Source organism: Sphaerisporangium perillae, from assembly GCF_023276435.1.
Lineage (GTDB): Bacteria > Actinomycetota > Actinomycetes > Streptosporangiales > Streptosporangiaceae > Sphaerisporangium > Sphaerisporangium perillae.
The window spans coordinates 1-55979 of record NZ_JALLPO010000025.1 but is presented as its reverse complement, the minus strand read 5'-3'; the positions used below and the strand labels follow the sequence as shown (position 1 = coordinate 55979).

Annotated in this window: 50 protein-coding genes and 3 pseudogenes (1 of these 53 running past the window's edge); 20 read left to right on the top strand and 33 right to left on the bottom strand. The window is 70.6% G+C overall.

What is annotated here, in order from left to right; all coding sequences use genetic code 11:
- Both MYF83_RS24290 and MYF83_RS24285 read right to left on the bottom strand, forming a co-directional pair.
- A protein-coding gene (locus MYF83_RS24290) for a response regulator (protein ID WP_248962964.1) crosses the window boundary here: on the bottom strand, positions 1-370 show its 5' portion. The gene continues 257 nt to the left of window position 1, outside the view; only the first 370 of its 627 coding nucleotides appear in the window; it begins with the start codon at positions 368-370; the stop codon falls past the left edge of the window.
- Positions 370-4551, bottom strand: coding sequence for a HAMP domain-containing protein (locus tag MYF83_RS24285; protein WP_248962963.1), 4182 nt, complete (start codon positions 4549-4551; stop codon positions 370-372). Before MYF83_RS24285 ends, MYF83_RS24290 begins: the two co-directional genes overlap by 1 nt.
- Positions 4552-4672: 121 nt before the next feature.
- Between MYF83_RS24285 and MYF83_RS24280 the strand changes: the two genes are divergently transcribed.
- A complete protein-coding gene (locus MYF83_RS24280; RefSeq protein WP_248962962.1) occupies positions 4673-6229 on the top strand; it encodes a PP2C family protein-serine/threonine phosphatase in 1557 nt (518 codons plus the stop codon).
- Positions 6230-6292: 63 nt separating this feature from the next.
- On the opposite strand, the gene MYF83_RS24275 is transcribed toward MYF83_RS24280, so the two are convergent.
- The 3 genes from MYF83_RS24275 to MYF83_RS43885 all read right to left on the bottom strand — a co-directional run bounded on the left by MYF83_RS24275 (position 6293) and on the right by MYF83_RS43885 (position 10054).
- Entirely contained in the window at positions 6293-8086 is a 1794-nt protein-coding gene (locus tag MYF83_RS24275; protein WP_248962960.1) for a S9 family peptidase, read from the bottom strand.
- Between the two features lie 116 nt (positions 8087-8202).
- A complete protein-coding gene (locus MYF83_RS24270) occupies positions 8203-9021 on the bottom strand; it encodes a putative RNA methyltransferase (protein WP_248962958.1) in 819 nt (272 codons plus the stop codon).
- Positions 9022-9091: 70 nt separating this feature from the next.
- Complete coding sequence (locus MYF83_RS43885) at positions 9092-10054, bottom strand: TetR/AcrR family transcriptional regulator C-terminal domain-containing protein (RefSeq protein ID WP_248962957.1); 963 nt, start codon at positions 10052-10054, stop codon at positions 9092-9094.
- Positions 10055-10329: 275 nt separating this feature from the next.
- Between MYF83_RS43885 and MYF83_RS24260 the strand changes: the two genes are divergently transcribed.
- Positions 10330-11526, top strand: a complete 1197-nt coding sequence (locus MYF83_RS24260) for an FAD-dependent monooxygenase (protein WP_248962956.1) — start codon at positions 10330-10332, stop codon at positions 11524-11526.
- A 27-nt stretch (positions 11527-11553) separates the two neighbouring features.
- On the opposite strand, the gene MYF83_RS24255 is transcribed toward MYF83_RS24260, so the two are convergent.
- The 3 genes from MYF83_RS24255 to MYF83_RS24245 form a co-directional block, all read right to left on the bottom strand.
- On the bottom strand, positions 11554-13656 hold the full coding sequence (locus tag MYF83_RS24255; RefSeq protein WP_248962955.1) for a 3-hydroxyacyl-CoA dehydrogenase NAD-binding domain-containing protein: 2103 nt from the start codon (positions 13654-13656) through the stop codon (positions 11554-11556).
- A complete protein-coding gene (locus MYF83_RS24250; RefSeq protein WP_248962953.1) occupies positions 13653-14852 on the bottom strand; it encodes a thiolase family protein in 1200 nt (399 codons plus the stop codon). Before MYF83_RS24250 ends, MYF83_RS24255 begins: the two co-directional genes overlap by 4 nt.
- A 165-nt stretch (positions 14853-15017) precedes the next feature.
- A complete protein-coding gene (locus tag MYF83_RS24245; RefSeq protein ID WP_248962952.1) occupies positions 15018-15581 on the bottom strand; it encodes a PadR family transcriptional regulator in 564 nt (187 codons plus the stop codon).
- 91 nt (positions 15582-15672) lie between these two features.
- Between MYF83_RS24245 and MYF83_RS24240 the strand changes: the two genes are divergently transcribed.
- Together MYF83_RS24240 and MYF83_RS24235 are read left to right on the top strand one after the other, a co-directional pair.
- Positions 15673-16044, top strand: coding sequence for a hypothetical protein (locus MYF83_RS24240; RefSeq protein ID WP_248962951.1), 372 nt, complete (start codon positions 15673-15675; stop codon positions 16042-16044).
- A gap of 29 nt (positions 16045-16073) precedes the next feature.
- On the top strand, positions 16074-17399 hold the full coding sequence (locus MYF83_RS24235; RefSeq protein ID WP_248962950.1) for a carotenoid oxygenase family protein: 1326 nt from the start codon (positions 16074-16076) through the stop codon (positions 17397-17399).
- 49 nt (positions 17400-17448) lie between these two features.
- On the opposite strand, the gene MYF83_RS24230 is transcribed toward MYF83_RS24235, so the two are convergent.
- On the bottom strand, positions 17449-18063 hold the full coding sequence (locus tag MYF83_RS24230) for a TetR/AcrR family transcriptional regulator (protein ID WP_248962949.1): 615 nt from the start codon (positions 18061-18063) through the stop codon (positions 17449-17451).
- 104 nt (positions 18064-18167) lie between these two features.
- Between MYF83_RS24230 and MYF83_RS24225 the strand changes: the two genes are divergently transcribed.
- Positions 18168-18803, top strand: coding sequence for an NAD(P)-dependent oxidoreductase (locus MYF83_RS24225; protein WP_248962947.1), 636 nt, complete (start codon positions 18168-18170; stop codon positions 18801-18803).
- A 22-nt stretch (positions 18804-18825) separates the two neighbouring features.
- Here MYF83_RS24225 and rho read toward each other — a convergent pair whose 3' ends face one another.
- Complete coding sequence (gene rho / locus MYF83_RS24220) at positions 18826-19992, bottom strand: transcription termination factor Rho (RefSeq protein ID WP_248962946.1); 1167 nt, start codon at positions 19990-19992, stop codon at positions 18826-18828.
- A 592-nt stretch (positions 19993-20584) separates the two neighbouring features.
- Between rho and MYF83_RS24210 the strand changes: the two are divergent.
- Positions 20585-21196: pseudogene (locus MYF83_RS24210) on the top strand (MBL fold metallo-hydrolase); the annotation flags it as partial.
- An 84-nt stretch (positions 21197-21280) separates the two neighbouring features.
- On the opposite strand, the gene MYF83_RS24205 reads toward MYF83_RS24210, so the two are convergent.
- Positions 21281-22561 carry an MFS transporter gene (locus MYF83_RS24205; protein ID WP_248962945.1) on the bottom strand — a complete coding sequence of 427 codons (1281 nt, stop codon included), beginning with the start codon at positions 22559-22561 and terminating at the stop codon, positions 21281-21283.
- Positions 22562-22649: 88 nt separating this feature from the next.
- Entirely contained in the window at positions 22650-24908 is a 2259-nt protein-coding gene (locus MYF83_RS24200) for an MMPL family transporter (protein ID WP_248962943.1), read from the bottom strand.
- 187 nt (positions 24909-25095) lie between these two features.
- Between MYF83_RS24200 and MYF83_RS24195 the strand changes: the two genes are divergently transcribed.
- On the top strand, positions 25096-25584 hold the full coding sequence (locus MYF83_RS24195) for an NUDIX domain-containing protein (protein ID WP_248962942.1): 489 nt from the start codon (positions 25096-25098) through the stop codon (positions 25582-25584).
- Here the strand turns inward: MYF83_RS24195 and MYF83_RS24190 are convergent.
- On the bottom strand, positions 25553-25795 hold the full coding sequence (locus tag MYF83_RS24190) for a hypothetical protein (RefSeq protein WP_248962941.1): 243 nt from the start codon (positions 25793-25795) through the stop codon (positions 25553-25555). The genes MYF83_RS24195 and MYF83_RS24190 overlap by 32 nt on opposite strands.
- Before the next feature lie 182 nt (positions 25796-25977).
- On the opposite strand from MYF83_RS24190, the gene MYF83_RS24185 reads away from it, so the two are divergent.
- Complete coding sequence (locus MYF83_RS24185) at positions 25978-26577, top strand: ArsR/SmtB family transcription factor (RefSeq protein ID WP_248962939.1); 600 nt, start codon at positions 25978-25980, stop codon at positions 26575-26577.
- Positions 26574-27878, top strand: a complete 1305-nt coding sequence (locus tag MYF83_RS24180) for an MFS transporter (protein ID WP_248962938.1) — start codon at positions 26574-26576, stop codon at positions 27876-27878. The genes MYF83_RS24185 and MYF83_RS24180 overlap by 4 nt, the downstream gene beginning before the upstream one ends.
- Positions 27879-27923: 45 nt before the next feature.
- Here MYF83_RS24180 and MYF83_RS24175 read toward each other — a convergent pair whose 3' ends face one another.
- The 6 genes and pseudogenes from MYF83_RS24175 to MYF83_RS44420 form a co-directional block, all read right to left on the bottom strand.
- A complete protein-coding gene (locus MYF83_RS24175) occupies positions 27924-28886 on the bottom strand; it encodes a UDP-glucuronic acid decarboxylase family protein (protein ID WP_248962937.1) in 963 nt (320 codons plus the stop codon).
- Positions 28883-29854, bottom strand: a complete 972-nt coding sequence (locus MYF83_RS24170) for a glycosyltransferase family 9 protein (RefSeq protein ID WP_248962936.1) — start codon at positions 29852-29854, stop codon at positions 28883-28885. The genes MYF83_RS24175 and MYF83_RS24170 overlap by 4 nt, the downstream gene beginning before the upstream one ends.
- On the bottom strand, positions 29845-30525 hold the full coding sequence (locus tag MYF83_RS24165) for an SDR family oxidoreductase (protein WP_248962935.1): 681 nt from the start codon (positions 30523-30525) through the stop codon (positions 29845-29847). The genes MYF83_RS24170 and MYF83_RS24165 overlap by 10 nt, the downstream gene beginning before the upstream one ends.
- 314 nt (positions 30526-30839) lie before the next feature.
- Positions 30840-31925 (bottom strand): glycosyltransferase family 9 protein, encoded by a 1086-nt coding sequence (locus MYF83_RS24160; protein ID WP_248963075.1) that lies wholly within the window; start codon positions 31923-31925, stop codon positions 30840-30842.
- A 113-nt stretch (positions 31926-32038) separates the two neighbouring features.
- Positions 32039-32989, bottom strand: coding sequence for a glycosyltransferase family 2 protein (locus MYF83_RS24155; RefSeq protein ID WP_248962933.1), 951 nt, complete (start codon positions 32987-32989; stop codon positions 32039-32041).
- A pseudogene (locus MYF83_RS44420) lies at positions 32986-33174 on the bottom strand (carbamoyltransferase C-terminal domain-containing protein); the annotation flags it as partial. The pseudogene MYF83_RS44420 and the gene MYF83_RS24155, both read right to left, overlap by 4 nt.
- A gap of 483 nt (positions 33175-33657) precedes the next feature.
- On the opposite strand from MYF83_RS44420, the gene MYF83_RS24145 reads away from it, so the two are divergent.
- The 3 genes from MYF83_RS24145 (at position 33658) to MYF83_RS24135 (ending at position 36176) form a co-directional block, all read left to right on the top strand.
- Entirely contained in the window at positions 33658-34434 is a 777-nt protein-coding gene (locus MYF83_RS24145) for an alpha/beta fold hydrolase (RefSeq protein ID WP_248962932.1), read from the top strand.
- Positions 34435-34596: 162 nt separating this feature from the next.
- Positions 34597-36015 (top strand): L-lactate MFS transporter, encoded by a 1419-nt coding sequence (locus MYF83_RS24140; protein ID WP_248962930.1) that lies wholly within the window; start codon positions 34597-34599, stop codon positions 36013-36015.
- Positions 36015-36176, top strand: coding sequence for an MFS transporter small subunit (locus tag MYF83_RS24135; protein WP_248962929.1), 162 nt, complete (start codon positions 36015-36017; stop codon positions 36174-36176). Before MYF83_RS24140 ends, MYF83_RS24135 begins: the two co-directional genes overlap by 1 nt.
- A 6-nt stretch (positions 36177-36182) precedes the next feature.
- Here MYF83_RS24135 and secD read toward each other — a convergent pair whose 3' ends face one another.
- The 7 genes from secD to MYF83_RS24100 all read right to left on the bottom strand — a co-directional run bounded on the left by secD (position 36183) and on the right by MYF83_RS24100 (position 42511).
- Complete coding sequence (gene secD, locus MYF83_RS24130) at positions 36183-38621, bottom strand: protein translocase subunit SecD (RefSeq protein ID WP_248962928.1); 2439 nt, start codon at positions 38619-38621, stop codon at positions 36183-36185.
- Complete coding sequence (locus MYF83_RS24125; protein WP_248962927.1) at positions 38621-38962, bottom strand: TraR/DksA family transcriptional regulator; 342 nt, start codon at positions 38960-38962, stop codon at positions 38621-38623. Before MYF83_RS24125 ends, secD begins: the two co-directional genes overlap by 1 nt.
- A gap of 171 nt (positions 38963-39133) precedes the next feature.
- Positions 39134-39301, bottom strand: a complete 168-nt coding sequence (locus MYF83_RS24120; protein WP_248962926.1) for a hypothetical protein — start codon at positions 39299-39301, stop codon at positions 39134-39136.
- The gene (locus MYF83_RS24115) at positions 39298-39663 is read right to left on the bottom strand and encodes a TraR/DksA family transcriptional regulator (RefSeq protein ID WP_248962924.1); all 366 of its coding nucleotides are present in this window, start codon (positions 39661-39663) and stop codon (positions 39298-39300) included. The genes MYF83_RS24120 and MYF83_RS24115 overlap by 4 nt, the downstream gene beginning before the upstream one ends.
- 521 nt (positions 39664-40184) lie before the next feature.
- Positions 40185-40511, bottom strand: coding sequence for a hypothetical protein (locus MYF83_RS24110; protein ID WP_248962923.1), 327 nt, complete (start codon positions 40509-40511; stop codon positions 40185-40187).
- A gap of 207 nt (positions 40512-40718) precedes the next feature.
- Positions 40719-41363: a response regulator gene (locus tag MYF83_RS24105; RefSeq protein ID WP_248962922.1), complete on the bottom strand. Its 645-nt coding sequence runs from the start codon at positions 41361-41363 to the stop codon at positions 40719-40721.
- On the bottom strand, positions 41360-42511 hold the full coding sequence (locus MYF83_RS24100) for a sensor histidine kinase (RefSeq protein WP_248963074.1): 1152 nt from the start codon (positions 42509-42511) through the stop codon (positions 41360-41362). The genes MYF83_RS24105 and MYF83_RS24100 overlap by 4 nt, the downstream gene beginning before the upstream one ends.
- A 216-nt stretch (positions 42512-42727) precedes the next feature.
- On the opposite strand from MYF83_RS24100, the gene MYF83_RS24095 reads away from it, so the two are divergent.
- The gene (locus MYF83_RS24095; RefSeq protein WP_248962921.1) at positions 42728-43366 is read left to right on the top strand and encodes a hypothetical protein; all 639 of its coding nucleotides are present in this window, start codon (positions 42728-42730) and stop codon (positions 43364-43366) included.
- A gap of 68 nt (positions 43367-43434) precedes the next feature.
- Here MYF83_RS24095 and MYF83_RS24090 read toward each other — a convergent pair whose 3' ends face one another.
- The gene (locus MYF83_RS24090) at positions 43435-44316 is read right to left on the bottom strand and encodes an NAD(P)-dependent oxidoreductase (protein ID WP_248962919.1); all 882 of its coding nucleotides are present in this window, start codon (positions 44314-44316) and stop codon (positions 43435-43437) included.
- Between the two features lie 96 nt (positions 44317-44412).
- Here MYF83_RS24090 and MYF83_RS24085 point away from each other — a divergent pair, with 96 nt between their 5' ends.
- Positions 44413-44769 (top strand): winged helix-turn-helix transcriptional regulator, encoded by a 357-nt coding sequence (locus tag MYF83_RS24085; RefSeq protein WP_248962918.1) that lies wholly within the window; start codon positions 44413-44415, stop codon positions 44767-44769.
- 102 nt (positions 44770-44871) lie between these two features.
- Here MYF83_RS24085 and MYF83_RS24080 read toward each other — a convergent pair whose 3' ends face one another.
- Together MYF83_RS24080 and MYF83_RS24075 are read right to left on the bottom strand one after the other, a co-directional pair.
- Complete coding sequence (locus tag MYF83_RS24080; RefSeq protein WP_248962916.1) at positions 44872-45270, bottom strand: hypothetical protein; 399 nt, start codon at positions 45268-45270, stop codon at positions 44872-44874.
- A 56-nt stretch (positions 45271-45326) separates the two neighbouring features.
- Positions 45327-46229: an MBL fold metallo-hydrolase gene (locus tag MYF83_RS24075; RefSeq protein WP_248962915.1), complete on the bottom strand. Its 903-nt coding sequence runs from the start codon at positions 46227-46229 to the stop codon at positions 45327-45329.
- A 67-nt stretch (positions 46230-46296) separates the two neighbouring features.
- Between MYF83_RS24075 and MYF83_RS24070 the strand changes: the two genes are divergently transcribed.
- The gene (locus MYF83_RS24070) at positions 46297-46908 is read left to right on the top strand and encodes a TetR/AcrR family transcriptional regulator (RefSeq protein ID WP_248962914.1); all 612 of its coding nucleotides are present in this window, start codon (positions 46297-46299) and stop codon (positions 46906-46908) included.
- A gap of 75 nt (positions 46909-46983) precedes the next feature.
- On the opposite strand, the gene MYF83_RS24065 is transcribed toward MYF83_RS24070, so the two are convergent.
- Positions 46984-47850, bottom strand: a complete 867-nt coding sequence (locus MYF83_RS24065) for an AraC family transcriptional regulator (RefSeq protein WP_248962913.1) — start codon at positions 47848-47850, stop codon at positions 46984-46986.
- A 192-nt stretch (positions 47851-48042) separates the two neighbouring features.
- On the opposite strand from MYF83_RS24065, the gene MYF83_RS24060 reads away from it, so the two are divergent.
- The gene (locus MYF83_RS24060) at positions 48043-48378 is read left to right on the top strand and encodes a cold-shock protein (RefSeq protein WP_248962911.1); all 336 of its coding nucleotides are present in this window, start codon (positions 48043-48045) and stop codon (positions 48376-48378) included.
- Between the two features lie 117 nt (positions 48379-48495).
- Here the strand turns inward: MYF83_RS24060 and MYF83_RS24055 are convergent, their stop codons facing one another.
- From MYF83_RS24055 to MYF83_RS24045, 3 genes are read right to left on the bottom strand one after another with little or no spacing between them, the layout of a single operon-like run.
- A complete protein-coding gene (locus MYF83_RS24055) occupies positions 48496-50043 on the bottom strand; it encodes a class I SAM-dependent methyltransferase (RefSeq protein WP_248962910.1) in 1548 nt (515 codons plus the stop codon).
- Positions 50040-51254, bottom strand: a complete 1215-nt coding sequence (locus MYF83_RS24050) for a radical SAM protein (protein ID WP_248962909.1) — start codon at positions 51252-51254, stop codon at positions 50040-50042. Before MYF83_RS24050 ends, MYF83_RS24055 begins: the two co-directional genes overlap by 4 nt.
- Positions 51251-51991, bottom strand: a complete 741-nt coding sequence (locus MYF83_RS24045) for a coiled-coil domain-containing protein (protein ID WP_248962908.1) — start codon at positions 51989-51991, stop codon at positions 51251-51253. The genes MYF83_RS24050 and MYF83_RS24045 overlap by 4 nt, the downstream gene beginning before the upstream one ends.
- A 1006-nt stretch (positions 51992-52997) precedes the next feature.
- Here MYF83_RS24045 and MYF83_RS24040 point away from each other — a divergent pair.
- The 4 genes and pseudogenes from MYF83_RS24040 to MYF83_RS24025 all read left to right on the top strand — a co-directional run.
- The gene (locus tag MYF83_RS24040; protein WP_248962906.1) at positions 52998-53990 is read left to right on the top strand and encodes a zinc-binding dehydrogenase; all 993 of its coding nucleotides are present in this window, start codon (positions 52998-53000) and stop codon (positions 53988-53990) included.
- A 69-nt stretch (positions 53991-54059) separates the two neighbouring features.
- Positions 54060-54278: an EthD domain-containing protein gene (locus tag MYF83_RS24035; protein WP_248962904.1), complete on the top strand. Its 219-nt coding sequence runs from the start codon at positions 54060-54062 to the stop codon at positions 54276-54278.
- Positions 54279-54359: 81 nt separating this feature from the next.
- The gene (locus tag MYF83_RS24030; RefSeq protein WP_248962902.1) at positions 54360-55355 is read left to right on the top strand and encodes an RNA polymerase subunit sigma-70; all 996 of its coding nucleotides are present in this window, start codon (positions 54360-54362) and stop codon (positions 55353-55355) included.
- Positions 55356-55773: 418 nt separating this feature from the next.
- Positions 55774-55979: pseudogene (locus MYF83_RS24025) on the top strand (RICIN domain-containing protein); the annotation flags it as partial.

The following is a 55979-nucleotide window of genomic DNA, read 5'->3' as shown; positions in this document are numbered from 1 at the left end:
CGACGAAGACCGACACCTTGGCCCGGAGCACCCAGGGGTCGAAGGGTTTGGTGAGATAGTCGACGGCGCCCGCGGCGTACCCGCGGAAGGCGTAGTCGGGGGCGCTGTCGACCACGGTCAGGAAGATGATCGGGATATTGCGGGTGCGCTCGCGCCGCTTGATGTGCGCGGCGGTCTCGAAGCCGTCCATGCCGGGCATGCGCACGTCGAGCAGGATGAGCGCGAAGTCGATGCCGAGCAGAGCCTTGAGCGCCTCCTCCCCCGACCGTGCCCGGATGGCCACCACGTCGAGGGAGCTGAGGATGGCCTCCAACGCGATGAGGTTCTCCTCGCGATCGTCGACCAGCAGGATCTTCGCCCGGTCCGGCATCAAGCGCGTCCTTCCCTTCCTTCACCCGACGGCACGCGGCCACGCGTCAGCCAGCCTCGCAGGCGTTCGAGGAGCCGGTCGACGTCGACAGGCTTCGGCACGTAGTCGGACGCGCCCGAGGCGATGCTCTTCTCCCTGTCACCATGCATCACCTTGGCGGTGAGCGCGATGATCGGCAGGTCGGCGAACTGCGGCATGCGGCGGATCGCGGACGTGGTCGCCCAACCATCCATCTCGGGCATCATGATGTCCATCAGGACCAGCGCGACATCTTCGTTGCGTTCGAGCTGCTCGATGCCCTCGCGGCCGTTCTCGGCGTAGACCACGGTGGAGCCGTGCCGTTCGAGCACGCTGGTCAGCGCGAAGACGTTGCGGATGTCGTCGTCCACGATGAGGATCTTCGCGCCGTTCAGCGGGTCGTCGCCGTGCCAGACGCGGGTCTCGGCGGCCTCGGAGAGCTGCGGCAGCCGCATGTCGTCGTTCAGGTCGGGGATCTCCGGCGGCCGGCTGGAGCCGTCGAGGGCGGCGGGCTCCTCTCGGTAGTCCGGCGGCGAGATCGCCGCACCGCCGGTTCCGGCGGCGAGCGGCCCGGCGTACCTGATCGGAAGGTGCAGGGTGAACGTGCTGCCGTGCCCGGGCTCGCTCTTGGCGTGGATCTCGCCGCCGAGCAGGCGGGCGATCTCACGGCAGATCGACAGGCCGAGGCCGGTGCCGCCGTACTTGCGGCTGGTGGTGCCGTCGGCCTGGCGGAACTGCTCGAAGATCATCTCGAGTTTCTCGGGCGCGATGCCGATGCCGGTGTCCACCACCGCGAAGGACAGGATGTCGTCGCTGTCCTGCAGAGTGCTGTCGATGTAGGGCACGGTGCCGGCGGCGCGGCTGATGCACAGGTGCACCTCGCCCTTCGGCGTGAACTTGACCGCGTTGGACAGCAGGTTGCGCAGGACCTGCTGGAGGCGCTGCTCGTCGGTGTGCAGCTCCTCCGGCACCGAGGGGTCGACCTCGACGGTGAAGGCCAGCCCCTTGTCCTGCGCGAGCGGGGTGAAGGTCGCCTCGACGTACTCCACCAGCTTGGGCATGGACAGCTGTTGCGGGTGGATGTCCATGCGGCCCGCCTCGACCTTGGACAGGTCGAGGATGTCGTTGATCAGCTGGAGCAGCGCCGAGCCCGCGCCGTAGATGGTCCTGGCGAACTCCACCTGCTTGGAGGTCAGGTTGCCCTCGGTGTTCTCCGTAAGCAGCTTGGCCAGCACCAGGAGGCTGTTCAGCGGGGTGCGCAGCTCGTGGGACATGTTGGCGAGGAACTCGGACTTGTAGCGCGAGGAGACGGCGAGCTGCTCGGCGCGTTCCTCCAGAGTGCGGCGGGCCTGCTCGATCTGGAAGTTCTGGATCTCGATGGCGCGGTTCTGCTTGGCGAGCAGCGCGGCCTTGTCCTCCAGCTCGGCGTTGGACCGGCGCAGCTCCTCCTGCTGGCGCTGCAGCTCGTCGGAGCGCTCGCGCAGCTCGGTGGTGAGCCGCTGGGACTCGGTGAGCAGGCCCTCGGTGCGGGAGTTGGCGATGATGGTGTTCATCGTGACGCCGATGGTCTCGACGAGCTGGTTCAGGAAGGCCAGGTGGACCTCCCCGAACCGGTCGAACGAGGCCAGCTCCAGCACGCCGAGCACCTGGTTCTCGAACAGGACCGGCAGCACGACGATCTGGGCGGGCGTGGAGCGGCTCAGCCCCGACTCGATGGTGAGGTAGGCCGGCGGGACGTCGTCCAGCACGATCGGCCGGCCCTCGGCGGCGGCCTGGCCGACGATGCCCTGCCCGAACATGAAGGTCTGCCGGGGGCTGCGTCCCGGCCGCATGCCGTACCCGGCGATCAGCCGGAGCTCGTTGTCGGCGGGGCTCTCGACCATGTAGAAGGCCCCGTAACGAGCCGACACCAGCGGGGTGAGCTCGCTCATGATGAGCTTGGCGACCTCCATCAGGTCGCGGTGGCCCTGCATGAGGCGGGAGACGCGGGCCAGGTTGCTCTTGAGCCAGTCTTGTTCCTGATTGGCCTTGGTGGTGGCGACCAGGTTGGACACCATCGTGTTGATGTTGTCCTTCAGGTCGGCCAGCTCGCCCTGCGCCTCGACGGTGATCGAGCGGGTCAGGTCTCCGCGGGCGACCGCGCTGGTCACCTCGGCGATGGCCCGCACCTGAGTGCTCAGGCTGCTGGCCAGCTCGTTGACGCTCTGGGTGAGCTGCTTCCAGGTGCCCTCGACGCCTTCGACCCGGGCCTGGCCGCCGAGCTGGCCCTCCGAGGCCACCTCGCGGGCCACGCGGGTCACCTCGGAGGCGAACGACGAGAGCTGGTCGACCATCCGGTTGATGGTGGTCTTCAGCACCAGGATCTCGCCCTGGGCGTCGACGTCGATCTTCTTGGACAGGTCGCCCTTGGCGACCGCCGTGGTGACCTCGCCGATGTTGCGGACCTGGTAGGTGAGGTTGGTGGCCATCGAGTTGACGTTGTCGGTGAGGTCCTTCCAGACGCCGGACACGCCGCGCACCCGGGCCTGGCCGCCGAGCTGCCCCATGGTGCCGACCTCGCGGGCCACGCGGGTGACCTCGTCGGCGAACAGGGAAAGCTGGTCGACCATCGTGTTGACGGTGTCCTTGAGCTGCAGGATCTCGCCCTGCGCGTCCACGGTGATCTTCTTGGACAGGTTGCCCTGGACCACCGCGGTGGAGACGGCCGCGATCTGCCGCACCTGGGAGGTCAGGTTGTTGGCCATGAAGTTGACGTTGTCGGTGAGGTCCTTCCAGACGCCCGACACGCCGTGCACCTGTGCCTGGCCGCCGAGCTGGCCCTCGGAGCCCACTTCGCGGGCCACCCGGCTCACCTCGGAGGCGACCAGCGAGAGCTGGTCGACCATCGTGTTGATCGTGGACTTCAGCTCGAGGATCTCGCCCTGGGCGTCGACGTCGATCTTCTTGGACAGGTCGCCCCCGGCCACGGCCTTGGTGACCTGGGCGATGTTGCGGACCTGGTAGGTCAGGTTGTTGGCCATCGAGTTGACGTTGTCGGTGAGGTCCTTCCAGACGCCCGACACGCCCTTGACCTCGGCCCGGCCGCCGAGCTGGCCCTCGGTGCCGACCTCGCGGGCCACGCGGGTGACCTCGTCGGCGAACAGCGAGAGCTGGTCGACCATGGTGTTCAAAGTGTCTTTGAGCTGCAGGATCTCGCCCTGCGCGTCCGCGGTGATCTTCTTGGACAGGTCGCCCTGCGCGACGGCCGTGGCGACGGTCGCGATGTTGCGCACCTGGCTGGTGAGGTTGCCCGCCATGACGTTGACGTTGTCGGTGAGGTCCTTCCAGACGCCCGACACGCCGCGCACCCGGGCCTGCCCGCCCAGCTCACCCTCGGTGCCGACCTCGCGGGCCACACGGGTGACCTCCTCGGCGAAGGCCGAGAGCTGGTCGACCATGGTGTTGACGGTGTTCTTGAGCTCCAGCATCTCGCCGACGGCGTCGACCGTGACCTTGCGGCTCAGGTCGCCCCTGGCCACGGCGGTGGTGACCACGGCGATGTCGCGGACCTGGGCGGAGACCCGGCTGGACATGGTGTTCACGGCCTCGGTCAGGTCGCGCCAGCTGCCGGACAGGCCGCGGAGGTTCGCCCGCCCGCCGAGCTGCCCTTCGGAGCCGACCTCGCGGGCGACCCTGGTGACCTCGGAGCTGAACAGCGCGAGCTGGTCGACCATGCCGTTGATGGCCTTGCCGAGCCGCCGGACCTCGCCCTTCGCGGTGCGGCCGACGTCCAGCCGCCGCGACAGGTCGCCCTGGGCGACCGCGTCGAGCACGTCCGCCGCGCTGCTCACCGGGCCGACGAGCGCGTCGATCAGGTCGTTCACCGAGTGGACGCTCTCGGCCCACGAGCCGACTCCCGGCCCCGGCACCAGGCGGACGCCGAAGCGCCCCTCCTTGGCGATCTCGCGGCTCACGCGGATGAGCTCGTTGGCGAGGTGCTCGCGGCGGTCGGCCACTTCGTTCAGCAGGAGCCTGACCTCGCTGAGGTTGCCCGGCGGGGCGAAGGGCACGCGTTGCCTGAAGTCGCCATCGCGCCATGCCATGAGCGTTTCCAGGAACGGCCGTAGATCGGATTCGGTATAGGACCGCTCCGAACCGGCCCCCACGGTCGGGGTACCCTTCATGAAGCCTCCTTCACGCTGTTCGGGCGGGATGTGGAGTAGTGCCAGTCTGGCATGAAGGGCGCTGTGCGGTCGCCCTGTCTATCGACCGCGTGCGAGAGTCGACTGTGATAAGCACGGTGCAATGACAAGTTCTTCCCGGGGTGTGCTGGCCGCTTCGTTCGCGCCTGGCAGGACCGCCCTACCCGCCGCCACGCGGTTCACCCGCGAGGTGATGACCGCATGGGCGGCCGCCTCCATCAGCATGGAGGCCGAGCGGCTGACCGGAGAGCTGGTCTCCGAAGTGGGCGATGTCCCATTTGAGATTGTATGGGTGCATCAGGGAGATTCTCTCCAGATTGAGCTGCGCGAGAAGGAACGCGACAGCGCCGCGATGTCCCCTCCTTCGGCTTCCGTCACGGTCTGGGGGGTCAGCTTCGCCGGAGCGCTGCGCACCCGCTGGGCCCGCCTCGCCCTGCCCGGCGGCCAGAGCAGCCCCGTCGACGACTGGACGGGGCAGCGGGCCTCACAGGGGCCCGGCTGGCTGGGCTACCTCGCCGACGCCAGCGACCTGCTCGCCGGCACGCTCGACCCCGACATGGTGCCCGCCCTCATCGCGCAGATCGTGGTGCCGAGGCTCGCCACCTGGTGCGCGGTCTACACGGTCCCCGCCGACGACGGGCCGCTCAGCCTCGCCTACCTGTGGCACGCCGACGAGTCCAAGATCGATCAGCTGCGCGAGCGGCTGGACGAGGCGGCCATCCCTTCTGTGGACAATCTCACTCCTGTGCCGATCCAGCTCACCGAGTGGCAGTCCCTCGCCTTCCCGCTGATGGCGCGCGGGCGCAGCCTCGGCCTGATGTGCCTCGGCCGATCGGGGCGCTTCCCCGACGACGTCGCCCAGCTCGCCGAGGACCTCGGCCGGCGGGCCGCCCTCGCCATGGACAACGCCAGGCTGTACGCCCAGCAGGCCGACGCCAACCGCGCGCTCCAGCGCAGCCTCCTGCCGCCCGGCACCCCCGCCGAGACGCCCGGCCTGGACTACTCCGTGGTGTACGAGCCGGCGGGCGAGACCAACGAGGTCGGCGGCGACTTCTACGACCTGTTCACCACCGGCGAGGGCACGTGGCGCTTCGCCATCGGCGACGTCTGCGGCACCGGTCCGCAGGCCGCGGCCGTCACCGGCCTGGCCCGCCACACGATCCGCCTGCTGGCCCGCGAGGGGTACGACGTGGCCGCGGTCGTCTCGCGGCTCAACCAGGCGATCCTGGAGGAGGGCGAGCGGGCGAGGTTCCTCACCCTGCTCCACGGTGAGATCACCAGCACCGATGACGGCCTCGACCTCTCCCTGATCTCCGCCGGGCACCCCGAGGCGCTGCGGCTGCGCCCGAGCGGCGTGGTGGAGGCCGTCGTGACCTCCCAGTCACTGCTCGGCGTCTTCCCCGAGGCCGAGTTCGCCGTCGACCACGTCCACCTGGCACCCGGAGACGTTCTGCTCGGCGTGACCGACGGCGTGACCGAACGCCGGTCGAACGGGCGGCTGCTCGACGACGACGGCGGCCTCGCCAAGCTCCTCGCCGAGTGCGCCGACCTGTCGGCCCGGGCGGTGGCCGAGCGCATCCGCCGCGCCGTGCAGGAATACGCGATCGAGCCCAGCGCCGACGACCTGGCGATCCTGGTCCTCAGAGCCGAGCCTATTTAATCGCCCCGCTGCGTTGATGGCCTCGCTTCTCTCGGCGGGTCGGGGCGCCCCTCGCGGGATGGGTCAGGGCTGGGTGGAGGGAGGCTGGGCCAGGCCGACATGCTTGTACGCGAAGTCGATCTGGGTGGCCATCTGGCGGATCCGCTCTTCGATGACCAGGGTGCCGTGGCCGGCGTTGTAGCGGTAGACCTCGTGCTCGTGCCCGCGCTCGGCCAGCTTGCCGAGGTACTTCTCGATCTGCCTGATCGGAGAGCGCGGGTCGTTCTCGCCGGCCAGCACCAGCAGCGGCGCCTGCAGCGAGTCGAGGTAGGTGATCGGCGACGACGCCGCGTACAGATCGGGCACCTCCTGGGGCGACCCGCCGAACAGCGCCCGGTGGTAGGCGCGCAGGCCCTCGGTCTCGTCGCTGTAGGCCGCGGCGTGGTCGGTGATCGGCACGGCGGCGATGCCGGCCGCCCACGACTTGGGCTGGGTGCCGACACCGAGCAGGGTGAGGTAGCCGCCCCAGGAGGCGCCGGCGAGCACCAGGCGCTCGGGATCGGCCACGCCCTGGTTGACGGCCCACTCGCGGACCGCGGCCACGTCGGCCAGCTCGATGTGGCCCACGTCGCCCCGCAGCGCGTCCCGCCATGCCGAGCCGTACCCGGTGGATCCCCGGTAGTTGACGCGGACGACGGCGAAGCCGACGTCCACCCAGGCGGCGACGTTCGGCATGAAGGAGTCGTCGTCCTGCGCGGCCGGGCCGCCGTGCAGCAGGAACACCGTCGGGTAGGGCGCGGTGCCGATGGTGGGGCGCGACACGAGGGCGTGGACGCGCCCGCCGGGGCCCTCGACGAGGACGTCCTCCAGCGGAACCGCCGGCGGCGCGGACGGCCCCGACTGGTTCATGACGACATGGCCGTCGCTGGCCCTGATCACCGGAGGATGCGCGGCGCTCGACCAGGAGTACTCCACCGTGCCGTCGGGGCGGGGCATCGCGTCGTGGATGACGCCGTGCGGGGTCTTGATCGGCGCGAGGTGCCCGCCGCCGAGGTCGTACCGGAACAGCTCGGTCCTGGCGCGGTTGTTGTGGCCGATCAGCAGCGCGCGCCCGTCGTGGTACCAGTCGGCGGTGATCTCTCCGGGGACGCGCAGCCAGATCTCGCGCTGCTCGCCGGTCACCGGGTCCCAGACAAGGGGCTCGCGCCGGCCCCGCCGCTCGTGGAGGGCGAGGATGCGCCGGTCGTTCATGGTCGGCGCGAACCGCACGCCGGTGAAGCCCTTGCCCGGCCCGTCGTGCAGGTCGCCGACGACCTGGCCGTTCGGCCTGATCACGCGCAGCGCGGGGTGGCGGGAGTCGCCGTGCTCGCTGTGGGTCACGGCGATCAGCGAGCCGTCGAGTGAGATTCCCGCGACCTGCGCGAACTCGCGGGACTCGTAGATCACCACAGGCTTCTCCTCGCTGCCGACGCGGACGAGGAGGACCTGGAAGCCGTGGCGGCTGCTCCTGCCGACGGCGGCGGTGCCGATGCCGGACAGCGCGAGGCCGGTGGGGTGGCCGGGGGCGAGGTCGGGATGGGCCGGCATCTCGGGGCCGCCGTCGAAGGGCTGGCGCATCCAGATGCCGAACTCGTCGCCGTAGGTGTCGGAGAACCACCAGATCCACTGGCCGGTGGGGTCGATCGCGGCGTAGGAGGTGCCTCGCGGGCGGCTGGTGACCTGGCGGGTCGCGCCGCTCGCGCGGTCCCAGGCGTGGATCTCCCAGATGCCGGAGATGTTGCAGCGGTACACGGCCCGGCCAGGAGCAAGCCGTGCCCAAATGGGCAGTGTCATACGTGCCGCGCGGAACCTGGCCTGCCAGCGTTCCTCGGCCTTCATGGGCGTGCCCCTCCCTCACGCTCTCCCGGACCGGGATCGGCGGGTTGCCGTCAAGTATGTCGCTTCTGTACGCAAGATGGCCTACAAAGTAGGGGAAATTCGTAATTCGGGTGCGTCTAGGCGATCTTACGGAAGAGAGAGATCCGGCACGACATCCTGACGGTCATCGGGTCCGGAAAGCGGACGATTTCCCGCCTGAGCGCCACCGGATCGGTGTGCCAGGCGCTCGGCCCCATGCCTACCACGGTTTCGACGGCCCGGTGGTCCAGCCGCATGTCCGACTCCTCGATCAGATGGCCGGTCTCGGCGAAATGCGCCCCGAGCGCCTCCTGGACCCGCCGCGCCTTGGACTCGTCCACCGAGAGCAGCCCGAGCTCGCCGACCAGGGGGGCCAGGTGCCGCGGCGTCGGCGTCACCACGACCAGCGTCCCGCCGGGACGCAGCACGCGGGCGAACTCCGGCCCGTTGCGGGGGGCGAAGACGTTCAGCAGCACGTCGACGCACCCGTCCTTGACCGGCAACGGACGCCACACGTCCGCCACCACCGCGCCGATCCGCGGATGGGCCCGGCCGGCGCGCTTGAGCGCGTGCTTGGAGATGTCCAGGGCGATGCCGGCGTCATCGGGGCGCAGCACCTCGGCCAGGTAGTACCCCGTACCGGCCCCGGCGTCGAGGACGACCCCGCCGGACGCCGACTCGCGCAGGCGGGCGGCGAGAGGGGCGTAATGGCCCGCTCCCAGGAACGCGGCACGCGCGGCCACCATGGCGGGGGTGTCGGCCGTGCCGGGGACGCCCGACCCCGTCAGCAGGCTCACATAGCCCTGCCTGGCGACGTCGAACGCGTGACCTCGCGCGCACCGCACCACGTTGCCGTCGAGCGCCTGATCGGCCCGGCACACGGGGCAGGTGAGGTAGTCGATGACGTCGGCCAGCATGTCCCCCATCATCCCGGCCGTACGAGGGTGCGCCGCCCGCCGGTGAGGGGGGAGCGCGCATGTGTCCCCCTCACCGCTCGATGAGCACGGCGAGGCCGTCGAGCATGCGTTCCAGGCCGAACTCGAACAGCGTGTCCAGGTCGAAGTCGGACTCGGGGTGGGTGACGATGCCGGCGAACGTGGGGAAGTCTCCCGACGCCAGGATCCCGGCGAACGTCGGGTCCAGTGCCTCCAGCCACTCCTCGTCGGTGACCCCGGTCTCCTGTTGCGCCAGGGCCTCCCGCTCCAGGTTCACCGCGATGCCGTGCACGTAACTGATCACCGTCATGGCCGTGTGGAGCACGATGTTCGGGCGGAGCCCGAGGCCGTCCAGTGCGCGCATCAGCCACTCGGAATGGACGAGCGCGTTGCGCGACAACAACGGCCGCGTGAACGACATGACCTGCGCCAGCCAGGGGTGCCGGCGGTAGAGCGCCCAGTGCATGCGCGCCGCCAGCTCCAGCCGCTCACGCCAGCCCTCTGGGGAGGACTCGGGGGGAGCCGAGTCACCGAACGCGGTGTCGACCATCAGCGTGACGAGCTCGTCCTTGCCGCCCACGTGGCGGTAGAGGGACATGGTGGCGACGTCCAGCTCGGCCGCGATCCGCCGCATGGACAGGGCCGCCAGCCCTTCGGCGTCGGCGATCGCGACGCCGGCCCGCACGATCCGCTCGCGGGTGAGGTCCTGCTCGCCCACACGACCCTCGCCGCCCTCAGGGCCCCCGCGGCCCTCAAGGCGCCGGACGGCGGGACGGCTCGGCTCGGGGACGTGCACGACGGTGCCGACCCCGGGCAGGGCGCGAACGAGGCCCTCCTGCCGCAGCGTGGTCAGCACTTTGGTCGCGGTGGCCATCGCCACCCCCCACTGCCGGGTGATCTCGCGGGTCGAGGGGACGCGGTCGCCCGCCCGCAGCTCGCCCGCGGCGATGCGCCGCCGGATCTCCCGGACGATCCGGATGTACGGCGGGTCGGGCTGCGGCCCGGGTCGGTTCACGGTGCCTCCTTGTCCGGTCGGGTTCCGATGCTCGATCCCCGCAGGGGCGTACTAGTGCACCGTGCGAGCGAGCGTACTCGGCGGCCGTGGCCGGATGGACGTTCGCCGTGGTCAGGATTCATCCCACTCTCTCTGTCCACCTGCTGGTGCACTAGTACTCTAGAACACATTTAAGCAGGTAATTGCGTATATACGCCGTACGCCTTACCGTGTACGCAACGGCTCGTACAGCGTACATACACCTGGGCCGTTCCGACGCGGGCTGGAGAGGGTCAATGAGGAACAGAAGCATCCTGATCTCGGGAGCGAGCATCGCCGGGCCGGCGCTGGCGTACTGGCTGCGCCGCCACGGCTTCGACCCGGTGGTGGTCGAGAAGGCGCCCGCGTTCCGGGACGGCGGCCACGCCATCGACCTGCGCGGCGTGTCCCGCGAGGTGGTGGAGCGCATGGGGCTCATGGCGGAGGTACGGCGGGCGAGCATCGGCACCCGCGGGATGTCGTTCGTCAACGGCGCGGGCAAGCGCATGGCGAGCATGCCCGCCGACATGTTCGGCGGGGAGGGACCGGTGGCGGAGATCGAGATCCTGCGCGGAGACCTCGCCCGCGTCTTCTACGACGCCACCCGCCGCGACACCGACTACATCTTCGACGACTCGATCACCGCGCTCGCCGACGCCCGCGATGGCGTGAAGGTCACGTTCGAGCGGGCCGAGGCACGCAGGTTCGACCTCGTCGTCGGGGCGGACGGCGTCCACTCGGCGGTGCGCGCCCTCGCCTTCGGCGAGGAGTCGAGGTTCAGCCACCACCTCGGCTCCTACACCTCGTTCTTCACCATCCCGTATCCGGTGAAGCATGATCGGTGGGATCTCTACCACACCGCCCTGGGAGGCAGGGTGGCGGCGATCCGCCCGACTCCCCGTGAGAACGAGGCCAAGGCCCTGTTCGGGTTCACCTCGCCGCCGCTGCGGTACGACAGGCATGACGTGAACGAGCAGAAGGAGATCCTCGCCGGCGCGTTCGCCGGAGTCGGGTGGGAGGTGCCACGGCTGCTGGAGGGCATGTGGGAGGCGCAGGACTTCTACTTCGACACGGTCAGCCAGATCCGCATGGAGCGCTGGTCGAGCGGGCGGGCCGTCCTGGTCGGCGACGCGGGCTACAGCCCCTCGGCCCTGACCGGCCTCGGCACCAGCCTGGCGCTGGTCGGCGCGTACGTGCTCGCGGGAGAGCTCGCCGCGGCAGGTGGTGATCACGTGGCCGGGTTCGCCGCCTACGAGCGCGAGATGCGGGAGTACGTCAGGCAGGCCCATGCTCGGGCCGGCGGCGGCGCCTCATCGCTGTTCCCGAAGTCGAACGCGGCGATCTGGATGCGCAACCAGATGATCCGGACGCTGCCCTACATGCCGTGGAAGGGGCTGATCGCCAAGAAGCTCCAGCAGGCCGACGTCATCACGCTCAAGGACTACCTGAGCTGACGACGCCGGCCGCTGGAGCACGCCTGGTCAGGCGGGGACGGAGGCGACGCCGGGCGCCAGGAACCGGTGCCCGTTGACCTGGGCCGAGACGCCGGTCCTGTCCAGGTACGGCGTGATGCCGCCGGTGTGGAACGGCCACCCGGCGCCGAGGATCATGCACAGGTCGATGTCCTCGGCCGCGGCGACGACCCCCTCGTCCAGCATCAGCCGGATCTCCTCGGCCAGCGCGCGCAGTGACCGGTCGCGTACCTCCTCCGCGCTCGGCCCGCTCGCCCCCGCGGCCTCGAAGATCTGCCGCGCCTCGGGGTCGATGGAGAAGTCCGGCGCGTAGACGCCCGGCTTGCCGGCCTTCACGAGGGTCGCCAGGTTCGCCGAGACGCCGTACCGGCCCGGGAAGGCCTCGTGCAGCGTCTCCGCGACATGCAGCGCGACGGCGGGGCCGACGAGCTGCAGCAGCGCGAACGGCGTCATCGGCAGCCCGAGCCCGTCCAGCGCGTGGTCGGCGACCTCGATCGGGGTGCCCTCGTCGACCGCGCCGATGACCTCGCCCATGAAGCGGGTGAGCAGCCGGTTGACCACGAACGCCGGAGCGTCCTTCACCAGCACGCTGGACTTCTTCAGCGCCTTGCCGACCGCGAACGCCGTGGCCAGTGTGGCGTCGTCGGTCCGCTCGGCCCGGACGATCTCCAGCAGGGGCAGCACGGCGACCGGGTTGAAGAAGTGGAAGCCCACCACCCGCTCGGGGTGGCGCAGCTCCGCCGCCATCGCCGAGATCGACAGGGAGGAGGTGTTGGTGGCCAGCACGCACTCGGGGGTGACGACGGCCTCGACCTCGGCGAAGACCCGCTTCTTGATCGCGAGGTCCTCGAAGACGGCCTCGATGACGAAGTCGGCGTCGGCGAACGCGTCCTTGGTGAGCGAGCCGGACACCAGCCCCTTCAGCCGGTTGGCCTGGTCGGCGGTGATCCGTCCCTTGCCGAGCAGCTTGTCGACCTCGGCACGGACGTAGCCGACGCCCTTGTCCAGGCGGGCCTGGTCGAGGTCGGTGAGCACCACGGGGACCTCGAGGCGCCGGGCGAACAGCAGGGCGAGCTGGGAGGCCATCAGGCCGGCGCCGACCACGCCGACCTTGGTGACCTTGCGGGCCAGGGCCTTGTCCGGTGCGCCGGCGGGCCGCTTGGCGCGCCGCTGCACGAGGTCGAAGGAGTACAGCCCGGCACGCAGCTCGTCGCCCATCAGCAGGTCGGCCAGCGCCTTCGTCTCGGCCTCGAAGCCCTCGTCGCGGCTCGCCGTGCGGGCCAGCTCCACCAGCTCCAGCGCCTTGTACGGGGCGGGGGAGGCGCCGTGCAGCTTGAGGTCCACGAGCGTCTTCGCGCCCGCCACCGCGGCGTTCCAGGACCCGGCGTCCTCGGTGAACGGGTGGCGGGAGACGGCGGCCTCGCCGGTCAGCACGCGGGCGGCCCAGCGCAGCGACTCCTCCAGGAAGTCGGCGGGCTCGAAGAGCGCGTCGGCGACGCCGAGCTTGAACGCCTCGGTCCCCTTGACCATGCGGTTCTGGGACAGCGGGTTCTCGATGATCAGCTTCAGCGCGTTCGCCGGGCCGATGAGCCGGGGGAGCAGCTGCGTGCCGCCCCAGCCGGGCACCAGGCCGAGGAAGCACTCGGGGAGCGCGACCGCGGGGACGCCCGAGGAGATGGTGCGGTACGTGCAGTGCAGCGCCACCTCCAGGCCGCCGCCCATCGCCGCCCCGTTCACGAAGGCGAACGACGGCACCTCCAGCTCGCCGAGCCGGCGGAACACCTCGTGCCCGAGCCGGCCGAGCGCCTCGGCCTGGTCGCGGGTGCGGACCAGCGCCGCGCCCTTCAGGTCGGCGCCGACGGCGAAGATGAACGGCTTGCCGGTGATGCCGACGGCCGCGAGGTCGGTGCGGTCGCAGACGGCGTCGAGGGCCTTGTCCAGCTCGGCGAGGCCGCGTGGGCCGAAGGTGTTGGGCTTGGTGTGGTCGAAGCCGTTGTCCAGCGTGATCAGGGCCATCGTGCCCGCCCCGCCGGGGAGCCGGACGTCGCGGACGAGCGCGCCGGTGACGACCTCGTCGTCGAAGATGCCGGTGATGTCGGTGGTGTCGCTCACTTGCCGCCCTCCCAGGCGAGGTTCTCCCAGATGACCGTCCCGCCCATGCCCATGCCGACGCACATGGTGGTGATGCCGTAACGCACGTCGGGGCGCTCACCGAACTCGCGGGCGAGCTGGGTCATCAGCCGCACGCCGGAGGAGGCCAGCGGGTGCCCGAACGCGATGGCACCGCCGTAGGGGTTGACGCGCGGGTCGTCGTCGGCGATGCCGAAGTGCGACAGGAAGGCCAGCACCTGCACCGCGAAGGCCTCGTTGATCTCGAACAGGCCGATGTCGCCGATGGACAGCCCGGCCAGGCGCAGCGCCCGCTCGGTGGAGGGGATCGGGCCGACGCCCATCACCTCGGGGTCGACTCCGGCGAAGGCGTAGGAGACCAGCTTCATCTTCGGTGTCAGGCCCAGCTCGGCGGCGGCGTCCGCGGCGGCGATGATGCTGCCGGTGGCGCCGTCGTTGATGCCCGCGGAGTTGCCGGCGGTGACGTGCCCGTGCGGGCGGAACGGCGTCTTGAGGGACGCCAGGCCCGAAAGGGTGGTGCCGGGCCGAGGGGGCTCGTCCTCGGTGGCGAGGCCCCAGCCCTCGGCGGCCTTGCGGGTCGCCATCGGCACCAGGTCGGGCTGGATCCTGCCGTTGGCGTAGGCCTTGGCGACCTTCTCCTGGGAGGCGACGGCGTAGGCGTCGGCGCGCTCCTTGCTGATCTCCGGGTAGCGGTCGTGCAGGTTCTCCGCGGTCATGCCCATGATCAGGGCGGAGCCGTCGACGAGCCTCTCGGACAGGAAACGCGGGTTGGGGTCGACGCCCTCGCCCATCGGGTGGCGTCCCATGTGCTCGACGCCGCCGGCGATGGCGACGTCGTAGGCGCCGAAGGCGATGCCGCCGGCGACCGTGGTGACGGCGGTCATGGCGCCCGCGCACATGCGGTCGATGGCGTAGCCGGGCACGGACTTCGGCAGCCCGGCGAGCACCGCCGCGGAGCGGCCGATGGTGAGGCCCTGGTCGCCGATCTGGGTGGTGGCCGCGATGGCGACCTCGTCGACCCGCTCGGGCGGCAGTTGCGGATTGCGCCGCATCAGTTCACGGATGACACGGACGATCAGGTCGTCGGCGCGTGTCTCGGCGTACAGACCCTTGGGCCCGGACCGGCCGAAGGGTGTGCGCACGCCGTCGACGAACACGACGTCACGGGACGAAGGCACGGCTGGCTCCTCGCTGCTGGATGGCTTCCGAGCTACATGCTACTCGCGAGTAACATGATGCCACGGCATGACCTCCGGCGCGGCGGGGGGTCTCCGGGCGTCCCGGTCACGTATGTCGTGACGACCTCACGCCTGGCACTCCTGGTCGTGCAGGTCGTGACGAGCTCAGGCCGGGCATTCCCGCTCACCCGTCCGCGATCCGCGCGAGCGGGAGATGCGATCCACCTCGCCTTCGGCCCATTCGGCCCACTCGCGCTGCATGGCGCTGTACCGCAGCCCCCACTCCAGCGCGATGCGGCCGTAGACCGACAGGTCGTCCTGGCCCTGATCCACCATTTCGCCCAGCCCGCTCAGCCTCTCATGGGTGCCGGCCGCCGACTCGGCGCGCCGCCGCAGGTAGGTGCGGGCCTGCTCGGGGATGACCTGGCCGAGGAAGAAGACGCGCAGGAGCAGGTCGCTGCGCTCGGTCCCGACGGGCTCGACCTCCGTCAGCCAGTGGCGCAGCTCGGTGAGCCCCGCCTCCTCGATGGCGTACTCCTTGCGCCCGCGCGGCCCTTCGGCGGCCACTTTGACCATCCCGGCGTCGGCGAGGCGGGAGAGCTCGGTGTAGACCTGGCTCTGCGTCGCCGGCCACACGTTGGCCAGGGAGATATTGAAGATCTTCAGCAGGTCGTAACCGCTCGCCGGGCCTTCGGCGAGCAGGCCGAGCAGTGCGTGTCGGAGGCTCATGGAGCCGATCATACATTCCACTATTGACATGTCGATATAGAACCTTCTAGCTTCGACATGTCTACAGTGGAATGTCGAAAAGGTCACCGAAATGCTCCGCAGCCTCCTCGGGTTCCTCCCATGGATCGTCCTCATGCCGTACGGGCCCGCCCTGGTCAACGCGTGGCTGGCGCTGACCGCCCTGGGCTCTCCGGCCCTCCGCAGGCCCTTCACCCTCGGCATCGCCCGGAGCATGACCTCGCGTGAGATGTGGGACACGCCGGTGTTCTACCGGGTCAACGCGGTCATCACCTCGGTCTGGGGCGCCGCCTTCGTCATCGCCGCCGTCTCCCTGACGTTCCTGCTGCACAGCGCCCCGCACGCGACGGTCGCCGTCATCTCGATCAAGGTGCTGAGCTTCGTCCTGCCCGCGCTCTTCACCGTCCGCCACCCCACGGTCGTCGCCGCCCGCCACGCGGTCTGAGCCCCGCACCATCATCTGGAGGCACCTCAATGACCACCGCCACGCCCACCTACCTGACCGGCAACCTCGCCCCCGTCCCCGACGAGATCGGTGCGCTCGACCTGCCGGTCACCGGCGCCCTCCCCGCCGAGCTCAGCGGCCGCTACTTCCGCAACGGCCCGAACCCGCTGCCGGGCCAGGATCCCGGCCACTGGTTCACCGGCCCCGGCATGATCCACGGGATCCGGCTCCGCGACGGCCGCGCCGAGTGGTACCGCAACCGGTGGGTGCGCACCCGCGCCTTCACCGGCGGCGCATCCCTCGTCGGCCCCGACGGCATCGACCTCGCGGCCGTCCCCGCCAACACCCACGTCGTCCACCACGCGGGGAAGATCCTCGCCCTGGTCGAGGTCGGCCTGCCGTACGAGATGACCCCGGAGCTGGACACGGTCGGGCCGTGCGACTTCGGCGGGCGGCTGACCACCGCGATGACGGCGCACCCTAAGCAGGATCCGGTCACCGGGGAGCTGCACTTCTTCGGGTACGGCTTCTTCGACCCCTACCTCACCTACCACCGCCTGTCCGCCGCCGGCGAGCTGGTCGAGAGCCGTGTCGTGGACGTCCCCGGGCCGACGATGGTCCACGACTTCGCGATCACCGAGAACCACGTCGTATGGCTGGACCTGCCCGTCGTCTTCGACCTGGACCTCCTCGGGCAGGGCATGCCGTTCCGGTGGGACGACGCCTACGGGGCCCGCATCGGCGTGATGGACTGCGGCGGGCGCGTGACCTGGTTCGACGTCGACCCGTGCTACGTGTTCCATGTCGGCAACGCCCGCGAGGACGCCTCCGGCCGGGTGGTGCTGGACGCGGTCCGCTACTCGCGGGGCGCCTTCGCCGAGATCTGGCCGCGCATCGGCGGCAGCGACAACCCGGCGGCGGACACGGGCGGCGCCGTCCTGCACCGGTGGGTGCTCGACCCGGCCCGCGGCACGGTCACGGAGCAGCAGCTCGACGACCGCAAGGTGGAGTTCCCGACGCTCGACGATTCCCGGGTCGGCCGTCCCAGCAGGTTCCTGTACGCCGTGTCCGGCGACGCGGTGGTGAAGTACGACACCGGGACCGGCGCCTCCCAGGTACGGGATCTCGGCGCGGAGCCCGGCGAGGCGGTGTTCGTGCCCGCCGCGGGCGCGCGGTCGGAGGACGACGGTTACCTGCTGTCGATCGTCACCGACCACGCGGGAGCCGGCTCGGAGCTGCTCGTGCTCGACGCCGGAGGGCTGGACTTCGTCGCCTCCGTACGGCTCCCGCGCCGTGTCCCGGCCGGTTTCCACGGCTCCTGGATCGGCGACGCGGAGACGTCAGAGACCGCCTAGATCCCCAGGGCGATCTTCACGGCCTCCGGGGCATCCCGGGGGCCGGACGTCAGCCGATGCCGCCGAGGAGCGTGCGGACCAGGCCCGCCGCGAAGTCGTCGGCGCTTCCCGGCGAGGCCTCCTCGCCGACGAACAGCCGCAGGAAGGCCCGCTGGTAGCAGGCGCCGAGGAGCAGCGACGCCGCCGCGTCCGGGTCGGTGCCGGCGCGGACGCGGCCTGCGTCGCGCAGGGCGCGCAGGTACCCGGCGAGCGCCTCCAGCGGCTTGTGCGGGCCCGCGCCGAGCTTGCGCAGCTCGTCGCGGTGACGCTGGAGCAGGGCGGGCTCGGCGAACAGGGACGAGCCGATCGGCATGCTCGCCTCGTAGAACAGCGTCGCGGTGCGGGCGATCTCGGTGAGGCACTCTTCGGTCGTCCGCTCGCCAGGGTCGGCGGACAACCTGCCGATCACCGAGCCGAGCGCGGGCAGCCGCTCCCGCAGGACGGCGACGAACAGCTCTTCCTTGCCGGTGAAGTGGCGGTAGAGGGCCGCCTCCGAGCACCCGGCCTCGCGGGCGATCTCCTTGGTGGTGACGCGGGAGAGCCCCATGGTCCGCATGAGGTGCTCGGCGGAGTCCAGGATGCGCCGGCGGGTGCGGGCGCCTGCGGCCGTGCGCGGCTGGGGCATCTGGATGACTGGTCCTCTCGGCCGGTGCGGCTTTTGGCCGCGTACGGAACGGGTAGTCATCCTATGATGTGAGTGAGTACTCACCAACATACGGGGGACGTCTCATGAAGCTCACCGTTTTCGGAGCGACCGGCCGCACGGGCAAGGAGGTCGTCCGGCAGGCGCTGGACGCTGGGCACCAGGTCACGGCCGTGGTCCGCGATCCGGCCCGCCTGTCCATCAGCCACTCCGCGCTCCAGGTGATCACCGCCGACGTGACCGGCCCGGACGCGCTGCGCCCCGCGCTCGCCGGCCGCGACGCCGTGATCTCGGCGCTCGGGCCCAACAGCAGGGGGGAAGCGGGCATCGCCTCGGCCGCGCTGGGCTCGATCCTGCGCGCGATGGAGACCAATGACGTGCGCCGGCTCGTCGTCCTCAGCGCCGTCCCGGCCGGCCCGCTCCCCGAGGGGGAGCCCTTCATCTACCGGTCGGTGGTGCTTCCGCTGCTGAAGCGCCTCCTGCGCGAGGTGTACGCCGACCTCGGCGCGATGGAGGAGGAGGTGCGGCGCAGCCCCGTGGAGTGGACGATCGTGCGCCCGCCCCGGCTGACCGACAAGCCGTACACCGGCACCTACCGGCGCGTCGTCGGCGGCAACGTGTCGCGCGGGCGCTTCATTTCGCGCGCCGACCTCGCCCACGCGATGCTGTCCTTCCTGGACGACCCGGCCACCGTCAAGCAGGCGGTCGGCGTCGCTTACTGACCTCTCACGACGGTCAGGGCGGTTACGAGGTCGCGACCTGCCGCAGGAAGGCGGCGTTCGAGGGCGTCTCGCGGAGGCGGTCGAGGAGCACGGAGAGGGCCTGCTCGCGGTCCAGGCCGGACAGCACGCGCCGGAGCTTCCAGACGATCTCGCGCTCGTCACCGGCGAGGAGCAGCTCCTCGCGGCGGGTTCCGGAGGCGGCCACGTCGATGGCGGGGAACAGGCGATGCTCGGCGAGCGCCCGGCTGAGCCGGAGCTCCATGTTCCCCGTCCCTTTGAACTCCTCGTAGAAGTAGTCGTCCATCCGCGAGCCGGTCTCGGCCAGAGCGGTCGCGAGGATCGTGAGCGAGCCGCCCTCACGGGTCGCGCGAGCAGCGCCGAAGAGCCGTTTCGGCAGGTAGACGGCCTGGGCGTCGACGCCTCCCGTGAGGGTCTTGCCGCCGTTCGGCGCGATGACGTTGTAGGCCCGGCCGAGCCGGGTCAGCGAGTCCAGCAGGACGACGACGTCGCTCCCGCGTTCGGCCAGCCGCTTGGCCCGCTCGACCGCCAGCTCGGCGATCAGGGTGTGGTCGCGCTCCGGCCGGTCGAACGTGGAGGCGATCACCTCGCCGTGCACGGATTCGCGGAAGTCGGTGACCTCCTCGGGCCGCTCGCCGACGAGGACCACCATGAGATGGCTGTCGGGGTGGTTCCTCGTGACGGCCTCGGCGATCGCCTTGAGCACCATGGTCTTGCCCGCCTTGGGCGGTGCGACGATCAGCCCGCGCTGCCCCTTGCCGACGGGGGCCAGGAGATCGATCAGGCGGGTGACCGCGGATCCGGTCTCCAGCAGCAGGCGGTCGTGCGGGTGGACCGGTGTCATGGCGGCGAAGTGCGGCCTGGCCTGCCCGGGCTTCTCGCCGTCGACGGACACCACCTCGGCGGCGCCGCCGGCTCCGCGCGTGCGCGCCACCAGCAGGTCTCCGGGGCGCAGGTCGAGCTCCTTGACCTGCGCGAGGGACAGGCGGGCGTCCTTTTCGCCCGGCAGGTGGCCGCCGGTCCTGATGAAGGCGGCCTTGTCGCGGATGTCGAGCAGGCCGGACACCTGCTCGATCCGGCCGTCCGGTTCGCCGGTCGGAGTGCGCCGGCGCGTCCTTTTCTGTGATGCCTGCGAGGTGTTCCTCGCGGGCGCTTCGATGGTCAGAGTCATGATTTGTCCTTGGGGATGGGCCGCACGCGGGGCTGAGCCGGTCGGCGGGAACGCGCCGGAGGCCGTACGACGGAGTCGCACAGGGGATCGTCGAGATCGCACGGAGGAATCGTCCGGACATGCCGGAACACCAGGCGGCGACGGCGATGACCTTCGGCCGGGACCTGCGACCGATCAAGTGATCGGCGCGAGATGCCTGCCCTCAGCGGGGCGGCGAAAGATGAGTTGAACGGCTCTGGAACGGCGAGGGATCGAGTCGACCTCGCTGGAGAGCCACTTACAACATAACAGCACCGACCGGTCCCCGCGCAAGCCCGATCGCTGATCCCGGGCGGGAACGCCGGCGGAAGATGATGGTCGATGGCGGGGTCGGCCAGGGGCGATCGCGGGTGCGAATCCCGCCGGAGGGTGTGCAGCCCAGCGCCTGTACATGTCGGTGGGCGCGGTCAAGGCGCACATCTCCAGCGCGCTGGCCAAGCTCGGGCCGGCCAACCGGATCCAGCTCGCCGTGCTCGCCCACGACGCGTGGGAGTGATCCGCGGGTCCCTGCCGTGCCAAGCTGGGGGCAGGCGTCCAGAGTTGGGGGAGTTCGATGTCATACGCGGCCAGGCTGATCGCCGGTGTGGAGGTGGTCCCGCTCCGCGACGCGGTGGGCCCGATGGGTGGTGAGCTTCGCACGCCGCTGCGGGAGAAGTTCACCGGGTGGTCGGCCGAGCATCGGGCCCTGCTCGACGGCGACGAATGGATCCTGCACTTCCGGTGCTACCTGCTACGCCTGCCCACCGGGGGGACGGTCCTGGTGGACACCGGGATCGGCGGGGCGGACTCGCCGGCGGCCAACTGGGCGCCCGTGCCCGGCGGGCTGGTGGCCGAGCTCGCCGCGGTGGGCCTCCAGCCTGCGGACATCGACACGGTGGTGCTCACCCACCTGCACAGCGACCACGCCGCCGGGGCCGTCACCGACGGGGTTCCGGCCTTCCCCAACGCCCGGCACGTCCTCCAGCGGGCCGAGATCGACTGGATCGAGGGCGCCGGGCCGAACCCGATCCTCGAACGGGTCCTGCGCCCGCTGACCGGGCTGGTGGACGCCGTGGAAGGGGGGGCCGAGGTGGCCCCCGGCGTGCGGGTCTTCCTGGCTCCCGGCCACACGCCGGGCCATCAGGTGGTCGAGGTGGGCCCGCTGACGCTGACGGGCGATGTGATCCTGCATCCCGTCCAGCTCGCCGACCCGGCCATCGGCTACGTCCACGACGAGGACCCGGAGCGGGGGATCGGGACGCGGCAGGCGCTACTGCGCAGGGCGCGTGGCCGCGGCGGGCTGATCGGCACCGCCCACTTCCCCGAGCCCTTCACTGAGCTCGGCGATGAGCCTGCGCGCCTTGCCCCGGTAGCGCAGCACCTGGACGGCGCCGATGATCCAGATGGGGTACTGCATGGCGAACGCCAATCGGTAGGCGGAAAGGCCGGTGCCGCCGCGCAGGTCCAGGCCGATGCCGATGAGGGCGATCAGTGACATGGTGGCGGTGAAGCCGCCGCCGTTGACGATGCCGGTGGCCACGCCGATGCGCGCGCTCGGGTTGAAGGTGCGGGCGTAGTCGAACCCGATCATGGAGCCGGGGCCGTTCCAGGCCAGCACGATGACCAGCGCCACGAGCAGCCACAGCGGCGCGCGTCCCGGCCACAGCAGCACCGTGCTCCAGGCGGCGGCGGTGGAGCCGATGACGATGAGCACCATCCGCGACCGGTGGAAGGGGTGGCGGCCGGCGAGATAGCCGAGGACCGGCCCGAAGACCATGCCGGCCAGCGTCATCGCGCTCAGCAGCACGCCCGCCGTCTCGGGCCGCAGTCCCTGGCCCTCGACGAGGAACGGGTAGCCCCACAGCAGAAGGAACGCGGCCGAGGACGACTGGGTGGCCGCGTGGGTCCACATGCCGAGGCGGGTCCCCGGCTCGGCCCACGCCTCGCGCACTTGTGGCCGTTCGGGCGCCACGGCGGGGCGGGAGTCGCGCAGGGCGGCCGCCACGAGCATCAGGGAGAGCGCGCCCACCGCGGCGGCGGCCAGGAACGTGGGCGTCCAGCCGTACCGGTGCAGGCCCTGGATGAGCGGCACGGCGGAGGCGATGGCGCCGAGCTGGCCGAGCAGGCCGGTGAGCTGGGCGATCAGCGGGTTATGCCGGCCCGGGAACCAGATGTTGACGAGCCGGATGACGCTGATGAAGGTCATGGCGTCGCCGCAGCCCACCAGTACCCGCCCGCCGATGGCTTCCAGCAGCCCGCCGGACACGGCGAACAGGAGCTGGCCGCAGGCCATGACGCCGGCGCCGATGAGCAGCATGCGCTTGGAGCCGAGCCGGTCGACGAGCATGCCGACGGGGATCTGCATCCCGGCGTAGACCAGGATCTGGAGCATGGCGATCACCGACAGCCCGGTGGCGCCGACGCCGAGCCGCAGGCCCGCCTCGATGCCGGCGACGCCGAGCGACTGGCGGTGGAAGACGGCGACGGCGTAGGCGAGAACGCCGGTCGCCCAGATGATCCAGACCCGTCCAGGTGTTCTTTCCCCCGCCATGAACGATATTTTACTGTTTGTCCGTTTGTAGATCACGACCGGGCCCGCGGCGCGGCGCCGCGGGCCCGGGTCCCCCTGCCCGTCCCCCTCACGCCACGGGCACGGGAGTCTCCTTCCGGCGAAGCGCCGCCTGCTCATCGTCCTCGTCGTCGCCGTGCGAGAGCTGCGGCAGCCAGTTCAGCCAGCGCGGCAGGTACCAGTTCCAGTCGCCGAGCAGCTTCATCGTCGCCGGCAGCAGGACCGCGCGGACGATGGTCGCGTCGATCAGGATCGCCGCCGCCAGGCCGACGCCCATCTGCATGAACGTCAGCAGCGACAGCGTCGCGAACGTCGCGAAGACGGCGACCATGATCAGCGCCGCGCTCGTCACGACGCCGGCCGTCGACCTGATGCCGAAGGCGACGGCGTCATCGGTGCGCATCCCCCGGTCGAAGGCCTCGCGGATCCGGCTGAGGATGAACACGTGGTAGTCCATCGACAGGCCGAACAGGATCACGAACAGGAACAGCGGCAGCCAGTCGGTGATGTACCCGGTCGAGGTGAAGCCCAGCACGCCCTCGCCGTACCCCTTCTGGAAGACCAGGACGAGCACGCCGTACGCCGCCGCCACCGACAGCAGGTTGAGCAGGATCGCCTTGACCGCGACCACCAGGGAGCGGAACGAGGTCAGCAGCAGCAGGAAGGCCAGCAGGAGCACGAACCCGAAGACCAGTGGGATCGTGCGAGCGAGCTGGTCGTTGAAGTCCATCGAGCCGGCGGTGTTGCCGGTGACGTGGGCCTCTCCGACGCCCGAGAGCGTCGCGGGGAGCACCTCCTCCCGTAGCGAGCGCACCGCGTGCTCGGCGGCGGTGCCCTCGCCCTTCAGCCCGATGGAGATCCTCGCCACCGTCTTGTCCGGGTTGACCTCCACGCCGAAGGGCTCGTTGGCCTCGCCCGTGGCGAACGCCCGCCGCTTGAAGTCGTCGATCGCCGCGGTGACGGCCGGGGTCGTCACGTCCGGCGCCTTCAGCACGACGACGGCCGGGTCGTTCCCGCCCGGGAACGCCTTGTCGATCCTCTTGAACGTCTCGGCGATCGCGTAGTCGCCCTGCAGGTCGTCGATGGACTGCGAGCCGGTGCGCAGCGCGAACGCCGGCACCGCGAGCCCGACCAGCAGGCCGCCCGCGACGACGGCGGAGACCAGCGGGCGGCGCAGGACGCCGGTGAGGACCGCGTTCCAGAACCGGCCCTGCCCGTCGCGCCCGCCGAGCTTGCGCGCCCAGGTGATCCTGCCCCGCGTCAGCACGCGCACGGTGCCGTGGATCACCCGCGCGTCGATCTTGTCGCCGATCAGCGAGAGCAGGGCGGGCAGCACGGTCAGCGAGCCGATCATGGCGGTGAGGACGACCAGGATCGTGCCCTCCGCGAAGCCCATGAACGTGCCGTTGCCGGTCAGGAACATGCCGGCCATGGCGACGATGACGGTGATGCCGGAGATGAGCACCGCGCGTCCCGACGTCGCCGCCGCGATCTCGATGGCGCGCCGCTTGTCACGGCCCTTCGCCCGCTCCTCCCGCTCCCTGCGGATGTAGAACAGCGAGTAGTCCACGCCGACCGCGAGGCCGATGAGCAGCATCAGATTGGGGGTGGCGTCGTCGACGTGCAGCAACTGGCTGGTCAAGCCGAGCAGCCCGGTGGCGGCGACGATGGCCGTCATCGCCAGCGCGAGCGGCACCAGCGCGGCGAGGATCGCCCCGAACGCCGCCAGCAGGATCCCGAAGGTGATCGGCAGGGAGAGCTGCTCGGCCCGGACGAAGTCCTTGTCGATCGCCTCGCCGATCAGCTTGTTCGCGCTCGCCCCGCCGGCCTGCTCCACCCGCAGGTCGGGGAATCTCTCCTGCACGCCCGCGACGGCGGTGAGGACCGGCTGCACCCGGTCGTCCGCGGTGTCGGCCGCGCCCTTCATGTCGAACTGGACGAGCGTGGTGTGCCGGTCGGCGGTGACGGGCGAGGGCTCCTTGTCGTACGGGGTGCGCACGTGCTCGACCTGGCCGGTGGCGGTCACCGCGTCCCGCACGCCGGTGACGGCCTCGCGGAACCGCGGGTCGGACACCGTCAGCGAGCCGTCCTTCGACTGGATCAGGACGACCTCGCTCGCGACGTCCTTGAAGGCCGCGCCGTCGAGAATGCGGCCGGCCTCCCGGGAATCGCCGTTCTGGCTCTCGTAGCCCTTCATCTTCGCCGTTCCCACGGCGTTCCCGGCGAATGTCGCCACCGCCACGAAGGCGACCCAGATCATGAGCGCCGCCCAGCGGTGGCGGGCGCTCCACCCGCCGATCGAGGCGGCCAGATTCCTCCGGCGTCTCATCCCGTTCTCTCCTGCCATTCGTTTTTAATTTCGAAGGTAGAAGCGGGAAAAGCCCGGTACATCGGCCGTGGAATCCAGAGAGGGATCCTGCGAAGGGGGTAGGACGCCGTGGAACCGTCCCTCTTCAGGTCTACGGGTCAGCCCCTAAGGGACGGGTGGGGATGGCCTCGGCACTATGGTCGGAAGCATGGTCGCGATCTCGCCCGACGAGTTCTACGCTCGGCTCAACAAGACCCTCGCGGGCGCCGGCGCGTTCATCACCGACCCCGACGGCCGGGTGCTGCTCGTCAAGCCCAACTATCGCGCTCACTGGCTCTGGCCAGGCGGTCACGTGGACGAGGGCGAGACCCCCGACCAGGCGTGCGCCCGGGAAATCGTCGAGGAGCTCGGGATGGCCCTGCCGGTCGGCAGGCTGCTCGGCGTGCACTGGGTGCCCCCGTTCGGCGACCGCCCGGTGCCCCTGGTGCACTTCCTGTTCGACTGCGGGAGCCTCGCCGGCTGTGACGGCCTCGTCCTGCAGGAGGAGGAGCTGGACGAGTGCGGCTTCTTCGACGAGGACGAGGCGAGGGCCCTGATGCCCTCCTACCTCATCCACCGCCTGCACGCGGCCCTGGACGCCAGACGCCACGGCACGACGTTCTACCTCACGGAAGGCTCCCACGAGTACATGCCCTGACCGCCCTGTCCGGCCGCTGCCCGCGAAGGCAGGATCGGTTCATGAACGGGTGCCGGGGGACGACGGCGTCCGGAAGCGCCGCGGCGTCCGAGATCCCGTCCGGGCACGCGATCTCGATCAGCGGCGCCGATTCGTCCGGAAAGAACACCTTCAGCAGCGGCGACCGCTCGGCCGGGTAGAACAGGCGCAGGCCGATCTCGGCCGTACCCACCGGCGAGCGTCCATGGATCGGACACGACCCCCTCGGTCGGCGCCCGCTTCCTGCGCGCGCGCTTCACCCTCCTGGCCTTCATCAAGCCCTGAGCGCCCCTGTCGCCCGCGATGAGGACCCCGAGGCGTGGTGACAGATCTGAGAGTTGACTCTCACGAATTGTGAGAGAATACTCTCACGTCATGGACTCTGATAATCCTCTGGGCGATGTCGAGATCACCGATCCGCAGACGATGCGGGCGTTGGCGCATCCGGTGCGGCTGGCGATCCTCGACCATCTGCGGCGGTACGGGCCGGCGACGGCGACACAGCTCGCCCCCGACGTCGGAGCGACGCCATCGGTCACCAGTTGGCATCTGCGGCACCTGGCGGGCTTCGGGCTGGTCCGCGACAGCGAGCCCGGCCGAGACCGCAGGCAGCGGCGGTGGGAGGCGGTGGCGCGCGGCTTCCGGTTCGAGACGCCCGACGACGAGGAGGGCAGGCCGGCCGCTCGGATGCTGCTCCAGCAGATGATCCTCCGCTACGGAGACCTCCCGAACCGATGGGCCGCGGAGGTCGAGCCCGAGCTCGATCCGGTCTGGCGGCGACTCGCCGGTCTCGCCAACACCCGCGTCGTCGTCTCGGCTGAAGAACTCGCCGCCATCGAGGATGGCATCGAGCGGCTTCTCGCGCCCTACGTGACCCGTGACCCGGCCGACCGGCCGGCGGACGGCCGCGGCGTCCAGCTGATCCGTTACGTCCTGCCGGAGGGGGCAGGTGAGCGGACCGGTGGGACGCCGTGAGCGCTCCGGTCCCGGTGTCACTGTGGCGTGATCGACGGTTCCGCCGCTTCTGGGCCGGTCAGTCGATCTCGCAGTTCGGCGACCGGATCTCCGAACTCGTCCTGCCGCTGATCGCCGTGGGGACGCTGCACGCATCGGCCAACCAGGTGGCGTGGCTGACCGCATTGATCTGGACCCCTAACCTGCTCGCGGCCCTCCTCGGGGCCTGGGTCGACCACCGCGTCCACAAGCGCCGCCTGATGGTTCTCGCCGACCTGGCGCGCGCCTCGGTGCTTCTCACCATCCCGGCCGCCTACCTGCTCGGGACGGTGACCATCGGCCACCTGTACGCCGTGGCGCTGGTGATCGGCGCCGGCGCGGTGCTGTTCAACACCGCCTATCCGCCCTTCTTCGCCCACCTCGTGCCGCGCTCGTCCTACGTCGACGCGAACAGCAAGCTCAGCGCCAGCCGTTCCGCGTCGTACGTCGCCGGCCCGGCGATCGGTGGTGCGCTGGTCCAGGCGATCACCGCTCCGCTCACCATCATCACCGACGCGCTGTCCTTCCTGGCGTCGGCGGTGCTGATCGGCCGGATCCCGATGGACGAGCCGAGGGCCGCCGACGACGTGGCGGCGCTCTCGCTGCTGCGGCGTGCCGGGAAGGGGCTGGCGTTCGTCGTACGTCACCCGGTGCTGCGGGCAGGCCTCGGCTGCGCGGCGACCGTCAATTTCTTCACCTTCGTATCGGGGAGCGGGCTGACCGTGCTGTTCGCCAGCCGTGTCCTCGGGCTCTCCGCGGCGACCATCGGACTGGCGTTCGGTGTGGGCGCGTTCGGCGCCCTCCTTGGTGCCGTGATCGCGCCGAAGGTCTCACGACGCGTGGGCGTGGGGCGCAGCATCGCCGTGGGCGCCGTCCTGTTCCCGGCCCCGATCGCGATCGCCGCCGCCGCGGACGGCCCTGTCTGGGTCCGGGCCGGCGCCCTGGCCGCGGCCGAGTTCCTCTCCGGTATCGGGGTGATGCTGTTCGACGTCAACCTCAACTCCCTCCAGACCGCTGTGATCCCCGATGGCATGCGCAGCCGCGTGGCCGGCGCGTTCAGCATGATCAATTACGGCGTACGCCCCGTCGGCGCCGTCGTGGGCGGCCTCCTCGGCACCTTCCTCGGCCTCCGGACCACGTTGATCGTCGCCGCCGTCGGCGGGGCGCTGTCGCTGCTCTGGCTCCTGCCCTCACCGATACCGCGCATCCACAGCCTGGCCACGCTCAGGCCGGGGGATGCGGCCGGTGGCGTGGAGATGGCCTGTGCGGAGACGGCCCCCTGAGCCGAGGTGTGGCTGAGGGGGCCATCGCGGTGGCAGGCCGGGGGTTCAGGACGCCGGGCGGCTCTTCTCCAGCAGTTCCTGCTCGAACCAGGAGATGGTGCGCAGGAGCCCGGTGGTCACGTCGATCTCCGGCCGCCAGCCGAGCCTGGCCAGGGCCAGGGACGTGTCCGGCCGGCGTACGGCCGGATCGTCCACCGGCCGGTCGACGAACTCGATCGGCGAGGAGGAGCCCGCCAGGTCCCTGATGGTCTGGGCGAGCTCGAGCATGGACAGCTCCGACGGGTTGCCGATGTTCACCGGTCCCTCGAAGTCGCTGTCGGCGAGGGTGAGCACGCCTTGCACGGTGTCGTCGACGTAGCAGATGGACCGCGTCTGGCTCCCGTCGCCGGTGACGGTGATCGGCCGGCCGTGGACGGCCTGGCGGACGAACGTCGGGATGGCCCGCCCGTCGTGCGGCCGCATCCGCGGGCCGTAGGTGTTGAAGATGCGCACGATGGCGGTGTCCACGCCGTGGGACTGGCGGTAGGCCGTCGTCAGCGACTCGGCGAACCGCTTGGCCTCGTCGTACACGCTGCGCGGGCCCACCGGGTTGACGTTGCCCCAGTACGTCTCGCGTTGCGGATGCTCCAGCGGGTCCCCGTACACCTCGCTCGTCGAGGCCAGCACGAAACGGGCGCCCTTCTCGCGGGCCAGCCCGAGCGCGTGCAGCGTGCCGAGGCTGCCGACCTTGAGCGTGGCGATCGGATGGCGCAGGTAGTCCGTCGGCGAGGCCGCCGAGGCGAAGTGCAGCACCAGGTCCACCTCGCCGGGCACGTGGACGTAGCCGGTGAGGTCGCACTCGATCACGCGGAACCTCGGCCGGCCGATGAGGTGCTCGACGTTGACCGGCGAGCCGGTGAGGAAGTTGTCCATGCAGATGACGGTGGCGCCCTCGGCGAGCAGCCGCTCGCACAGGTGAGAGCCGAGGAACCCGGCGCCTCCGGTGACCACGACCCGGTGTGCTCTCATCGGACGCCCACCTCCAGCAGGCCCATGGCGGCGTCGAGCACGATCTCGACGCCGATCTCCAGCAGGCCGGGATCCGGCCGGTTCCCATGCGGGTCGCCGTGCCGCCCGGACCACAGGGCGACGTGGCGGCCGGTCGGCGGCGGCCCCCACTGCCGGGGCGACACCGGCCCGAAGAGCACCACCGATGGCGTGGCGAAGGCCGTCGCCAGGTGCGCGACGCCGGTGTCCCCGCAGATCACCAGGCGTGCCCCGGCGACGAGCCGCGCCAGGTCGCGCAGGTCCGTACGGCCGGCCACGATCTGCTCGACGGGGAGCCCGGCCAGCGTGCCGGCCCGGAACGCCAGGGATCGTCCCGCCGCGTCGCCGGTGATCAAGACGCGGTGACCCGCGTGCTCCAGGGCGGCGGCCACCTCGGCGAACCGCTCCACCGGCCAGCGCCGCGCCCGCGAGGCCGCGCCGGGATGCACGATCACGTGTCCCTGCCCGTCCCCGCCCGCCGTGTCAGGGACGGGGACCTGGCCGGGCAGGAGGCGGGCCGGGTCGAGCAGGAGGTCGGCCGGGTCGGCTGGGAGGCCGTACCACTCCAGAAGCGCGCACCACCTGCGCACTTCGTGCATGCTCTGACGCCATGGCGGGCCCTCCAGGCCGGGGAACTCCGGGTGGGCGTGCGTGAGCAGCCGTCCGGGACGGGTACGAGACAGCGCGGCGACGCTCTGCGGGCCGCGCCCGTGCAGGTTCACCGCGACGGCGGGCCGGTCGAGCGGCACCGGTCCCGGGCCGGACACGTCGAGCAGCTCGTCGACGGCGTCGAAGAGCGAGACCAGGCCGGCCAGGGCGGCGGGCGCGGCGAGCACGAGACGGTGGCCGGGATGGGCGCGCCGCAGCGCCCGCAGCGCGGGAACGGCCGTGAGCAGGTCGCCGAGCCCGAGCCCGCGCAGCACCAGCAGTACCGGGTGGTTCAGGGCCATGAGGTCTCCGTGGACGGGCAGACGACGAGCTCGCGGACCTCGCACCCGCGAGGCTGGCCGAGCGCGAACAGGATGGCCGCGGCGACGTCCTCGGGCTGGTTCAGGCGGGCGTCCGGGCCGGGACGGTACTGCTCGTCCCTGTCGTCGAAGAAGCGCGTCCGCATGCCGCCCGGCACCAGCAGCGTGACGCCCACCTGCCCGGCGAGCTCGGCGGCCAGCGCCCGGGTGAAGCCGACGACGCCGAACTTCGCGGCGCAGTACGCCGTCGCGTCGCTCACGGCGCGCAGCCCGAGCGTCGACGCGCACGTCACGACGCGGCCGCCTGAGCGCACCAGGTAGGGCAGGGCGGCGCGCACCACCGACACGGTGCCGAGGAGGTTGACGCCGATCACCCGTTCCCATTCGGCCGCGGGCACCGCTGACAGCGGACCGCACCGGTCGACGCCGGCGGCGGTCACCACCCCGTCGAGGCCGCCCGCCCGCCCGGCCAGCTCCCGTACGGCCTCTTCGGCGCGCTCACGGTCGGCGACGTCGGCCACCACGTGGTCGACACCGTCCTCGGGCGCGTTGACGTCGATCACCAGGGGCCGTCCGCCGATCTTGGCGACCGCGGCGGCCGTGGCCTTTCCCAGGCCCGACGCCCCACCGGTGATCAGGATGTTCCCGACCATGCTCGTTTCTCCTCGCTGCGAAGGGGGGCCGTACCCGACCGTGTGGACCGCCAGGCCGTCCGGAAAGCCGGATGCCTTGGATCACCGACCGCACGCCGTGGGCGTCAGACCACCTCCTGGGCGGCGGCGATGAGCCCGCTCGTCGAATGGCCAGGCACAGTGGGCAGGACGACGATCTCGCCGCCGGCGCGGCGCACCGCCTCGGCCTCGGGCCAGTGCGGCGGCCAGCCCCGCGACGTGGACGTTCTGGTCGCCCGCGTCGCCCCCGCCCACGGCGGCCAGCGGGTTGGCGTGCTCGGATACCAGAGCGATCCTCATCGCGCCCCCTCCGTCACGCCGCTCGGGCCCCGGCCGGAGCCGTCCCGCTGGGCGGCGATCAGCCCGAGGACGGTGCCGACGACCTCGTCGCTCGATACCGACGACAGGCACGGATGCCCGGGGATCGGGCACACCCGCGCCCGGCTTCCCTGGCAGGGGGCCCGCTGGTCGCCCAGCAGCACGACGGGCACGCGGTACGGCGCCCAGCGCTCCGCGGGCACGACAGGAGCGAAGAGGCTGACCACAGGCGTGCCGACCGCCGCGGCCAGGTGCGCGGGACCGGTGTTGGCGACCACGACCGCGGATGCTCCGGCGAGCACGGCCGCCAGCTCGGGGAAGGTCGTCACACCGCCGAGGTCGGTGCCGTACGCCCCGGCGACCTGCGCGGTGAGCGCCTGCTCGTCCGGGTCGCCGGTCACGACCACACGCAGCCCGGCGAGCGCGAGATCGCGCACCGTCCTCGCGTGGTGCTCGGCCGGCCATGCTCGCGCGGGCGCCGAGGTGCCGGGGTGGACGACCACGTAGCCGGGCGGCCCGGTGAACTGGTCCACCGAGGGGAGCGGGCGGCGCACCGCGAGGGCGCCGTCGTCGCCGGGCGGCAGCTCGAACCCCGCGGCACGGGCCAGGCCGAGCATGCGCTCTGCCTCGGGCACGTCGACGGTCTCGTCCACGATGTGCCGGACGTCGAGCAGGGATCCGGGGTAGTCCTCGCTGATGGCGGCGATCCGCGGCACGCCGGCCAGTCGCAGCAGCAGCGCCAGCGGAAGGGACGACTGGTGGAACGACGTGAAGATGACGGCGAGCTCCGGGGCCGCCTTCTCGGCCAGGGAGGCGAGCCGCTCCACGTGCGGCCGGGTCAGCGGCAGCGGGTCGGGGTCGATCCACGGCGCACGCCACTCCAGCACCTGGTCCACTCCGGGCAGGAGCTGGGCGGCGGCGCCGCCGTTCGGACCGGTGAGCAGCACCACCTCACGGGCGGACGCCGCGACCGCGCGGATGGCGGGCCCGGCCAGCAGGACGTCGCCGGCGTTGTCGAGCCGAGCGACGAGGACGGTTCCGAGCCGCGGCGTGCCTGCGGCCATCCGGCTCCCGGCCATGGGCGCCGTCCCGCGTCCGATCCGGCCACCGGCCTCGGCCGCCGTCCTGCGCGCGGTGCCGGACTGGAGTACGGAACGGATTCCCCGTGCGGGCCCGGTCACCGGCGTACCCGCAGTTCTCCTCGGAGACGGTGCGCGCAGGCCACGGGCGGGATGATCACGCTGGTCACGGTCATCCGCAGGACCTCCTCGGGCGTACGGGGCCCTGGGGCCAGCCGTGCCCAGGCGAACTCGGCGGTGAGCGCGAGCCAGCCCAGCCCGGCCATGGCGCCGAGGGCCGGCAGGTAGCGCGCCTGGTGTCCGCCGCGCCCCACGGCGACCAGCAGGGCGCACGACACCAGGCCGAGCGCGGTGGTCACGGCGTGCCGGGAGAGGCGGCCGGGAACGCCGTCGACGGCGGCCCGCCAGCCCGCCCCGTGCACCCGCCGCATCAGCGCGTCGTCGGCGTTGCCCCGCTGGGCGCGCACGCTGCTCCAGAACCCGTCGTCGCGGACGGGGTGCAGGGTGACGCGCTGTCCTTTGGCGAGCTCGAATCCCGCCTTGAGCAACCGCAGCGCGATGTCGGCGTCCTCGCGGTAGGCGTGCGGGAAGCGTTCGTCGAAGCCGCCGATGCTCTCCAGGGCGGACCTGCGGTAGGCCATGTCGGCGGTGGCCCAGCCGGCCTTGGTGAGGGCGACGGTGTTCCACTCGGCGTCGGTGGGCCGACGCCCGACCGGCAGCTCCACCCGCAGGCGTCCCTGCGAGCCGGCGACATCGTCGGGGAGGTCGGCCAGGTCGGCGATGAGCGCGTCCTGCCAGCCGGGCTGGGGCACCACGTCGTCGTCGAGGAAGGCGATCCACGGCGTGCGGGCGGCCCGCCAGCCCGCGTTCCTGGCCGTGGCGGGTCCGCGCCCGCCGGTACGCAGCACCTGGACGTGGCCGGGCACCTTGAGCGCGGGGCAGAAGCGCGGGCGGTCGTCCACGACGATGGTCTCCACGTCGGCGCCGAGCGCGGCGAGGACGCGGTGGAGGCTCCGCCGGCCGATGGTGGGGATCACAACGGTGATCATGCGGCGAACACCTCCCCCCGCCGGACGAGGTACGGCCCGATGGCGAGCACGTCCACCGGCGCGGAGCCGAAGCACTCGAGGGCGTCGCGCGGGTCGTCGACCATGGGCCGGCCCGCGGTGTTGAGGCTGGTGTTGACGATGACCGGTAGCCCGGTCCGCGCCTGGAAGGCGTCCAGCCAGGCGGCCAACTCGTCCTCGGTCCATCCCCGGTCGAGGTCGGCGCCGGTCATGAGCGCCTTGGCGTAGCCGCCCCAGTCGACCGGCTCGACGCGGAAGCCGCCGTCCACGACCAAGGCTGCCGCCGGATCGTGAAATATGGCGTTGATCCCCAGAAACCGCATCGGCTTACCTCCGTAGGGCCGCAGGAGTCTGGTTACCGAGCGAAGCGACTGACAAACGCCGCTTTGCGCATAAGTCGAGGTGGAAAGGGATGAATCTTGAACTTTGTCACTGTGTGTAGTGGCTGGCGGTGCTTTGTCGCCGCACTGAGCCGGACGGCCGGCGCCACGGGAAGACCCGCCGGCCGCAGGACCGGGCACGGCCCCGGACGGCTCGCGAAAAAAGTTCGCCCGGAATGTCTTTCTGGCTCGCCGCCGGTCGACGCCTGAGTGAAGGCGGGTTCGAAGCCCGCCGGAGGCGAGACCGCGAACCGGAGAGGGAAGATCATCATGGAGAAGGTCATTTCGAGGGACGGCACCCCGATCGCGTTCGACCGGTCCGGTGCGGGACCGGTGGTCATCCTGATCGGCGGCGGCCCCACCGACCGGTCGGCGAACACGCCGCTGGCCGAACTGCTGGCCAAGGACCTCACCGTCTTCAACTACGACCGTCGCGGCCGGGGCGACAGCGGCGACACCGCGCCCTACGCGGTGGACCGCGAGTACGAGGACATCGAAGCCCTCATCGCCGAGGCCGGCGGATCGGCCCTGGTGTACGGCACCTCAGGCGGCGGGATGATCGCCCTGGAGGCGGCTGCGCGCGGCCTCGGCATCAGCAGGCTCGCGGTGTGGGAGCCGCCGTACATCATCGAGGGCAGCCGTACCCCGGTGCCCGCGGACTACAGGGACCGGCTGGTGCGAGCGCTGGAGGAAGGCCGCCGGGGCGACATGGTGGAGCTGTTCCTCACGGCCGCGGTCGGCATGCCCGCCGAGTTCGTCACCCCCATGCGCGGCATGCCGTTCTGGGAGTCGATGGAGGCCATAGCGCACACCCTGGTCTACGACGCCACGCTGACCGGGGACTTCTCGCTTCCCGCCGAGCGGCTGGCCTCGGTCGCGGTGCCCACGCTGGTCATCGACGGAGGGACGACGCCGTGGCTGACCATCGGCGCCGAGGCGGTCGCCGGCGTTCTCCCGGGCGTGCGGCGCGCCACGCTGCACGGCCAGCCGCACAACGTCGACCCCGCCGCCATCGCCCCGGCCCTGCTGGAGCACTTCTCCGCCTGACGCGGCACCCCCGTGGTCTGGGCTTGACGTGGCACCCGCGGTGCCGGCACCACACGCCGGCACCGCGCGGGGGCTCAGTCGGCGGTCCGGTGAAAAGAGAGTGATCGGCGGGTTCTTCGATCACTCTCGACGGACAACTGGCTACGGCATACTGTATTTTTCATGGCAGGTGAAGAGCGACACAGGCCGATATTTCCGACTCCCCATGGTTTCCTCAGCCGGTCACGCACCGTCGCACCGCCGACCTGGAGTCGCTGGCTGATTCCCCCCGCAGCGCTCTCCGTCCACCTCGCGATCGGCCAGGCCTACGCCTGGAGCGTGTTCAAGCCCCCGCTCGAGTCGGCGCTCGGCCTCACCGGCACGCAGAGCGCCCTGCCGTTCCAGCTCGGCATCGTCATGCTCGGCCTGTCCGCCGCCTTCGGAGGGACGCTGGTCGAGCGCAACGGGCCGCGCTGGGCGATGTTCGTCTCGATGACCTGCTTCTCCTCCGGCTTCCTGCTGTCCGCGCTCGGCGTGGCCACCCGGCAGTACTGGCTGGTCGTCCTCGGCTACGGGCTCGTCGGCGGAATCGGCCTCGGCATCGGATACATCTCACCGGTGTCCACGCTGATCAAGTGGTTCCCCGACCGGCCCGGCATGGCGACGGGCATCGCCATCATGGGCTTCGGCGGCGGAGCCCTCATCGCCTCGCCATGGTCCACGCAGATGCTCGAGGCCTTCGGCACCGGCACCGGCGGCATAGCGACGACCTTCCTCGTGCACGGCCTGGTCTACGCGGTCTTCATGTCCATGGGCGTGCTCCTGGTCCGCGTCCCGCCGGACGGCTGGCTCCCGCGCGGCTGGACGCCCGCGAAGGTCGCCGCCCGGCCGCTCGTCACCACCGCCGACGTCTCGGCCTGCAACGCGATCCGCACGCCGCAGTTCTGGTGCCTGTGGATCGTCCTCTGCTGCAACGTCACCGCGGGCATCGGCATCCTGGAGAAGGCCGCGCCGATGATCCGTGACTTCTTCTCCGGCACGGCCACGCCGGTCGCGGTGGGGGCGGCGGCGGGCTTCGTGGCGCTGCTGTCCCTGGCGAACATGACCGGGCGCATCGTGTGGTCGTCCACCTCCGACCTGATCGGCCGCAAGAACATGTACCGCGTCTACCTCGGCGCCGGCGCCCTGTTCTACCTGGTGATCGCCCTGGCCGGGAACACCTCCAAGCCGCTGTTCATCATCTGCGCGCTGGGCATCCTGTCCTTCTACGGAGGAGGATTCGCCACGATCCCGGCATACCTGAAGGACCTGTTCGGCACCTATCAGGTCGGGGCCATCCACGGCCGGCTGCTCACCGCCTGGTCCACCGCCGGGATCCTCGGGCCGCTGATCGTCAACGCCATCGCCGACGCCCAGAAGGCCGCGGGCCGGTCCGGGCCCGCGCTCTACACCACATCCCTCTACATCATGATCGGCCTGCTGGTGGTGGGCTTCCTGGCCAACGAGCTGATCCGCCCGGTGCACCCCGTCCACCACGCCGATCTCGCAGCAGAGGCCGCCACCCGCCAGAAGCCGATGGCCACCAGACAGGGAGACGCCTGATGCCCGACCACCCCGACGCCTCCCCGCCTGACACCACCGCGGCCACCGGTACGACTCGGCACACTCCCCTCATGGTCCTGACCTGGGCCTGGGTGGGCCTCCCCTTCGCCTACGGGGTCTACGAGCTGTTCCAGAAGCTCACCCAGCTCTTCGCCGGCTGACCGAGGTCATCGCCGGGTCCGTCCTCGATCCCCGGCCGCGGCCGGGCCCGTCCGCGATTCCAGTTCGATGGCGAGCGGAGCCGCGGTGAACATCGAGGAGTAGGTGCCGACGACGATGCCGATCAGCAGCGCGAGGGCGAAGTCCGTCAGCGAATCACCACCGAGCAGCGCCAGCGCGGCCAGGATGAACACCGCTCCCATGCCCGTGTTGATCGTGCGAGGAAGGGTCTGCAGGATGGCGCTGTTCGCCACGCGGGCGAAGACGGCCTTCCTGTCGGCGGTCCGCAGCTCGCGTATCCGGTCGAAGACCACCACCGAGTCGTTCACCGAGTAGCCGATCACCGTGAGCAGGGCCGCCAGGAACACCCCGTCGATCGGCTTGCCCAGCCAGGCGAAGACGCCGATGAGGATCAGCACGTCATGGGCCATCGCCGTGACCGCCGCCGCGCCGAAGGTCCAGCGGAACCGCACCGCCAGGTAGGCCATCTGGGCGGCGAGCGCCACCCCCAGGGCGACCAAAGCGGCCCTGCGCAGCTCGTCGCCGAGGCTCGGCCCGATCAGCTCGTCGCGGACCGTCTCGGGGGCCCCTCCCAGCTCGCCGATCGCCGCGGCGATCCGCGCCTCCTGGGCCTCCGTGAGCCGGTCCGTACGGACCGTCAGGTCGCCGTCCCCGGAGGCCTGCACGACCGCGCGGGGAAAACCCGCCTCGGCGAGCGCGGATCGGGCGCGGTCCGGATCGACGGAGGCGGCGGTGGAGTACTCGATCAGCCGCCCCCCGGTGAACTCGACGCCGAAGTCCAGCCCGCGTACGGCGACCCCCGAGGTGGCGAGGACCAGCGCGGCGGCGGACCCCGCCAGCCAGCGGCGCGGATGCCGCATCAGATTCGGGTTCCGCGCCGCCAGCCGTTCGCGGACCCTTCCGGCGCTCGCGACGCCCGTCAGCCATGGCCGCGCCCGCACCGAGCGCCTGGCCACGGCGTACTCCGCGAGGACGCGGGTGATGACCAGCGCGCTGAACATGGAGGCGAGCACGCCGATGGACAGCGTGACACCGAACCCCCGCACCGAACCCGAGGCGAGGAAGAACAGCAGCCCGGCGGCGAGCAGCGTGGTGACGTTGGAGTCCGCGATGGCGCTGAACGCGTTACGGAACCCCGCCGCCAGCGCCGCACGCAAGCTCCCGGACCCCTTGGATCCGCGGCCGGCGGACGGTGGCGAGCCTTGCTCCCCGCGTGGGCCATCGGACGGTCGTGACGAGGTGTCCCCCGCGTCCCTGCCGCGCCGGGCTGCGTACTCCTCCCGGGTGCGTTCGAAGACCAGCACGTTCGCGTCCACGGCCATGCCGATCGCCAGCACGAAACCCGCCAGTCCCGGCAAGGTCAGCGTCGCGCCGATCGCCAGCATGGCGGCATAGGCGACCAGCCCGTAGCAGGCCAGCGCCAAGGCGGCGAGAGCACCGAACAGCCGGTAGACGGTCACGATGAACGCGCAGGTCAGCGCGGTGCCGATGATGGCCGCCCACATGCTCGCCGCGATCGCCTCGGCCCCCAGGCTGGGGCCGACCGTGCGCTGCTCGACCGTCTCGACCGGCACCGGCAGCGCGCCACCGGTGATGAGCGTCGCCAGCTCCCGCGCCTCCTCGTGGCCGAAGCCGCCCGTGATCTGCGTCGAGCCGCCGAGGATCCCGGTCCGGCACGCGACCGAGGGATCGACCTGGGGCGAGGAGACGATCTTCCCGTCCAGGACGATCGCGACGCGGCGGGCGGGGTCGCCGGGCGCGGCGCACGCGGCCTCGCCGGTCAGCCGCGCCCACGCCTCCTCGCCGGCGCCGCGCAGGTCGAGCGCGACGAACCAGCCCGGTCCCGCCTGCGGATCGGTCGCGGCTTCGGCGCTCGCCACCTCCCCTCCGCTGAGCGCGGCAGGCCCCAGGCGCAGCCGTTCCCCCGACGCGTCGGCGAGGACCTGCTCGGCCGGGCTCCGCGCGCCGTTCTCAGGTCGCGGCGTGGGAGCGGCCGCGCCGGCGACGCCGAGAACGGGATGGAAGGTGAGCTGCGCGGTACGGCCCAGCACGTCGGCGGCCTGGCGCGCGTCCTGGAGCCCGGGCAGCTCGACGATGATCCGGTTGTCCCCGGAGCGGGCGAGGTTGGGCTCGGCCACCCCGAGCGCGTCCACCCGGCGGCGCAGCACCTCCAGGGTGCGGTCGGTGGCCGCCGCGTCGGCCTTGGCGGTGGGGGAGTCGCGGGTCTCCAGCACGATCTGCGTGCCGCCGCGCAGGTCGATGCCCAGCCGCACGGGCGTCGTCACCGTGAGGTACGCCGAGACGGCGATGACGCCCAGGGCCACGATCGCCCTGACCCGCCCCGCGCGCCGGCCTACGGCCTTGCCGGTGGCGCCACGCCCGGCCTGCCCACCGCCTGCTTCGGTCGCTCGACTCGAGGGTGCCATCAGCGCATCTCGTGCCGGCGCTGGCAGGCCACGCAGTTCCGGGTCAGCGGCCGGATCTTCAACCGCTCGAACGGGATGCGCGCGCCACAGCCCGTGCACCGGCCATAGTCCCCGCCCTCCAGGTTCGCGATGCTCTGCCGGATCTCGGCGATCGCGCGATCGGTGGCGGCGATGTCGGCGAGCACATCCTGCCAGGACACGCCCTCGGTGCCCGCCGCCTCCATCGAGGCCTTCAGACTGCTGAGCTGGTTGGTCCGCCACAGCAACTGCTCATGCAGCTCCTCGCGGATCGACTGAATCTGCACGCTGCTGAGCCGGGTGTTCTCTTCGCTGATGGTCATGGTTCGAGGAGTCCTTTCAGTACGAAGGTGTGAGCCGGATGCGCCGGACCGGCACTGTCCACCGGCACGCCCGAACGGCCGGACACGGACATGTGAGAACGGCGAGTCACGGGCACGTGCGGGTCGCGGACACGTGAGAACGGCGAGTCACGGGCACGCGAGATCGGCGCGTCACAGGCGTGCCAGAACGGTCAGACCTCGGACGGTGGCGTGCTGCGGTTCATTGGCGGCGGTGACGGCGACGCGTAGCTTCCCCGCCATGACGAGCCGGGTCCGCACCGTGCCGAGATCGATGTCGGCACGGTTCCCGGGTCCGAGAAGGTGTCCGTAGGCGTTCATACCGCCACCCGGTCCACGTGAGCATTGCGGCAGGTGGCGCACTCCTGTATGTGCGGAGCGCGGAGGAGCTGGTCGAGAGGGATGAACGTCCCGCACCGCCGGCACGTCCCGTACAGCCCGCGGTCCATCCGCACGATCGCCGCCCGCATCTTGACGACGGTCACGCGCGCGCGACGCGCGCGCTCGACGAGCGCTCGCCGGGAAGTGGTGGGCTCGTTCGCAAGGAGCCGCTCGCCGAGCCGGTCGAACTCCGCCTCGGCCGCGCCGAGCCGTTCCTGTAGCAACGCGCGCAGCCGCTCGAGCTGAGCGACATGCCGCTGGTAGTCCTGCATGAGCGTGTTCACTGACCTGATGTCCGCCATGACGACATCGACTCCTAGCCTCGGCTGGCCTGGACGGAAGGAGATGACGCGCGCCGGTGAGGGCCCGGGTATGACCCCGGGTGTGGCCTGATGGGCGCGGCGTGCGCCGAACCGGATACGGCTCGGCGAGACCCTGTCGAGTGGCATGCGACCTTGGGAGGCGGTCGCCGTGGCCAGTGGCCTTGCGACCGCGCGTCAGGGCGCGTCACCGGTGGAGACCGGCGCACGGCCCTGCCGCCGGCCGGGCCGTGACTCGACAGGCGATCAGAAAGCAGAAGAGGCTTGCTCGCGAACGTTCCCAAGGAGTACCCGCCGCAGAGGACGCCGGAAGGCCCGACACCACGGCCGGCCATCCCGACCCCACCACGACGAGCCGCAGAACGGCATCACCGGCGTCACCGCGTCTCGGCGTACGACCTGACGGTGTCACCGCGTCGCGGCGTACCGCCTCAGGAGGTCACGCCATACGGCGATCCATCGGGCCTGACGGCGATCGATCGGGAACGTTCGAGAAAATCCGGCTAGGCCAGGGGAGGACTTCGCGAGTCCGGGGGTTGATGACCCGCTCGCTGCGGAGTGAACTTCGCTCCGGGGTCGCGCCAGGCGAGCCAGAACGGCGACTGCGTGCCCGCCGGATCAAGAAGCGGCGGGGAGACGGGCTGAGAACGGCCCGGCAGGTGTTCCGGCGTTCCGACGGAGGCGGACGGCGCGGTCGACGGCTGCTCGACCCACGCTCCAGGGGCCCACACCTCGGTTGCCACATTGGTGTGCCGCTGGGCGGGGTCGCTGCCGTACCAGGCCGGAGCCGAGGCGATCAGCACGAGAGCGAACAGCAGCAGACCCACCACCGTCGAAACGGCGGTGGACCGACCCGCGGCCCGCCACGAACGCCCCATGAGCCCGACCATAGCCCAGCCGGCAGAAATATGCGCATACCCCTGCAGCGACCAACACACCCCTTGTACCGCTCGGTGTGGTGGTGTGTGAGGCGCCGGGGCAGTGGGAGGTGTGCGGCGATTTCGGCGCCGCTGTACGGCGGCCGGCCGGCGAACGTGTCAGCTGGGTAGGACGAGGCCGGACTCATAGGCGAAGATCACTGCCTGGATGCGGTCGCGCAGGTCCAGTTTGGTGAGGATCCGGCTGACGTGGGTCTTGGCCGTGGTGTCGGAGATGAAGAGCTCCGTGGCGACCTCGGCATTGGACAGGCCTCGGGCGATGAGCCGTAGCACCTCAAGTTCGCGCGGGGTGAGGGTGTCGAGGGCGGGCGAGCGGCGTGGGAGGGGCGCCTTGGCGAAGGCCTCGATGACACGTCGCGTCACTCCCGGTGTGAGCATGCCGTCCCCGGCGGCGACCACTCTGACCGCCTCGATGAGCTGCTCGGCCGGGGCCTCCTTGGTCAGGAACCCGGCGGCGCCGGCCCGCAGCGCCTCGTACACGTACTCGTCGAGGTCGAACGTCGTCAGGACGATGATCCGTGTCGGCAGCCCCGCGAGCCGCCTGGTGGCCTCCAGGCCGTTGAGGTTGGGCATCCGGATGTCCATGAGCGCGACGTCCGGGGCGAAGGTACGGACGGCCCGTACGGCCTGCTCGCCATCGCCGGCCTCCGCCACGACCTCCATGTCAGGCTCGTCGTCGAGCACCAGCCGGAAGCCCCGCCGCACCATCGCCTGATCATCGGCGACCACCACACGGATGCTCATCGTTCGCTCCCGGTCAAGGGCAGTATCGCGCGTACGTGGAAGCCGCCGTTCTCGTGTGGTCCGGCCTCCAGCACTCCGTCGTAGAGCGCCGCCCGCTCGCGCATCCCGATGAGCCCGTGGCCGGTGCCCGCACCGAGCGGTGTGGTTCCCTTGCCGTCGTCGTGGACCTCCAGTTCGACGGCCGTGCCGTTCCATCGGATCGCGACCTGCGCCCGCGCGCCCTGCCCGCCGTGCCGGAGGGCGTTGGTGAGCGATTCCTGCACGATGCGGTAGGTGGCCAGCTCCATGCCGGCGGGGAGCGGGGAGGGCGTGCCCTCGACCGTCATCTCGACCGCGAGCCCGGCTTCGCGCATCTGCTCCAGCAGCGGCGGCAGCCGGTCGAGCCCGGGCTGCGGGGCGAGCGAGAGCGACTCGTCGTCCGCGCGGAGGATGCCGAGCAGCCGCCGTAGTTCCCCGATCGCGCCCCGCCCCGTCTGCTCGACCTCGGCGAGCAGCTCGCTGTCCTCGGGCCGATCATGCCGCAGGCGCCGCCGTACGACGCCGGTCTGGACGACCATGACGCTGAGGCTGTGGGCGATCACGTCGTGCAGCTCCCGGGCGATCCTGCCGCGCTCGGCCAGTACGGCGCGCTGCGCGTCATCGGCACGCCGCCTTTCGAGCCCGGCGGCCTGTTCCTTGAGCAGTTGCGCCTCCTCGCCACGCTTGCGGATCAGGTAGCCCAGCGTCCAGGCTCCGCCGAACAGCACGCCGGTGAACAGGTAGTCGCCCGCGCCGCCCCGGTTGGGATCGATGGCGAAGCCGACCAGCACGAACGTGGTGACCAGCGCCGCGCCGATGACGGCGTCCCTCAGCGGAGCGTTGTTCGCGACGGAGTAGCAGACCACGAGCATGGCGAAGAAGGCGTAGCCGCTCTCGAAGTTGTGGGCCACCGGCGCGAAGGCGGCCACGATGAGCAGTTCGGCGGCGACCACGCCGAGTGGCCAGACCCGCCGCCACGCGATGGGAACGACGGTGGCCGCGGCGGCGAGCATGTCGACGGCGGTGAACGAGGTTTCGGTACTCGTCAACGCCTCAAGCACGGCGGCGATGGCGAGCGCCCCGGAGACCGCGACATCGAGCCACGGCGGCCGGGGCGGGATCAAGCGCATGGCGCTCACGATAACTCCGGGCATCCGACATCCGAATCGTCCGCGTGGACGACGCCGGGATCGTCGGTCCGCCCGACGACTTGAGCCGTACGCGCGACCTACTTTGGCGGCCTCGCACATCGAAGGGCCGGCGGCGGTCTCCCGCAGTGGGGAGGCCGCTGACGGTCTCCCTTACCAGGGATTCCGTCGCCGGCCTCGCACATCAAGGAGGCTCCCATGTCCACACCCGCCGAGGACTTCCGTCGCCGCTTCTCCGGCGCCTGCCTGATCGCCGGCCCGCTCGCGATGGCCGTGGCGATGGCACTGAAGACCATTTCGGGCGGTGACTCCCGGACCATCCTCAACGAGGTCGCCGCCGATCCGGGCAGGTTCCAGCTGTCCACCCTGCTCCAGTTCGCGGCCGCCGTGCTCATGCTGCCTGGCCTCGCCGGGCTGCTGCGGCTGCTGTCGGGCCGGGGCGCCGTCCTCGGCCACCTCGGGGTGGGGCTGTTCGCGCTCAACTTGTTCGGCAACCTGGGCGACGCGGCGAACTCTTCGGCACTGTCGGCCTTGGCCGCGGGCGGCGTCACCGACCAGGAGGTGGCGATCGCGGACGCGGTCGCGGGGAACGCCGTCTTCATCGTCATCCAGCTCATGGTGCTGGTCGGGCTGCTCGGTTTCATCCTGCTGGCGGCCGCTCTCTTCCGGGCGCGAACGGTCCACCTGACCGTCCCGGCGCTCCTTCTCGCGACCGTGATCTCGTTCTTCCTCCCGGTCACCGAGGGGGTGGGCGGCATCCTGCTCGTCCTTGCCTTCGGTGCGGTGGGGCTCCGCTTCCTCCGCCCCGGACCGATCGCCGTCCCCACGCCGGCGTAGCGCCCCACCGGCGTAGCCCCACGACGGCGTAGCCCCCATCGGCGTAGCCCCACACCGAGGGACGTGCCTCAGCGAGTGAGCAGGTCGATCACGCCTGTGGTGCCCTCGTCGGCGTGGCCGTCAGCGAGGCGGCGCTCCATCAGGGCCATGAACGGGGTCAGCAGTTCGGCGCTGACCCCCTGCTCCTCGGCCGTGCGCAGCAGCGTCGCGTTGCCCTCGACCATCATGGCGAGGTTCGAGACCACGTCTTTGGTGTAGTCGCCGCTCTCGAGGTGATCGGCGATCCCGTACGCGTAGGAGGCCATCGCGGTGAGCCAGCCGACGAGCAAAGGGGCGAAGCCCTTGGGCGCGATGTCCTCCTTGCGGATCAGCGCGAAGGCGTGCGAGACCCCGGCGAACATCCCGGTCATCGCGCTCAGCAGTGCCACGTCGTGGAGGGCGGCGAAGCCGGGATCCTCACCGGCGTACATGGTGCCGGCCGGTATGGCCAACGCGCTCTGGTGGGCGTCGAAGAGGGCGCGAGATCCGCTGTAGAAGATGTAGCCGCCGGATCCCGGCGCTCCGATCATCGGCGGGACCGCCATGATCCCACCGTCCAGGAATCGGGCGCCGCGCTCAGCGGCCCACTCGGCCCGAGCGCGGGCCTGGGCGGGGGTGCCGGTGGTGAGGTTGACCAGGTCCTTGCCCGTCAGATCGGCGTCGGCCAGGGCCTCGCCCACCGAGGCGTCGTCCAGCAAACAGACCACCACGAGGTCGTTCGTGGCCACCGCGCCGGCGACCGTCCCGGCGACCTTCGCACCTTCGGCGGCGAGCGGTTCGGCCCGACTGGAAGTGCGGTTCCAAACGGTCAGCGGATGCCCGGCGGCGAGCCACGCGCGGGCGAGCGCGGTACCCATGTCGCCGAGCCCGAGGAGGGTGAGCCCGGACTTCTCGAAGCTGCTGTGTTCCATGCTGGTTAGGCTGGTCGCAGGTCCCGGAATGATCAAGTACGCACTTTGAAGTGCGTGGTTACGCCGGGGTGAGCGAGCAGGTAGGAGGGGTGGGCCATGGCGACCGTGCGGAGGCCGGGGGCGTACGTCTGCGGGATCGACGCGGCGATGGAAGTGATCGGCGGCAAGTGGAAGGGGTTGATCCTGTGGGCGCTCAACGAACAGGCGTGCCGCTTCGGCGAGCTGCGCAGGCTGTTGCCGGGGGTGACCGAGAAGGTGCTCGCCTCTCATCTGCGGGAGCTGGAGGTGGACCGCATCGTGCATCGCGAGGTGTACGACGAGGTGCCGCCGCGCGTCGAGTACTCGCTGACTCCACTCGGCGTCTCGCTCAACGAGGCGCTGGCGCCGCTCGGCGCATGGGGACGGGAGCACATACTCGGCGGCGTTGAGGGCGCTCACCACGCCCCGCACTAGGAAACGTCCTGCCGCTCACCGGTCGTTCGGGGCGGCTCGCCGGCCGTCGCGGGCGGCTCACCATGCGCCCCGTAGCTCGCCGCGGACGTCGAGCCTGCGCGGCTATATAGATTTCTCTGGCAAGTCCTTGTGGCGGCGGCGCGCGAAGGTGGTGAGCGCCAGCCACGGCACGCCGCAGGCGGCGGTGATCACTGCGCACATGACGAGCGACAGCGGGGTCAGATAGGCGAGAGCCAGAAAGACCAGGGGGAGGAGGATCAGGCTGTCGAGCAGCGGGTGGGCCTTCGACCACGCGACCACGCGGTTGTAGGCCAGGGATACCAGCGTCAGGGATCCGTACACCACCCCCGCGAGAATGCCGACCGCCAGGCCGTGCTTCTCCGTGAGGGCGATGGTCAGGTAGATGTCGATCGGGATCAGCAGCAGGCCGAGCCACACGGACGGCCTGCGCCAATCGAAGGTGGGCTGTGCGGACGGCGCGGGGGGAGCAGGTGTGGTCACGGAAGCCTCCCTGGCTTTCCTGATGAAAGGCGGCGTTCCATTCCCCGCCGCCCGGTCTACACCTCAGTCATAGAGCCCCCCGCTTGCATGCCGCTTTCACCTGTCTGGGCGGAGGCGTGGCGCTGGAACTCCCAGGGGTCGTGGGCGCTGAGGACGCTCACCTCGTCGCCGTGCAGGCGGACCAGCTCGCGCAGGCGGGCGTGGTTGCCGAGCCTCAGGGGCCGGTCGACCTCGGTGATCTGCTGCAGGATGTCCAAGCCCGGGTGGCCGTGGGGGTGGTCGGGGTCGATCTCCCCGTGGAAGTAGTAGGCGTCACCGCAGTGCAGCAGCCACCGGTCGCCGTCGGGCACGGCGATGGCGCTGTGGCCGAGGGTGTGGCCGCCGAGCGGCACGAGCAGGACCTCGGCCGCCACGTCCTTGAGCGGGCGTACGGCGTCGAAGCCGAACCACGGGTCTCCCTGGTGCCCGGGATAGGTGACCCAGTGCGGCCGGTGCGCCCAGTGTGCGGGCCGGTAGCGGACGCGGTCCTCCGGGTGGTGGCCGGGGGCCGCCATCGCCGCACGGTGCTCGGCCTCGCGCAGGTGGACCTGGGCCCAGGGGAAGTCCGGCAGGCCCCCGGTGTGGTCGAGGTCGAGGTGGCTGAGCACGATGTGCCGCACGTCCTCCGGTTGGAAACCCAGCTCGCGTACCTGGTGGAGGGCGGTCTCCCGCTCGTCGAGCACCGGCTGGGCCCGGTCGAGGAACTCCAGGCTGAGCGTCTCTTCGGGCCGCGCGATGTCGGGGGTGCCCAGCCCGGTCTCGACCAGGATCAGGCCGTCGCGGTCGGTCTCGACGAGCAGGCAGTGGCAGACGGCGCGCGCGGGGGCGAGGGGGCCGCCTTCGGTGCCTTCGGTGCGAGAGCTTGCTTCGACGGGGTCGATCTGGCGCATCGATCCGCAGTTGAGGTGGTGGATTCGCACGGAGGCTCCTTTAGATAACGAACGTTCGTATGTAATTGGCGAACGATCGGTAGGTTAAGCTGCCTTCATGAGTCCGCGCAAGTCCGCCGTCGAAACGGTCGCCACCCGCACCAGGATCATCGAGTGCGCCCTGGCGATGGCCTCCGCCGAAGGGCTCGAAGGGCTGACGATCGGCCGGCTCGCGACCGACCTCGGCATGAGCAAGGCAGGAGTGATCGGCCACTTCGGCACCAAGGAGGCGCTGCAGCTCGCCACCCTCGATGCCGCCGTCGAGGCGTTCCGCCTGCGGGTTCCCGCCAGGGCCGTGGGCGCGAAGCCGGGGGTCCAGCGGCTGGCGGCCGTGTTCGGCGAATGGATCGACTACATGCAGGACGGTAAGGCGCCGGGTGGCTGCTTCGTGACCTCGGTCGCCACCGAGTTCGACGGGCGCCCGGGGCCGATCCGCGACGCCGTACTGGCGGCGCTGTCCAGTTGGTCCGCGTATGTCATCGGTGAGATACGCGCGGCCGTCGACGCCGGTGAGCTGCCGCCGGAGACCGACGCCGACCAGCTCGCCTTCGAGCTGCACGGCGTCGTCCTCGCCGCCGACCAGGCCATCCAGCTCCACCACGACCCGGCGGCCCCCACCCGCGCCCGCCGCGCCATCACCCGCCTCCTCACCACCGGCGCCCACGGGTGACCCCTGTCCCCCTTCAGCCCGTGTCCCCTCCATGGGGAACCACGTCAGCCTGAGGTCCGCTCCACGGGGGACACGTCAGCCCGTGGTCCGCTCCACGGGGATCCACAGCTGGGCGTCCGCCTCCTTCCCGTCCTGCGACAGCCGCGTGCGCGAGATCTCCGGGCCCGGCCTGCTCTGGTACGGATTGGACGGGAACCACTGGGTGAACACATCCCGCCACAGGTACTGCAGCGCCTGCGGGAACGCGCCCGAACTCTCGAAGACCGCCCACGTCCCCGCCGGGACGGTGAGGCTCTCCATGTCCTCGGGCGCGTCGGCGCTGGTCACCACGGCGTGGTAGTAGTCCAGCTCGGTGCCCTCCTCGCGGCCGCCGGCGATGTTGTCGCTCACGTTGACGATCCCCTGCGGCTCTTGGTCGGAGAGTTCCACCATGCGCCGCACGGTCTCCTGGTCGATGCTCCGGATGAATGCGACGATCGCCGGGTTCATCCCCTCGTGGACGAGGGGGACGCGCGCCTTCTTCCCCACCAGACGGAACTGCTCCTTCTCCACGACCCGATAACGCATGCTGCCGCTCCCTTCGACGATGAGGCGGAAGGACATCCGGGGCTGGGAGTGCAGAGCCGCACCGGTCCGCCTGGCCTCACCAGGGCCGACGCCGTGCATGGCGCGGAACGCACGGGCGAACGCCTCACTCGAGCCGTAGCCGTAACGCACTGCGACGTCGAGCAGCGTCCACTCCCCGGCGAGTACCTGAGCGCTCGCGACGGTGAGCCGCCTGCGCCGGATGTACTCCGACAGCGGGATGCCCGCCAGAGCCGAGAACAGCCGCCGGAAGTGGTACTCCGACGTGGCGGCGATCCGCGCGAGCTCGGCCACCTCGATCCGCTGGTCGAGGTTCCGCTCGATGTGGTCCATGGCCTGGTTCAGCCGCTCCAGCACCCTCGCCCCCTCCTTCCCTTTCCGACACCCACGCTAGGCAGCACCACCCCGCCGGACCCGACATCCTGTGCCCGGTTCGGTCGGGGGTGGTCGTTGGACTACGGCAGACTGCCGTCATCGACGCGGCCGCGGCCGGTCTGCGCGAAAATGGGACGAGCGCTATGGGGGACAGGCCGTTCGAAGGGGTTGATCATGAGTGAGGAGCCGGTCGAGGTGGCCACCGGAACAGTGGTGGAGTGGAGTGACGACGAGGGCTGGGGCTTCCTCCGGTCCGCCGACGTCCCCGGTGACATTTTCGCCCACTTCTCGATGATCACCGGGGTTCAGGGGTACCGGACCCTCGCGCCGGGTCAGCGTGTCCGGTTCACGTGGGAGCGAGCCCGGCAAGACGGCTTCGATTTCCGCGCGATCGACGTGTTCGTGGGCGACGACCTCACGCCCGGCACACCGGACGAGGTCGACGACAGCCTTGGCGGCGGTGCTTACGAGAGCCACCTGCGAATCCAGTTCGACCCCCCGTCGGAGTAGCCGGCCGCAGGCGGAGGCCATGGCCTAGGCGATGCCGAGTCGGTCGAACGCGGCGGCCACGCTCGGGCCGAGCGCGGCCGGGTCGCCGGCGGGCGCCGACTTCGGGGTTCTCCGCGATCAGCCGCTGGTCTCGTCGTGGAGTTCTACGACGGCCACCGATTCGTCGGCATGGTGCGCTTGGAGCCTCAGGACGGCCAAGGCCCGCTCGACGCTGTCCCGTGGCCGATCGGGATAGGAGTAGAGCAACAGTTTCTTCGAGTACCGGCTCAACCTCGAGTGGAACGCCCTCGCTTCGTCCGGTGACACCTCGGTCAAGCGGGATGCGGCGAGCAGGCTGAGGAGGTACCGCCGTCCTGCCGCCCACCTGTCGACCTCGAAGAGGTCGCCGCTGACCAGGTCGATGTCCGTCCCCTCGAGAATCGCGAACGATCGCCGGACCTTCGCCGGATCGATTTCGACGCCGAATCCGCGAAGGCGCCCCGGCGCACGCGAGGCGATCGCTCGGAGCAGGGCGCCGTTGCCGCATCCGAGGTCGGCGATGTTCCCTTCGCTTTCCCCAAGGCAGGAAATCGCGGCCTTGACGATCGGGGCGTGCAGGCGCCGCATTGCGGACAGGCTCTGGAATCCGTTGTCCCGGTATTCATCATCGGCGCGGGCATCGACACCGACGCCTTCGGGCGACGCGGTTTCGGCCGGTGCGGTTTCGGGTGAGGTGTTTTCGGGCGAGGCGCGGGGGCGTGTCGACGACGGGTTCTTGAGTTCGATCGAGATGGGGATGGGGCCGACCCTCAAACGCTTCCGGTACGGAAAGCCCAGCCCGTCCGCCCCTTCGGCGGGATAACGGTCACCTTCGCGTTCGACGGCGTAACGAGTCGCCGTGGCGTCCGTCCGGGTGACGATCTTGCAGACGGGCGTCTTTATCTCGGCGATCCCGTGCAGGGCGGTCCACTGGACAGGCCAGTCGAGAATCTCATCGAGCAGCGCGATCTGCTCACCCACACCGAGGGCGTCGGCGACCTGGCGAAGAGCCTTGCCGAACTCGACGGTGGCCGCGCACGCGAAATCGCAAGGCAGGTGGGGGACCAGGCGCAGGCCCATCCACCGCCACAGGATGTTGGCCTCCACAGGGCCGCCGACGCGTACGCTCCGGACGTCCGGGCCCGATGCCGCGGCGGCCATCTGCCAGGTGGTGTCGACACACTGCCGCTTCACCCAGATGTCGTCGAAGAAGCTCCGGCAGCAGGACGGGTAGCCGAGCAGCCGGCCCATCGCGTCATGGTCGTGGCTCGTCCAGGCGGCATGGAATCGGGCCGTGTCCTCGGGACGCCCGACCACGGTGAGCAGGCCGTCCCGGTCGCCGGCGCCGCTCGGGACCGGCGCGGCACGATAACCGTTGACCATTCCTTCCTGCTTGAGGGGCAGTACCGCGAGCCCGTGACGCACCCAGACCGGGGCGTTGGCGAGAAGCTCCTCGACCGGCATCCGCGAGAGGAAGCACGGGCGCACACCCTCGAGCACGGAATGGCGCTCCACCTGAGACCAGGCGCCGGCGATCTGCCGAATCCTGGGCCCCCAGACGTCCGACGCGTGGTCGCTGACCCAGGCCACCCGGGTGAAGTCGGGAAGGACGAACGGCAGGCGGTCTTCGTAACCGGACCGGATCATGTGCGGTCGGCCACGCGCGCGCGAAGGTCGTTCATGCGCTCGCGCCAGGGACGTGCCGTCTGCCGGCGTGAAAGGAGGGTGGTCATGGTCACCTGCCGGCCGTTGGACCACGCCGCCAGCATCGCACCCTCGATCTCGCGGCGCTCCCGGCTACGGGACACCACGGCTGTCCCTTGGTCGGTGAGTTCTCGCTCGAGGTCGGCGTACAACGTCATCCAGACCTCGCAATGATCTGTGCGGTTGCGCCAATCCTGGTCGATGGCCGTTCCCGGGCACTGTCCCTTGCACATGAGAAAGAACCGGCATCCATTACAGCCGCCCGCCTCGTAAGGGGTGTGGTACAGCGCGAGATACCGTTCGAAGCCGGGTTGGTCGGCCTTCTGGAAGTCGATGCCCTCTTTGTTCGTCCGGCCGCAGTTCGTCCTTTGCCCGTTTCCCTCGACACCGCGTACGGCCTGCGTCGTCAGGGGGTCGCAGCCGTTCCATACGCAGGTGGTGCGATCGTCACGGCCCTGCAGAAGGTCGCGCATGTCCGTGAAGAGGTCGAACCGAAGGCCGGTCAGCTCCGCCTCGAGCGCCCTGAAGGCTCTGAGCGCGGCGATGTTCTCCTCGGCCGAAAGGCCCAGGTCGGCCTTGATCGTCGCGCTCTCGGTCTCGAGCAGGTGCAGTCGCGCATGCCGGACACCGAGGGTCTCGAGGCCACGAACCCAGTCGATCAGGCGGGGAAGGCGATCGGGGGAGGCGTTGCCACGGTGCAGCGTGATGATGAGGCTCGGGGGGACGCCCGCTTCGCAGAGCCGATGTATCGCGCTGAACGTCCGTTCGGTGGCTTGCCTCGTACGGGTGAGGCTGCCGAGGCGGCGAACGTCGTTCAGCTCATCGGGGCCGTCGATGGACACGCCGACGTGGACGTTGTACCTCCTGAAGAGGGTGATGTGCTCGTCCGTCAGCAGCGTTCCGTTCGTCTGGACGCCGCTGCCGCCGAAACGCTCGTAGCCCCATGAAAGCAGATCCGTCAGATCGTCGATCGGCAGCATCAGCGGCTCTCCGCCGAAGACCGAGAACCTTCTGCCTTCCGCCAGCAGCCCGGCCTTCATGCGGTCGAGGTCGTAGTGCCGGGTGATGTTGCCCGCGGCGCGTTGCGGGTCCTGGTAGCAGTAGGTGCAGCTCAGGTTGCACTTGACGCCCAGTGGCCGGACTTCGACTGTCATCCTTGTGTCCCGCCTAGCCTTCGTTCGAGTTCGGCGAGGCGGGCCTCGTGGCCGGCGAGGTGCGCGCCGAGCTCGGCCACCGCCTCTCGCATCCGGCGCTCGACCGCCTGGCCGACTTGGACCTCCCGCTCGACCAGGATGTCCTGGAGTTCGTCCATGTAGCGCTCGAGCCGGCCGATGACCCCTTCGACACCGTCGGCATCGTTGTGCGGCCCGTCGCTGTACGGCTCGTCACCGTGGCCGCCGTCGCTGTACGCATCGCTGTACGGGTCGTCACCGTGCGCCGCGTCGCTGTACCCATCGATGTACGGCTCGTCGATGTACCCGTCGTCGCTGTATCCCTGGTCGCTGTACGGCGGATCGTCGCTGTGCCCCTCGTCGCCGTGCCCGGCATCGTCATGGTTGAGGTCCCCATGAGGGATGTCAGCGTGGTCCCCGTCGTAGTGCTCGTCCCCGTAAGGCACATCGTCGTGCGAGTCGACGTGGAACACATCGCTGTGGCCGGCGTCCAGGTGGTCGTCCATATGACCGTCGTCGCCATGGTTGTCGACATGCCCCACATCGAAGTGGTCATCGGCGTGATGGCCGTCCACATGCGGAGAGTCGATGTGGGGCAGGTCGGCGTGGCCGTAGTCGATGTGGGGGTCGTTCGGCCCGAGGTCCGAGAGCCGTGGCACGTCCAGGGACCGGAGCTTCGTGAATCGCGCGGAACCCGCTCGCGAAGGTTCGTCCGCCAACTTCGACTCCCTCGATTCGGCGCAAACCCAGGATGAAGTCGATTTGACGGTAACCGCTCAACGGTCGGTAAGAAAGCGATCCGGCTGATCGAGCACGGCGGTGGCTCCATCGAAATCAGATTGAGCGGCACCGCTGGAGGCTGGAAGTGTTATGGAGGCACGCATGCGGGTTCCATCCATAGCGGTGGCCGAGGGAATTGACGCCTGGCACGCCGGATGCGGTCGGCGAGCGCGATGGCGGTGGTGCTTACACGAGCCACTTGCGGATCCATCTGGATCCTGAGCCGGAATAGCCGGCGTCAGATGGGTTGAGAGGCGTCCGTCGTCCGGGGCGTCAAGTGCCACCGGCACCAGACCGTCTTGCAGGCTCCTCCTGGATCGGCGAGCGGACGAGCGGGCGGGCCCCTTCTGAGGCCCGCCCGGCTGCGGCGTCAGTTTCCGACGGAACTGCTGACGGTGGTCTCGCTCCGATCCAACAGCCGAATCATGATCTCTGCGATGGGCTCGGTGTCGTCCCCGTGGAACTCGCCCATGTGGTGCCTTTCTGTGAATGGGAAAGGACCCATGGATCGTCCGCCTCATGATTTCGTCGGTCAAGGACCATGACGCCCTGTCACCGATAGCGGCCCGCCCAGGTACGTCCGCGGCTCATCTGCTCGCGAGTTGCCGGAACCAGCGCGCCATCAGAGGTCCGCCACCGCTCGCCCCCTATTTCGTGCCTCGGGACGCGCTGGTCGAGAGGATGTACGGGTACACCCTCAATTGGGCTGGTGGCCCTTTACTTCCCGGGACCGAACCATCTGGCCAGCGCTTCTCGCAGGCCGTCCTGTTCGGATGACCTGCCCAGGCGACATAGCCGTCGACTCACCCTCGGCGGAAGCTGACCCCGTGCCGTTCGGGAGCGGCCGATTCCTTTTTGTGGTGGCCGGGGTCTACATGAGAGAGACCGGCCCGCGCGCCGGGCCGGTCTCTCTCATGTACGCCGAGAAAGAAAGGCTGATCGCCAATGAGCATTCCCGCGACCATGCGCGCGCTGCAGCAGACTTCCCTCAACGGCCCGCAGGACATGCGCCTGATCACCGACGTGCCAGTGCCGAGCCCCGGCCAGGGCGAGGTCCTAATCCGCGTCACCGCCGCCGGCGTCAACTTCGCCGACATCTCGAAGGCTCACGGCACGTTCCTGGACGGCCCGCGGCCACCGTACCTGGCCGGTTTCGAGGCCGCCGGTGAGGTCGTCGCGATGGGCGAGGCGGTGACCGGCCCGCAACCGGGGACCCGCGTCACCGGCGTCGGAAACGGCGCTTTCGCCGAGTACATGGTGCTGCCCGCGGCCGCGGCGATGCCAGTGCCCCCCGGCTGGACGGAGCAGCAGGCGCTCGGCCTGGTCGTGAACCGGCCCACCGCGCTGGCCGCACTCAAGCCTCTGGGCGGCATCACCGCAGGGCAGACCGTGCTGATCCACGCCGCGGCGGGCGCGACCGGCCAGGCCGCGGTCACAATGGCCAAACACTACGGCGCGACGGTCATCGCCGCCGCCTCGCCGGCCAAGCACGAGACAGTGCTGGCACTGGGAGCCGACCACATCCTGGACTCCCTCGGCGGCGACCTCGCCGCCGAGGTGCTGCGGCTGACCGGCGGCGCCGGCGCCGACCTTGTGCTGGAGTCGGCAGGCGGCGCCACCTTCGACGCCAGCCTGGCCGCCGCCAAGCGGGTCACCGGCCGTGTCGTCGTCTACGGCGTCGCAGGCGGCGAAGCCGCGATCACCAACTGGGACCTGGTGTACAAGCACCAGGTCCATGTCATCGGCCTCAACATCGGCGTGCTGATCCAGGCCGCGCCGCAGATCTTCGGCGAGGTCATGGGTGAGCTATCCGCGCTCATCGCCGCCGGCGTGCTCACCCCCGGCCAGCCCACCGCGTACGAACTGGCCGACGGCCCGAAAACGCTCGCGGAACTGGAAACCAGAGCCACCATCGGCAAACTGGCCCTGCTGCCCTGAGAAAACCCCCTCTAGTACCGAGCCGGTGACAACGCACACCGGAGGTTCTCATTACAGGAGTCGAAACAGATGACCGCAACCGTGGACCCGCCCGCCAAGCAGATGGCGCGATTCGTCGTGATGTACGACACCCCCTCCGACGTCGACGCGTTCAAACGTCACTACAACGATGTCCACATCCCGTTGGCGATTGGCCCGCTACGCGACCTTCCGCGGCATGATCCTGCAGCTCGACGAGGTCTGATCGCGGACGCCGCCTCTGCGAGAGGGTACTCGCGTCGTCGATAGTGGCCGAGGCGGGGCCTGGTGTTGTCGGCGGCATCGCCACGTGGACCACGCCCAGGCGTGTTGCAGTACTAGGCTCGCGGCGTGACATCGCATCTGCGGGCGGCACCAGATCAAGACCGGTTCACTGCCGAGACTGAGCGGTTCCGCCGGGAGCTGTTGGCGCACTGCTACCGCATGGTCGGCTCGGCGTACGACGCCGAGGATCTGGTGCAGGAGACGTATCTGCGGGCGTGGCGGTCCTACTCCGGATTCGAGGGCCGGGCGTCGATTCGGTCCTGGCTCTACAAGATTGCCACCAACGTCTGCCTGACGGCGTTGGAGCCGCGCCCGATCCGGGTGCTGCCCTCGGGTCTGACAGGCCCGTACGACGGACCCGATCGCCCGCCGAGTCCCGTTGCGCCGGGCGAGGTCTCATGGCTGGAACCGCTGCCGGACGCATGGATCGCCCCGCCCGCCGACGATCCGGCCGCGGTGATCGTCGAACGCGAGTCGCTGCGGCTGGCGCTCATCGCCAGCCTGCAGCACCTGCCCGCTCGCCAGCGTGTGATCCTCATCCTGCGCGAAGTGCTGGTCTTCTCGGCGGCCGAGACCGCGGAGATCCTCGACACCACCACTGCGGCGGTCAAGAGCGGTCTGCAGCGCGCCCGCGCGCGGCTCGACGAACTGGAGCCCGAGCCCGCGGAACTGCTCGAACCGACCGACCAACGGGCACGCGCGTTGCTCGACGGCTACATCGCGGCCTTCGAGCGCTCCGACGCCGGCCTGCTGGAACAGGTGCTGCGCACGGACGCCACGCTGGAGGCGACGCCGTTCCGCGACTGGCAGTCGGGCCGGGCGATGTGCATCCACATGCTCGACGCGTACGTGCTGGGCACACCGGGCGACTGGCGGATGATCGCGACCACCGCCAACGGCCAACCCGCCGCCGTCGTGTACCACCAGGACGCGGACGGCGCGCTCCGAGCCGACGGCGCCGTGGTGCTGGCCCCCACCGCCACCGGCGTCTCCCGCGTGATCAAGTTCCACGATCCCGCGCTGGTCGCGACGTTCGGCTTCCCGGACGTGCTCGCGCACTGACCCGCCAACGGTTACAGCCGGAGCCGACCGCGTACACGATGCGCTCCGGCCGATTCCCGCTGCGCTGCTGCTCTTCCGGCACGGCCCAGCCCTCCGCGGCGACGGCCGCGACCACGTTGTAGTTCCACATCCTTGGAAGTGGAACAGCACCGGCAACCTCAGCTCGGCAGACGGCACCGCGCTGCAGATCTGGGACTGCGCCATCAGCGCCAACCAGAAATGGCCGTACCGGCCTCGACCAATCTCTTGACCAGACCTGTTCCCTCGGTGTTGAATCCAGGCCATAAATAAAAAAGAAACCTTCTTGTCGGTTTCGGAGCTGGCCCCCTGAGCTGCGAGAAGGAAGGCCGAGGGGAGGTCCGAACGCGCATCACGGCCCTTAGTTGACGTCTCCACCTCTAAGGAAGCGACACCCCACATGCATCCGGAACCCCCCAGCCGTCTCCGTCTCCGATTCCGGCCGCTTGTGGTCGCCCTCGCGGCGGCCGTGGCCCTCCTCGCGACCGGCCTCTCCCCCGCCTGGGCCGCCACCGGCCAGATCACCGGGTACGGGGGCAAGTGCGTCGACGTGGCGGGCGCGAGCAGCGCCAACGGCGCGCAGATCCAGCTGTACACCTGCAACGG

What these genes read in the sequence shown, in the direction of transcription:
- MYF83_RS24285 (WP_248962963.1), bottom strand. Translation starts at nt 4,551, where the DNA reads ATGAAGGGTACCCCGACCGTGGGGGCCGGTTCGGAGCGGTCCTATACC.
- MYF83_RS24280 (WP_248962962.1), top strand. Translation starts at nt 4,673, where the DNA reads ATGACAAGTTCTTCCCGGGGTGTGCTGGCCGCTTCGTTCGCGCCTGGC.
- MYF83_RS24275 (WP_248962960.1), bottom strand. Translation starts at nt 8,086, where the DNA reads ATGAAGGCCGAGGAACGCTGGCAGGCCAGGTTCCGCGCGGCACGTATG.
- MYF83_RS24270 (WP_248962958.1), bottom strand. Translation starts at nt 9,021, where the DNA reads ATGCTGGCCGACGTCATCGACTACCTCACCTGCCCCGTGTGCCGGGCC.
- MYF83_RS24260 (WP_248962956.1), top strand. Translation starts at nt 10,330, where the DNA reads ATGAGGAACAGAAGCATCCTGATCTCGGGAGCGAGCATCGCCGGGCCG.
- MYF83_RS24245 (WP_248962952.1), bottom strand. Translation starts at nt 15,581, where the DNA reads ATGAGCCTCCGACACGCACTGCTCGGCCTGCTCGCCGAAGGCCCGGCG.
- MYF83_RS24240 (WP_248962951.1), top strand. Translation starts at nt 15,673, where the DNA reads ATGCTCCGCAGCCTCCTCGGGTTCCTCCCATGGATCGTCCTCATGCCG.
- MYF83_RS24235 (WP_248962950.1), top strand. Translation starts at nt 16,074, where the DNA reads ATGACCACCGCCACGCCCACCTACCTGACCGGCAACCTCGCCCCCGTC.
- MYF83_RS24230 (WP_248962949.1), bottom strand. Translation starts at nt 18,063, where the DNA reads ATGCCCCAGCCGCGCACGGCCGCAGGCGCCCGCACCCGCCGGCGCATC.
- MYF83_RS24225 (WP_248962947.1), top strand. Translation starts at nt 18,168, where the DNA reads ATGAAGCTCACCGTTTTCGGAGCGACCGGCCGCACGGGCAAGGAGGTC.
- rho (WP_248962946.1), bottom strand. Translation starts at nt 19,992, where the DNA reads ATGACTCTGACCATCGAAGCGCCCGCGAGGAACACCTCGCAGGCATCA.
- MYF83_RS24205 (WP_248962945.1), bottom strand. Translation starts at nt 22,561, where the DNA reads ATGGCGGGGGAAAGAACACCTGGACGGGTCTGGATCATCTGGGCGACC.
- MYF83_RS24200 (WP_248962943.1), bottom strand. Translation starts at nt 24,908, where the DNA reads ATGAGACGCCGGAGGAATCTGGCCGCCTCGATCGGCGGGTGGAGCGCC.
- MYF83_RS24195 (WP_248962942.1), top strand. Translation starts at nt 25,096, where the DNA reads ATGGTCGCGATCTCGCCCGACGAGTTCTACGCTCGGCTCAACAAGACC.
- MYF83_RS24185 (WP_248962939.1), top strand. Translation starts at nt 25,978, where the DNA reads ATGGACTCTGATAATCCTCTGGGCGATGTCGAGATCACCGATCCGCAG.
- MYF83_RS24175 (WP_248962937.1), bottom strand. Translation starts at nt 28,886, where the DNA reads ATGAGAGCACACCGGGTCGTGGTCACCGGAGGCGCCGGGTTCCTCGGC.
- MYF83_RS24170 (WP_248962936.1), bottom strand. Translation starts at nt 29,854, where the DNA reads ATGGCCCTGAACCACCCGGTACTGCTGGTGCTGCGCGGGCTCGGGCTC.
- MYF83_RS24165 (WP_248962935.1), bottom strand. Translation starts at nt 30,525, where the DNA reads ATGGTCGGGAACATCCTGATCACCGGTGGGGCGTCGGGCCTGGGAAAG.
- MYF83_RS24160 (WP_248963075.1), bottom strand. Translation starts at nt 31,925, where the DNA reads ATGGCCGCAGGCACGCCGCGGCTCGGAACCGTCCTCGTCGCTCGGCTC.
- MYF83_RS24155 (WP_248962933.1), bottom strand. Translation starts at nt 32,989, where the DNA reads ATGATCACCGTTGTGATCCCCACCATCGGCCGGCGGAGCCTCCACCGC.
- MYF83_RS24145 (WP_248962932.1), top strand. Translation starts at nt 33,658, where the DNA reads ATGGAGAAGGTCATTTCGAGGGACGGCACCCCGATCGCGTTCGACCGG.
- MYF83_RS24140 (WP_248962930.1), top strand. Translation starts at nt 34,597, where the DNA reads ATGGCAGGTGAAGAGCGACACAGGCCGATATTTCCGACTCCCCATGGT.
- MYF83_RS24135 (WP_248962929.1), top strand. Translation starts at nt 36,015, where the DNA reads ATGCCCGACCACCCCGACGCCTCCCCGCCTGACACCACCGCGGCCACC.
- secD (WP_248962928.1), bottom strand. Translation starts at nt 38,621, where the DNA reads ATGGCACCCTCGAGTCGAGCGACCGAAGCAGGCGGTGGGCAGGCCGGG.
- MYF83_RS24125 (WP_248962927.1), bottom strand. Translation starts at nt 38,962, where the DNA reads ATGACCATCAGCGAAGAGAACACCCGGCTCAGCAGCGTGCAGATTCAG.
- MYF83_RS24120 (WP_248962926.1), bottom strand. Translation starts at nt 39,301, where the DNA reads ATGAACGCCTACGGACACCTTCTCGGACCCGGGAACCGTGCCGACATC.
- MYF83_RS24115 (WP_248962924.1), bottom strand. Translation starts at nt 39,663, where the DNA reads ATGGCGGACATCAGGTCAGTGAACACGCTCATGCAGGACTACCAGCGG.
- MYF83_RS24105 (WP_248962922.1), bottom strand. Translation starts at nt 41,363, where the DNA reads ATGAGCATCCGTGTGGTGGTCGCCGATGATCAGGCGATGGTGCGGCGG.
- MYF83_RS24100 (WP_248963074.1), bottom strand. Translation starts at nt 42,511, where the DNA reads ATGCGCTTGATCCCGCCCCGGCCGCCGTGGCTCGATGTCGCGGTCTCC.
- MYF83_RS24095 (WP_248962921.1), top strand. Translation starts at nt 42,728, where the DNA reads ATGTCCACACCCGCCGAGGACTTCCGTCGCCGCTTCTCCGGCGCCTGC.
- MYF83_RS24090 (WP_248962919.1), bottom strand. Translation starts at nt 44,316, where the DNA reads ATGGAACACAGCAGCTTCGAGAAGTCCGGGCTCACCCTCCTCGGGCTC.
- MYF83_RS24085 (WP_248962918.1), top strand. Translation starts at nt 44,413, where the DNA reads ATGGCGACCGTGCGGAGGCCGGGGGCGTACGTCTGCGGGATCGACGCG.
- MYF83_RS24070 (WP_248962914.1), top strand. Translation starts at nt 46,297, where the DNA reads ATGAGTCCGCGCAAGTCCGCCGTCGAAACGGTCGCCACCCGCACCAGG.
- MYF83_RS24060 (WP_248962911.1), top strand. Translation starts at nt 48,043, where the DNA reads ATGAGTGAGGAGCCGGTCGAGGTGGCCACCGGAACAGTGGTGGAGTGG.
- MYF83_RS24055 (WP_248962910.1), bottom strand. Translation starts at nt 50,043, where the DNA reads ATGATCCGGTCCGGTTACGAAGACCGCCTGCCGTTCGTCCTTCCCGAC.
- MYF83_RS24050 (WP_248962909.1), bottom strand. Translation starts at nt 51,254, where the DNA reads ATGACAGTCGAAGTCCGGCCACTGGGCGTCAAGTGCAACCTGAGCTGC.
- MYF83_RS24040 (WP_248962906.1), top strand. Translation starts at nt 52,998, where the DNA reads ATGAGCATTCCCGCGACCATGCGCGCGCTGCAGCAGACTTCCCTCAAC.
- MYF83_RS24035 (WP_248962904.1), top strand. Translation starts at nt 54,060, where the DNA reads ATGACCGCAACCGTGGACCCGCCCGCCAAGCAGATGGCGCGATTCGTC.